This is a genomic window from Pseudomonas sp. GCM10022186 (assembly GCF_042656385.1).
GTDB lineage: Bacteria > Pseudomonadota > Gammaproteobacteria > Pseudomonadales > Pseudomonadaceae > Metapseudomonas.
Genome location: NZ_JBHSOU010000060.1, coordinates 145,444 through 199,674 on the forward strand (window position 1 = coordinate 145,444; position 54,231 = coordinate 199,674).

General features: G+C 66.9%; 54 protein-coding genes (1 of these 54 only partly in view). 24 read left to right on the plus strand and 30 right to left on the minus strand.

Annotated features, from left to right (window positions below; translation table 11 throughout):
* Window positions 1–459, minus strand: a 459-nt coding sequence (locus tag ACFPU0_RS19680) for an aldehyde dehydrogenase family protein (RefSeq protein WP_377694949.1), incomplete at its 3' end; no start/stop codon positions are given.
* A gap of 319 nt (window positions 460–778) precedes the next feature.
* On the opposite strand from ACFPU0_RS19680, the gene ACFPU0_RS19685 reads away from it, so the two are divergent.
* Together ACFPU0_RS19685 and ACFPU0_RS19690 are read left to right on the plus strand one after the other, a co-directional pair.
* Window positions 779–2,680 carry a sigma-54-dependent Fis family transcriptional regulator gene (locus ACFPU0_RS19685; RefSeq protein ID WP_377694951.1) on the plus strand — a complete coding sequence of 634 codons (1,902 nt, stop codon included), beginning with the start codon at window positions 779–781 and terminating at the stop codon, window positions 2,678–2,680.
* Between the two features lie 288 nt (window positions 2,681–2,968).
* Complete coding sequence (locus tag ACFPU0_RS19690) at window positions 2,969–4,066, plus strand: hypothetical protein (protein WP_377694952.1); 1,098 nt, start codon at window positions 2,969–2,971, stop codon at window positions 4,064–4,066.
* Between the two features lie 127 nt (window positions 4,067–4,193).
* Here ACFPU0_RS19690 and phnX read toward each other — a convergent pair whose 3' ends face one another.
* The 3 genes from phnX to ACFPU0_RS19705 all read right to left on the minus strand — a co-directional run bounded on the left by phnX (window position 4,194) and on the right by ACFPU0_RS19705 (window position 7,842).
* Complete coding sequence (gene phnX / locus ACFPU0_RS19695; protein ID WP_377694953.1) at window positions 4,194–5,021, minus strand: phosphonoacetaldehyde hydrolase; 828 nt, start codon at window positions 5,019–5,021, stop codon at window positions 4,194–4,196.
* 39 nt (window positions 5,022–5,060) lie between these two features.
* Entirely contained in the window at window positions 5,061–6,401 is a 1,341-nt protein-coding gene (locus ACFPU0_RS19700; RefSeq protein ID WP_377694955.1) for an MFS transporter, read from the minus strand.
* A 280-nt stretch (window positions 6,402–6,681) separates the two neighbouring features.
* Entirely contained in the window at window positions 6,682–7,842 is a 1,161-nt protein-coding gene (locus ACFPU0_RS19705; protein ID WP_377694956.1) for a 2-aminoethylphosphonate--pyruvate transaminase, read from the minus strand.
* 130 nt (window positions 7,843–7,972) lie between these two features.
* Here ACFPU0_RS19705 and ACFPU0_RS19710 point away from each other — a divergent pair, with 130 nt between their 5' ends.
* A complete protein-coding gene (locus tag ACFPU0_RS19710) occupies window positions 7,973–8,845 on the plus strand; it encodes a LysR substrate-binding domain-containing protein (protein ID WP_377694957.1) in 873 nt (290 codons plus the stop codon).
* Here the strand turns inward: ACFPU0_RS19710 and ACFPU0_RS19715 are convergent.
* From ACFPU0_RS19715 to ACFPU0_RS19725, 3 genes are all read right to left on the minus strand, one after another.
* Window positions 8,842–9,591 carry a GntR family transcriptional regulator gene (locus ACFPU0_RS19715; protein WP_377694959.1) on the minus strand — a complete coding sequence of 250 codons (750 nt, stop codon included), beginning with the start codon at window positions 9,589–9,591 and terminating at the stop codon, window positions 8,842–8,844. The genes ACFPU0_RS19710 and ACFPU0_RS19715 overlap by 4 nt on opposite strands.
* Window positions 9,592–9,669: 78 nt before the next feature.
* Window positions 9,670–10,359 (minus strand): FadR/GntR family transcriptional regulator, encoded by a 690-nt coding sequence (locus tag ACFPU0_RS19720; protein WP_377694960.1) that lies wholly within the window; start codon window positions 10,357–10,359, stop codon window positions 9,670–9,672.
* A gap of 64 nt (window positions 10,360–10,423) precedes the next feature.
* The gene (locus ACFPU0_RS19725) at window positions 10,424–11,752 is read right to left on the minus strand and encodes a C4-dicarboxylate transporter DctA (protein WP_377694962.1); all 1,329 of its coding nucleotides are present in this window, start codon (window positions 11,750–11,752) and stop codon (window positions 10,424–10,426) included.
* Between the two features lie 301 nt (window positions 11,753–12,053).
* Here ACFPU0_RS19725 and mpl point away from each other — a divergent pair, with 301 nt between their 5' ends.
* Genes mpl through ACFPU0_RS19740 form a run of 3 tightly spaced genes read left to right on the plus strand, consistent with a single transcriptional unit; the run spans window position 12,054 to window position 14,329 of the window.
* Window positions 12,054–13,406, plus strand: a complete 1,353-nt coding sequence (gene mpl / locus ACFPU0_RS19730; protein WP_377694963.1) for a UDP-N-acetylmuramate:L-alanyl-gamma-D-glutamyl-meso-diaminopimelate ligase — start codon at window positions 12,054–12,056, stop codon at window positions 13,404–13,406.
* A gap of 10 nt (window positions 13,407–13,416) precedes the next feature.
* The gene (gene ubiX / locus ACFPU0_RS19735) at window positions 13,417–14,046 is read left to right on the plus strand and encodes a flavin prenyltransferase UbiX (RefSeq protein WP_377694964.1); all 630 of its coding nucleotides are present in this window, start codon (window positions 13,417–13,419) and stop codon (window positions 14,044–14,046) included.
* Complete coding sequence (locus ACFPU0_RS19740; protein WP_377694965.1) at window positions 14,039–14,329, plus strand: YceK/YidQ family lipoprotein; 291 nt, start codon at window positions 14,039–14,041, stop codon at window positions 14,327–14,329. The genes ubiX and ACFPU0_RS19740 overlap by 8 nt, the downstream gene beginning before the upstream one ends.
* A 477-nt stretch (window positions 14,330–14,806) precedes the next feature.
* On the opposite strand, the gene ACFPU0_RS19745 is transcribed toward ACFPU0_RS19740, so the two are convergent.
* The 5 genes from ACFPU0_RS19745 to ACFPU0_RS19765 form a co-directional block, all read right to left on the minus strand.
* Window positions 14,807–15,274 (minus strand): YbaK/EbsC family protein, encoded by a 468-nt coding sequence (locus ACFPU0_RS19745; RefSeq protein WP_377694966.1) that lies wholly within the window; start codon window positions 15,272–15,274, stop codon window positions 14,807–14,809.
* A gap of 62 nt (window positions 15,275–15,336) precedes the next feature.
* On the minus strand, window positions 15,337–16,203 hold the full coding sequence (locus tag ACFPU0_RS19750) for an MBL fold metallo-hydrolase (protein ID WP_377694967.1): 867 nt from the start codon (window positions 16,201–16,203) through the stop codon (window positions 15,337–15,339).
* Window positions 16,204–16,274: 71 nt separating this feature from the next.
* Entirely contained in the window at window positions 16,275–16,916 is a 642-nt protein-coding gene (locus ACFPU0_RS19755) for an oxidoreductase (protein ID WP_377694968.1), read from the minus strand.
* Window positions 16,917–16,944: 28 nt separating this feature from the next.
* On the minus strand, window positions 16,945–18,672 hold the full coding sequence (locus tag ACFPU0_RS19760) for a C13 family peptidase (RefSeq protein WP_377694969.1): 1,728 nt from the start codon (window positions 18,670–18,672) through the stop codon (window positions 16,945–16,947).
* 86 nt (window positions 18,673–18,758) lie between these two features.
* Entirely contained in the window at window positions 18,759–19,214 is a 456-nt protein-coding gene (locus ACFPU0_RS19765; protein WP_377694970.1) for a MaoC family dehydratase, read from the minus strand.
* A 218-nt stretch (window positions 19,215–19,432) separates the two neighbouring features.
* Between ACFPU0_RS19765 and ACFPU0_RS19770 the strand changes: the two genes are divergently transcribed.
* Genes ACFPU0_RS19770 through ACFPU0_RS19780 form a run of 3 tightly spaced genes read left to right on the plus strand, consistent with a single transcriptional unit; the run spans window position 19,433 to window position 21,108 of the window.
* The gene (locus tag ACFPU0_RS19770; RefSeq protein WP_377694971.1) at window positions 19,433–19,795 is read left to right on the plus strand and encodes a CidA/LrgA family protein; all 363 of its coding nucleotides are present in this window, start codon (window positions 19,433–19,435) and stop codon (window positions 19,793–19,795) included.
* Window positions 19,792–20,508, plus strand: coding sequence for an LrgB family protein (locus ACFPU0_RS19775; protein ID WP_377694972.1), 717 nt, complete (start codon window positions 19,792–19,794; stop codon window positions 20,506–20,508). Before ACFPU0_RS19770 ends, ACFPU0_RS19775 begins: the two co-directional genes overlap by 4 nt.
* A gap of 9 nt (window positions 20,509–20,517) precedes the next feature.
* Window positions 20,518–21,108 (plus strand): LON peptidase substrate-binding domain-containing protein, encoded by a 591-nt coding sequence (locus ACFPU0_RS19780; RefSeq protein WP_377694973.1) that lies wholly within the window; start codon window positions 20,518–20,520, stop codon window positions 21,106–21,108.
* 409 nt (window positions 21,109–21,517) lie between these two features.
* On the opposite strand, the gene ACFPU0_RS19785 is transcribed toward ACFPU0_RS19780, so the two are convergent.
* Both ACFPU0_RS19785 and ACFPU0_RS19790 read right to left on the minus strand, forming a co-directional pair.
* Window positions 21,518–22,834: a bifunctional DedA family/phosphatase PAP2 family protein gene (locus tag ACFPU0_RS19785; RefSeq protein WP_377694974.1), complete on the minus strand. Its 1,317-nt coding sequence runs from the start codon at window positions 22,832–22,834 to the stop codon at window positions 21,518–21,520.
* Window positions 22,831–23,541 carry a DNA-3-methyladenine glycosylase gene (locus tag ACFPU0_RS19790; RefSeq protein WP_377694975.1) on the minus strand — a complete coding sequence of 237 codons (711 nt, stop codon included), beginning with the start codon at window positions 23,539–23,541 and terminating at the stop codon, window positions 22,831–22,833. Before ACFPU0_RS19790 ends, ACFPU0_RS19785 begins: the two co-directional genes overlap by 4 nt.
* 116 nt (window positions 23,542–23,657) lie before the next feature.
* Here ACFPU0_RS19790 and ACFPU0_RS19795 point away from each other — a divergent pair, with 116 nt between their 5' ends.
* A complete protein-coding gene (locus tag ACFPU0_RS19795; RefSeq protein ID WP_377694976.1) occupies window positions 23,658–24,503 on the plus strand; it encodes a class I SAM-dependent methyltransferase in 846 nt (281 codons plus the stop codon).
* A gap of 145 nt (window positions 24,504–24,648) precedes the next feature.
* On the opposite strand, the gene ACFPU0_RS19800 is transcribed toward ACFPU0_RS19795, so the two are convergent.
* A complete protein-coding gene (locus ACFPU0_RS19800) occupies window positions 24,649–25,878 on the minus strand; it encodes an alpha/beta fold hydrolase (protein ID WP_377694977.1) in 1,230 nt (409 codons plus the stop codon).
* Between the two features lie 261 nt (window positions 25,879–26,139).
* Between ACFPU0_RS19800 and ACFPU0_RS19805 the strand changes: the two genes are divergently transcribed.
* From ACFPU0_RS19805 to lipB, 11 genes are all read left to right on the plus strand, one after another.
* Window positions 26,140–27,405: a glutamate-5-semialdehyde dehydrogenase gene (locus ACFPU0_RS19805; protein ID WP_377694978.1), complete on the plus strand. Its 1,266-nt coding sequence runs from the start codon at window positions 26,140–26,142 to the stop codon at window positions 27,403–27,405.
* Entirely contained in the window at window positions 27,405–28,049 is a 645-nt protein-coding gene (gene nadD, locus ACFPU0_RS19810; protein ID WP_377694979.1) for a nicotinate-nucleotide adenylyltransferase, read from the plus strand. The genes ACFPU0_RS19805 and nadD overlap by 1 nt, the downstream gene beginning before the upstream one ends.
* Window positions 28,050–28,071: 22 nt before the next feature.
* Window positions 28,072–28,425 carry a ribosome silencing factor gene (gene rsfS / locus ACFPU0_RS19815; RefSeq protein WP_377694981.1) on the plus strand — a complete coding sequence of 118 codons (354 nt, stop codon included), beginning with the start codon at window positions 28,072–28,074 and terminating at the stop codon, window positions 28,423–28,425.
* 12 nt (window positions 28,426–28,437) lie between these two features.
* Window positions 28,438–28,905 carry a 23S rRNA (pseudouridine(1915)-N(3))-methyltransferase RlmH gene (gene rlmH, locus ACFPU0_RS19820; RefSeq protein WP_044872302.1) on the plus strand — a complete coding sequence of 156 codons (468 nt, stop codon included), beginning with the start codon at window positions 28,438–28,440 and terminating at the stop codon, window positions 28,903–28,905.
* Window positions 28,906–28,914: 9 nt separating this feature from the next.
* A complete protein-coding gene (mrdA, locus tag ACFPU0_RS19825; RefSeq protein ID WP_377694983.1) occupies window positions 28,915–30,813 on the plus strand; it encodes a penicillin-binding protein 2 in 1,899 nt (632 codons plus the stop codon).
* Window positions 30,810–31,955, plus strand: a complete 1,146-nt coding sequence (gene rodA / locus ACFPU0_RS19830; protein ID WP_377694984.1) for a rod shape-determining protein RodA — start codon at window positions 30,810–30,812, stop codon at window positions 31,953–31,955. The genes mrdA and rodA overlap by 4 nt, the downstream gene beginning before the upstream one ends.
* Window positions 31,956–31,990: 35 nt before the next feature.
* Window positions 31,991–32,980: a lytic murein transglycosylase B gene (gene mltB, locus ACFPU0_RS19835; protein WP_377695161.1), complete on the plus strand. Its 990-nt coding sequence runs from the start codon at window positions 31,991–31,993 to the stop codon at window positions 32,978–32,980.
* A gap of 3 nt (window positions 32,981–32,983) precedes the next feature.
* On the plus strand, window positions 32,984–33,988 hold the full coding sequence (locus tag ACFPU0_RS19840) for a septal ring lytic transglycosylase RlpA family protein (RefSeq protein WP_377694985.1): 1,005 nt from the start codon (window positions 32,984–32,986) through the stop codon (window positions 33,986–33,988).
* Between the two features lie 61 nt (window positions 33,989–34,049).
* Window positions 34,050–35,213 carry a D-alanyl-D-alanine carboxypeptidase family protein gene (locus tag ACFPU0_RS19845; RefSeq protein ID WP_377694986.1) on the plus strand — a complete coding sequence of 388 codons (1,164 nt, stop codon included), beginning with the start codon at window positions 34,050–34,052 and terminating at the stop codon, window positions 35,211–35,213.
* A gap of 74 nt (window positions 35,214–35,287) precedes the next feature.
* A complete protein-coding gene (locus ACFPU0_RS19850) occupies window positions 35,288–35,569 on the plus strand; it encodes a DUF493 domain-containing protein (protein WP_377694987.1) in 282 nt (93 codons plus the stop codon).
* On the plus strand, window positions 35,569–36,195 hold the full coding sequence (gene lipB, locus ACFPU0_RS19855) for a lipoyl(octanoyl) transferase LipB (protein ID WP_377694988.1): 627 nt from the start codon (window positions 35,569–35,571) through the stop codon (window positions 36,193–36,195). The genes ACFPU0_RS19850 and lipB overlap by 1 nt, the downstream gene beginning before the upstream one ends.
* A gap of 130 nt (window positions 36,196–36,325) precedes the next feature.
* On the opposite strand, the gene lipA is transcribed toward lipB, so the two are convergent.
* The 6 genes from lipA to leuS all read right to left on the minus strand — a co-directional run bounded on the left by lipA (window position 36,326) and on the right by leuS (window position 43,645).
* Entirely contained in the window at window positions 36,326–37,378 is a 1,053-nt protein-coding gene (lipA, locus tag ACFPU0_RS19860; protein ID WP_377694989.1) for a lipoyl synthase, read from the minus strand.
* A 305-nt stretch (window positions 37,379–37,683) separates the two neighbouring features.
* Window positions 37,684–38,988, minus strand: coding sequence for a lytic murein transglycosylase (locus tag ACFPU0_RS19865; protein WP_377694990.1), 1,305 nt, complete (start codon window positions 38,986–38,988; stop codon window positions 37,684–37,686).
* 54 nt (window positions 38,989–39,042) lie between these two features.
* Window positions 39,043–39,201, minus strand: coding sequence for an alternative ribosome rescue factor ArfA (arfA, locus tag ACFPU0_RS19870; RefSeq protein WP_377694991.1), 159 nt, complete (start codon window positions 39,199–39,201; stop codon window positions 39,043–39,045).
* A 72-nt stretch (window positions 39,202–39,273) separates the two neighbouring features.
* Window positions 39,274–40,311: a DNA polymerase III subunit delta gene (gene holA, locus ACFPU0_RS19875; RefSeq protein ID WP_377694993.1), complete on the minus strand. Its 1,038-nt coding sequence runs from the start codon at window positions 40,309–40,311 to the stop codon at window positions 39,274–39,276.
* Window positions 40,312–40,351: 40 nt separating this feature from the next.
* Window positions 40,352–40,960 carry an LPS assembly lipoprotein LptE gene (lptE, locus tag ACFPU0_RS19880; protein ID WP_377694994.1) on the minus strand — a complete coding sequence of 203 codons (609 nt, stop codon included), beginning with the start codon at window positions 40,958–40,960 and terminating at the stop codon, window positions 40,352–40,354.
* 63 nt (window positions 40,961–41,023) lie between these two features.
* On the minus strand, window positions 41,024–43,645 hold the full coding sequence (gene leuS, locus ACFPU0_RS19885; protein WP_377694995.1) for a leucine--tRNA ligase: 2,622 nt from the start codon (window positions 43,643–43,645) through the stop codon (window positions 41,024–41,026).
* A 254-nt stretch (window positions 43,646–43,899) separates the two neighbouring features.
* On the opposite strand from leuS, the gene ACFPU0_RS19890 reads away from it, so the two are divergent.
* Together ACFPU0_RS19890 and ACFPU0_RS19895 are read left to right on the plus strand one after the other, a co-directional pair.
* Entirely contained in the window at window positions 43,900–44,334 is a 435-nt protein-coding gene (locus ACFPU0_RS19890) for a hypothetical protein (RefSeq protein WP_377694996.1), read from the plus strand.
* Window positions 44,335–44,358: 24 nt separating this feature from the next.
* Window positions 44,359–45,120, plus strand: coding sequence for a YdcF family protein (locus ACFPU0_RS19895; protein WP_377694997.1), 762 nt, complete (start codon window positions 44,359–44,361; stop codon window positions 45,118–45,120).
* A 151-nt stretch (window positions 45,121–45,271) separates the two neighbouring features.
* Here ACFPU0_RS19895 and lnt read toward each other — a convergent pair whose 3' ends face one another.
* The 5 genes from lnt to miaB form a co-directional block, all read right to left on the minus strand.
* Window positions 45,272–46,792, minus strand: coding sequence for an apolipoprotein N-acyltransferase (gene lnt / locus ACFPU0_RS19900; protein WP_377694998.1), 1,521 nt, complete (start codon window positions 46,790–46,792; stop codon window positions 45,272–45,274).
* Window positions 46,793–46,882: 90 nt separating this feature from the next.
* The gene (locus tag ACFPU0_RS19905) at window positions 46,883–47,722 is read right to left on the minus strand and encodes an HlyC/CorC family transporter (protein WP_377694999.1); all 840 of its coding nucleotides are present in this window, start codon (window positions 47,720–47,722) and stop codon (window positions 46,883–46,885) included.
* Window positions 47,723–47,743: 21 nt separating this feature from the next.
* Window positions 47,744–48,208 carry an rRNA maturation RNase YbeY gene (gene ybeY / locus ACFPU0_RS19910; protein ID WP_377695000.1) on the minus strand — a complete coding sequence of 155 codons (465 nt, stop codon included), beginning with the start codon at window positions 48,206–48,208 and terminating at the stop codon, window positions 47,744–47,746.
* The gene (locus ACFPU0_RS19915) at window positions 48,201–49,217 is read right to left on the minus strand and encodes a PhoH family protein (RefSeq protein ID WP_377695001.1); all 1,017 of its coding nucleotides are present in this window, start codon (window positions 49,215–49,217) and stop codon (window positions 48,201–48,203) included. Before ACFPU0_RS19915 ends, ybeY begins: the two co-directional genes overlap by 8 nt.
* A gap of 90 nt (window positions 49,218–49,307) precedes the next feature.
* On the minus strand, window positions 49,308–50,648 hold the full coding sequence (gene miaB, locus ACFPU0_RS19920; RefSeq protein ID WP_377695162.1) for a tRNA (N6-isopentenyl adenosine(37)-C2)-methylthiotransferase MiaB: 1,341 nt from the start codon (window positions 50,646–50,648) through the stop codon (window positions 49,308–49,310).
* Window positions 50,649–50,783: 135 nt separating this feature from the next.
* Here miaB and ACFPU0_RS19925 point away from each other — a divergent pair, with 135 nt between their 5' ends.
* On the plus strand, window positions 50,784–51,113 hold the full coding sequence (locus ACFPU0_RS19925; protein WP_377695002.1) for a DUF1820 family protein: 330 nt from the start codon (window positions 50,784–50,786) through the stop codon (window positions 51,111–51,113).
* 90 nt (window positions 51,114–51,203) lie between these two features.
* Here the strand turns inward: ACFPU0_RS19925 and ACFPU0_RS19930 are convergent, their stop codons facing one another.
* The 4 genes from ACFPU0_RS19930 to ACFPU0_RS19945 all read right to left on the minus strand — a co-directional run.
* The gene (locus ACFPU0_RS19930) at window positions 51,204–51,752 is read right to left on the minus strand and encodes a tetratricopeptide repeat protein (RefSeq protein ID WP_377695003.1); all 549 of its coding nucleotides are present in this window, start codon (window positions 51,750–51,752) and stop codon (window positions 51,204–51,206) included.
* A 255-nt stretch (window positions 51,753–52,007) separates the two neighbouring features.
* Window positions 52,008–53,297, minus strand: a complete 1,290-nt coding sequence (hemL, locus tag ACFPU0_RS19935) for a glutamate-1-semialdehyde 2,1-aminomutase (RefSeq protein WP_377695004.1) — start codon at window positions 53,295–53,297, stop codon at window positions 52,008–52,010.
* Window positions 53,298–53,329: 32 nt separating this feature from the next.
* On the minus strand, window positions 53,330–53,959 hold the full coding sequence (gene thiE / locus ACFPU0_RS19940; RefSeq protein ID WP_377695005.1) for a thiamine phosphate synthase: 630 nt from the start codon (window positions 53,957–53,959) through the stop codon (window positions 53,330–53,332).
* Window positions 53,956–54,231 carry the end of a hydroxymethylpyrimidine/phosphomethylpyrimidine kinase gene (locus ACFPU0_RS19945; protein WP_377695006.1) on the minus strand. The gene runs 522 nt beyond the window's last position, so 276 of the gene's 798 nt are visible here — the last part of the coding sequence; its start codon lies off the right edge, out of view; its stop codon occupies window positions 53,956–53,958. Before ACFPU0_RS19945 ends, thiE begins: the two co-directional genes overlap by 4 nt.

Consider the following 54,231-nt stretch of genomic DNA (forward strand, 5'->3'; position numbering starts at 1 on the left):
CTCGTGGATGTGGTAGGCGACGGTGCCTTCGTTGATCTCGGCGGCGCCGCCTTCCTGGGCGCGGATGCAGCCGGCGAAGTAGCGGAAGTGGTCGACGGCCAGCGGGATGTCGGCGTTGAGGGTTTCGCGCACGGCCTTGCCATTGTCCCAGGTCTCGGTGACGGCGAGGACTTCCAGGTTCTGCTCGATGCGGTCGGCGATCTTCAGCAGGATGTTGGAGCGGTCCTGGACCGAGGTGCGGCCCCAGGCGTCAGCCGCGGCATGGGCGGCGTCCAGGGCCTTTTCGACGTCTTCGGCAGTGGAACGGGGAAATTCGGCGATCGGCTGGCCATTCACCGGCGAGGTGTTGGTGAAGTACTGGCCTTTGACCGGGGCGACGAACTCGCCGCCGATGTAGTTGCCGTAACGGGACTTGAAGGAAACGACAGCGCCGGGGGTACCGGGTTGGGCGTAACGCATGGTGTTTCTCCTGTCTCTTGTTTTGTTGGAGATAACGCAGGGTGGTGTATGTCCTCCGTAGAGCAAGGGCTGGGCCAGGGTGCCGGAAGTCCCATTCCAGAGCGGTTGCGTGGGGGCTCGCATGACGCGTTGTCCGACACCTGTTGCAGGGCTGCCACAGTCGAGGGTGACACTTTGTCACGAGGCTGGCACAGCAGGTGACCGGCGGGTCGGGCGGCCATTGCAAAGGCTCCTGTGCTTGGGGGATGCTGCGCCGATGCGGGTGCCGTTCCACGGCCAGGGCTGCCTCCCCGGAAGTCCGCACAGGAGAAGAACAACAATGCAGAATCCTCTCAGCCGTCACGCCCAACAGGTGATGACCCTGGCACAGGGGAAGGCGCAGGCCAGCGGGCCGGCCGCCGACCCTTCGATCGCTCGCTCCTGGCTGCGCTGCCTGGAGGATTACCACCTCGACCCGGCCCTGCCGGTGGCGCCCACCGTGCTGGAGCACGGGCGCATGCTCGAATGCCGCGAGCGCATGCAGCAGGTGCTGGAGGTGGCCAATGGCGAGATGAACAACCTCTACCGCCAGCTCTCCGGGGCCGGCCACGCTGTGCTGCTCACCGATGCCCGCGGGGTCATCCTCAATTGCGTGACCGCCCATGCCGAACGGCCCACCTTCGAACGCGCCGGGCTGTGGCTCGGCGCCGACTGGAGCGAGTCCAGCGAAGGCACCAATGGCATCGGCACCTGCGTGGTGGAGCGCCAGGCGCTGACCATCCACCAGGACGAACACTTCCGCAGCCGCCACACCGGCCTGACCTGCTCCGCCAGCCCGGTGTTCGATCCCCAGGGCGACCTGATGGCGGTGCTGGATGTGTCGTCCGCGCGACACGATGTCTCGCGCCAGAGCCAGTTCCACACCATGGCCCTGGTCAACCTCTCGGCGAAGATGATCGAGAGCTGTTATTTCCTGCGCCGCTTCGAGGGCGAGTGGCTGTTGCGCTTCCACCTCCAGGCCGAGTACATCGGCCTGTTCAGCGAAGGGTTGCTGGCCTTCGACGGGGAAGGGCGGATCAGTGCGGTGAACCAGAGCGCCATCAACCTGCTGGGCAGCCCCCGCGAGCGCCTGATCGGCCAGCCGGTGGAAGCCTTCTTCGACTGCCGCCTGGACGACCTGCTGGGGCGCGCCAGCCCGCAGCCGGTGACCAGCTGGCCGTTGCGCACGCGCAATGGCCGCACCCTGTTCGCCGCCCTGCGCGGCCAGCCGCGCGGCATTCCCCAGCCCATCCCAACAGTAGCGGTGAAGTCCAGTCGGCCGGACATCTGTCTGGGCGACCTGGCCCTGCAGAACGACTTCCGCCGCGCCTTGCGGGTTTACGAGCGCGACGTGCCGCTGCTGATCAATGGCGAAACCGGATCGGGCAAGGAGGCCTTCGCCCGTGCCCTGCACCAGGCCAGCTCCCGCGCCGAACGGCCGTTCGTGGCATTGAACTGCGCGGCCATCCCGGAAACCCTGATCGAGAGCGAGCTGTTCGGCTATCGCGGCGGCAGCTTCACCGGTGCACGCAAGGAAGGCATGCGCGGCAAGCTGCAGCAGGCCGACGGCGGCACCCTGTTCCTCGACGAGATCGGCGACATGCCCCTGGCCCTGCAGACCCGCCTGCTGCGGGTGCTGGAGGAACGCCAGGTGGTCCCAATCGGCGGCGAACCCCAGCCCGTGGATGTGCGCATCATCAGCGCCACCCACCGCGAGCTGGAGGCGCGGGTCCAGTCCGGCGGCTTCCGTGAGGATCTGTTCTACCGGCTGAATGGCCTGATCCTCGACCTGCCGCCACTGCGCGAGCGCAGCGACAAGCCGGAGTTGCTGCAGTACCTGCTGGAGGAGGAGGCGCGGGGGCAGCGCATCTGCCTCGCCGAGGACGCTCGCCAGGTACTTCTGGACTACCACTGGCCGGGCAATGTGCGGCAGCTGCGCAACGTGCTGCGCACCCTGGCGGCGCTCTGCGACGATGGCGTCATCCGCCTGGCTGACCTGCCCCGCGAGGTGCGGCGCGCGGCACCCGCAGCGGCCGCGCCCGAGCCGCAGGTCAATCCCCTGGACGATGCCGAGCGCACGGCCCTGCTCAACGCCCTGGATAGCCAGCGCTGGCACATGACCCGCACCGCCGAGCAGCTCGGCATCAGCCGCAACACCCTGTATCGCAAGCTGCGCAAGCATGCGATCGCGACGCGGGGGTAGTTGTAGGGGCGAATTCATTCGCCAACCGGTCCGAGGGACCCACCTTCGGGTTGTCGGGGGACGCTGCGCATCCCTTGGCGAATGAATTCGCCCCCACAGGTTCGTTGCCCCCGACAAACCGAAATGCCCGGCAGCAGGCCCCCAACCGTGGCTACACTTTTCCCTACCTTGCATGGCCCGCCAAGGCAGGCTTCCCAAGGAATCTGCTGCTGCGGGTCCATTTCCCGAAGGCCTTGATCGAGGCGCAGTGGTGCTGCCGGGCAGTGCTGTATCGACAGGGGCGAGTTCATGGTTCTCGAGCGCAGGCTTCCCTTCCACGACATCCGCCTGGTCCTGGTGCTTGCCACTGCCTGCTGCGTGGGCGGCTGCGGCACATTGGGGCCGGCTTCGGTGCAGCGCGACCGCACGGATTATGGCGACGTGCTCGCATCCACCTGGAAGGAGCAGACGCTGCTCAATATCGTCAAGCTGCGCTATGGCGACGCGCCGGTGTATCTGGATGTCTCTTCGGTCATCAGCTCCAGCGCGATCGAAAGCCAGGTCAGCCTGGGCAGCAGCTGGTTCTCGGGGTTTCCCAGCGATGGCGACAGTCAGACCGTGCTCGCCACCGGCCGCTATACGGATCGCCCGACCATCAGCTACACGCCGCTCTCCGGGGAACGCTTCTCGCGCTACCTGCTGCGCCCGCTGTCGCCGGGCGCGGTGTTTTCCCTGATCCAGGCGGGCTACCCGGTCGACCGCGTACTCCAATTGACCACGCGCGCCATCAACGGGGTCTACAACCGCTCCACATCTCCAACGAGGATTCGTTCCGCTGATCCGCGTTTCTATCAGTTGCTCGATACCCTGCGGCGGATCCAGCGGTCCGAGGCGCTCGGGATGCGCATCAGTCCGCGCGGGGACGATGACAATTCACTGATGATCATTTCCCGTGGCGTCCCGGACAGCGTCGCCAGGGATAGCCACGCAGTGCGCGACATCCTCCAGCTGCGTCCCGACGCCAGCGAGCTGACGTTGACCTTCGGCATGGTGCCGAGGAGCGATACCGAAGTCGCCGTGCTCACGCGCTCCATGTCGGAAATCTTTGCGGAAATAGCCGCGACCATCGAGGCACCCCCCGAGCACGTCGCGCAAGGGCGCGCCAACCCGATGCCCGCCCTTCCCGCGCCGACGAGCCCTTGGGACCAGCCGCTGGTACGTATCCAGTCGAGCGTGGGGCGACCCGCCGATGCCTATGCAGCGGTTCGCTACCGTGACCACTGGTTCTGGATCGACGACCGGGACATGCGCTCCAAGTCGGAATTCCTGTTCATCCTCGTGCTGTTCTCCCTGGCCGAAACGGGCATTGCGCCGCAGGCGCCGGTGATCACCGTGCCCGCCAACTGACAGCGTCCGCCGATCCCGGTCCAGGCACAAAAAAGCCCGGCCCCTTTGCGGGGGCCGGGCTTTTTCACCAGAGGTGCGGGCATCCCTGCCCGCCGGGGGAGGGGCCGACGGCAGACCCCGCTTCCAATCAGTTGGACTGGGGCATCTCGCCGCGAGCCAGGCGCTTGTTGATGTCGTCGATTACCGCCGGCAGGTCGGCGATGGTGTCGATCAGGTAGTGCGGGCGGGAGGCTTCGAAGATCTGGCCGATGCGCGCGCGCTCCTGGTCCAGCTTGTCCTTGGGCAGCGCCTTGTATTGCTCGTAGCTCAGGCCCAGGGCGTTGCCCGAGCAGGTCAGCGCCACGGTCCACATGCCGGCGCTGCGGCCTTCGAGGATGCCCGGCCAGGTGTCGTCCACCTTCACGCAGGCGGCCACGTCGTCGATGCCCAGGGCGATCACGTTGGCCAGGGCCTGGGCCGGGTGCGGGCGGCCGTTGGGCACTTCGTCGGTGGCCACCACGTGGTCCGGCAGGTAGCCGTTCTCGCGGGCCAGCTCCACCACCTTGGCCATCACCACCGCCGGGTAGCCGGAGCAGGTGCCGATCTTCAGGCCCGTTTCGCGCAGGGTGGCGATGGCGTCCAGGGCGCCGGGGATCAGCGCCGAGTGCAGGCCGATCTTCTCGATCTGCAGCGGCATGAAGCGCTCGTAGATGGCGGTGACGTCATCATCGGTCGGGGTCCGGCCGAAGGCGGCGCGGTAGCGTTCGGCGATCGCCGGGATGTCGCAGAGGGTGCGGATATGGTCCCACTTGCCCATGCCCATGGGGCCGCGGGCTTCTTCCAGGGAGACGGCGACGCCGAACTCGGCGAAGGCTTCGACGAAGATCTGGGTCGGCGCGAAGGAGCCGAAGTCGACGACGGTACCGGCCCAGTCGAGGATGGCAGCTTTGAGTTGGGTGGGTTGCTTGTATTGCATGGCGAGGGCTCCAGCGGATTGCAGTTGGGGTAACGGAGTTCAGGATTTGGCGCCGGCCAGGGCCGGTTGACCGGTGAGCGGAACGCTGTCCGGCGCTTTCAGGGTTTGTGGGCGGCTGTTCCAGAAGGGCACCAGCATCAGGCTGGCCAGCAGCGCCGCGGCGGTGAACACCAGGAACACGGTGGTGGTGTCGAAGTAGCCCGGCAGCAGGCCGCCGAGGATTGCGCCGACCGAACCGCAGCCGTTGACGAAGCCCGCGGCGGTGCCGGCGCCATCCTGGGTGCCGAAGTCGATGGCGGCCGAACCGCTGATCATCGAGTCGGGCCCGTAGAGGGTCATGCCCATCATGAACAGCAGGCCGACCACCAGGTACAGGCTGCCGCTCTGCATGGCCGGGACGAACAGCGCCAGGCAGACGGTAAGGGCGATCAGGCTGAGTACGCAGGCCGGCATGCGGCGGGCGCCGAACAGCTTGTCCGAGGCGTAGCCGATCAGGATCGGCCCCACCAGGCCGGCCACTTCGAAGGCGGTCGGGACTATGGCCGAGGCGACCTTGCCAATGGCCGGCATGCGTTCGTAGACGATCACCGGCCCCCAGAGGAGGATGGCGTAGCGCGCGGGTTTCAGCAGGAAGTAGGCCAGGCCCAGCACCAGCACGGTGCGGTTCTTCAGCACCTTGCGCAGGGCGTTCCAGTGGCTTTCGCGCGGCGCGTCACGCTGGTCCTGCGGCTCGGCTTCCACTTCCACGGGCGGCAGTCCGACGTCCTGCGGGCGATTGCGTTGCAGGAGGAAGAACAGCACGGCGACGGCGAACACCACCAGGGCGCTGGAGATGAACGACATGCGCCAGTCATGGAACACCTCGTAGGCCCACCAGCCGGCGAACGGCGTGGCCACCAGGCCGCCGAAGGCGTAGCAGGTGCTCCAGTAGCCGAGCACGCGGCCGCGTTCGCCGGTGGCGAAGAAGCTGCCGATGTTCTTGCACAGCCCCGACCAGCCGGTGGACTGGGCCAGGCCCTGGATCACCATGCAGGTGGCGAAGATCGGCAGGGTGGCGAAGGTGCCCATGGCGACGGCCGCGAGGGCCGAGATCACCAGGCCGCCAAGGACGACCACACGCGGACCGAAACGGTCGGCGAAGATGCCCCAGGTGAACTGGCCGATGGCGTAGGCGGTGAGGTAGAGGGCATCGAGATTGGCCATCGCGGCCTTGTCGAGTTCGAAGCTCGGGTCTTCGCCGATGCCGAGCTTGGCGACGGAGAAGGCCTTGCGGGTGAAGTAGAAGGCGGCGTAGGCCAGCCAGGTGATGAGGAAGATCTGGACGCGCCAGCGCTGGAGTGACTTCCAGCCGCTGTGCAGGGTACCTGCGTTGTTGTTCATGGTTCTGACCCCGTATGGGTATGCCGGACAGTGCAAATAGGGAGGTTGTTGTTGTTTTGCTGCTGGGCTGTCTAAACGCACGGCCTTGGTCAGATGGCAGCGGCCGTGGCGTCAGGCGTGTGGATGTGGTTCGGCGCTAGTCCTGGCTCCTGCCCGGCGTGGCCGAGCGGTCGGTTTACTACAGGGATGTTTCAGAAAAAGGTCACCGCGCCTCCGGCTCCACTACCCGCAGCGGAACCGGCTCAGGAATGGCGGGTGACCTGAAAGATCGCCTCTCGACTCAGGCGGTCATGTCCACGCCCATCACCTCCAGGGTGTCGGCGATGGCGCGCAGCAGCTGGCGGACGATGTGCTCGTCGATCTGGCCGATGCAGCCGATGCGGAAGCTCTCGGCGACGGTCAGCTTGCCGGGGTAGATGATGAAACTGCGGGCCTTCAGTTCCTCGTAGAAGCGCTTGAACTCGAAGTTCGGGTGTTCCGGGCTGAAGAAGGTGGTGATGATCGGCGACAGCCAGCGGTCTTCCAGCAGGGTCCTGAAGCCCATCTCGCGCATGCCGGCCACCAGCACATCGCGGTTGCGGCTGTAGCGCGCCAGGCGGCCCGGCACGCCACCCTCGGCGGCGTGCTGTTCCAGCGCCGCGCGGAAGGCCACCACGCTGTGGGTCGGCGGGGTGAAGCGCCACTGGCCGGTGCGCTCCATGTAGATCCACTGTTCGTAGATATCCAGGGCCAGGGAGTGGGCGCGGCCCTTGGCGGCTTCCAGCAGCGAGCGGCGGATGATCACGAAGCCGAAGCCGGGGATGCCTTCGATGCACTTGTTGGCCGAGGACACCAGCACGTCGAAGGCGACCTCGTTGACGGTCAGCGGCACGGCGCCGAAGGAGCTCATGGCGTCGACGATCAGGCTCTTGCCATGGGCCTTCACCACGTCGGCGATCTCGCGCAGCGGGTTGAGGATGCCGGAGCTGGTCTCGCAGTGGACCAGGAACACGTTGGTCACGTCCGGGTTGGCTTGCAGCAGGGCGTCCACTTCCTCCGGTTGCGGCGGCAGGTAGTCGCCCTTGTCCAGGGTGAGGTAGGCGCGGCCCAGGTAGTCCAGGGTCTTGGCGGCGCGCTGGCCGTAGGCACCGTTCATCAGGATCAGGCACTTGCCGTCGCGGGGGATGGCGGTGGCCAGGGCCGCTTCCACCGAGAAGCTGCCGCTGCCTTGCAGGGGCACGCAGGCGAAGCTGTCGTCCTGCACGCCGGCCATGGACAGCAGTTCCTGGCGCACTTCGGCGGTCACCAGGTTGAAGGCGCCGTCCCAGGAGCCCCAGTCGCGCAGCATGGCTTCCTTGGTGGCCTTGGAGGTGGTCAGCGGGCCGGGGGTCAGCAGGTAGGGCTCGCCCAGGGCGGGGGCGGCCAGCGGCTGGGTGGAGGTCGGGAATTCGGCTTTGGTCATGATCGTCTCCAGCGTTGTTCTGGTGAGGGCGCGTTGCGGTGGAGAGATGGAACCAATTCCGGAAAAATAAATAAAATCGATTTATAGTATTTCAAAAATAACTTCAGCTTATTTATAGAGGCGATGGCGGATGGCGGTTTCCCAGGCCCAGCTCAAGGCCTTCCATGCCGTGGCGGTGCACGGCAATTTCACGCGCGCGGCCGAGGCCCTGTTCCTCAGCCAGCCGGCGGTTTCCGACCAGGTGCGCAAGCTGGAGGAGCGTTTCGGCATCCTGCTGTTCAACCGCAACAAACGCTCGGTGCAACTGACCGACCTCGGTGAGCGCCTGCTGGCCATCACCCAACGGCTGTTCGCCGCCGAAGCCGAGGCGCAGGAGCTGCTGTCCACCTCGCGGGCCCTGGAAACCGGCAGCCTGACCCTGGCGGTGGATTCGCCAGTGCACCTGCTGGGGCACATCGCGCGATTCTGCGAGCGCTATCCGGGCATCCGCGTCAGCCTGGTCACCGGCAACAGCGACGAGTGCCTGCGCCGGCTGCAGGAGTACAAGGCGGATTTCGCCCTGCTCGGGCGGGTGGTGGAGGACGACGGCCTGATCACTCAGGTGCTGAGCAGCGACCCGCTGGTGGCCTTCGTCGCCCATTCGCACCCCTGGGCGGCGCGTGACTCCATCGTCCTCGCCGACCTGGACGGCATGCCCATGGTGCTGCGCGAGCGTGGTTCCATGACCCGGCAGATCCTCGAAGACGAAATGCAGCGCGCGGGGCTGTCGATCCGCCCGGCCATCGAGGTGGAGGGCCGCGAGGCGACCTTCGAGATGGTCGCCGCGGGCCTGGGCGTCGGCCTGGTCTCGGCGGCGGAAGTGGGGGCCAGCGCCAACGTCCATGTGCTGCCGATCCGCGACTGCCTGCAGTGCATGACCGAGACCCTGGTGTGCCTGCGCGAGCAGGGCTCGCGGCGGATCATCGAGGCGTTCCTGGAAACGGTCCGCGGACGCCGTGCCTAGGCCCGGCGACGCTGGAGGGGATCGAGCCTGCCCTGGAAGGCGGCGCGCAGGTCTTCCGTGGGCGGCGGTGTGAAGCGCAGCCGGGCGAAGAGTCCGGTCAGGTGCCGTTTCATCAGCTCGCTGGCCTGCTCCGCATCGCCTTCTCCCAGGGCGTCCACCACCGCCTGGTGTTCGTCGCAGGCGGCTTCGCTATAGGCGCGGCTGCGGCTCAGGGCAATGCTCAGCGCGGCACGGCGCAGCAGCTTGGCGAGGAAGTCCGGCAGCCAGGGGTTGCCGGAGTGCTCGGCCAGGCGCAGGTGGAAGCGGTTTGCCTGGTCGATCAGGCCGGCGTGGTCGCCGCTGGCCAGGCACTGCCGCTGGCGTTCGACCATGGCGCGCAGTTCGTCCAGTTGCTCCCGCGTGAGGCGGTCGCCGATCAGGCGGATGGCCTGGGACTCGATCATCAGGCGCGCTTCCAGCAGCTCTCGGGCGTGCCGCTCGCAGGGGCGGGCGATGGAGGCGACCTGGTTCGGCGCCAGTTCCACTGCGCCTTCCTCGGCCAGGCGGGTGAGCGCGCGCTGCACGGTGCCGGTGCTGACGCTGAAGATGCGGCCGAGGGTCTCCTTGCTGAGCCGGGTGCTGGGGGCCAGGCGGCGGTTGAGGATCGCCGTGTAGAGGGCTTCGTAGACCAGGTGTCCGGGGGCGCGGGTCTGGCCCTGGAGGTCTCTGCCGATCGGGGCGGAGGTTGTGATGTTGGTGTCGTGCATGGTCCCACCTCGCATCGCGTGAAGTGTCGACTGGGTGGCCCCTGTTCCGGGGCCCCGTGGGGCGGCGCGGGCGCCGCGTCAGGTCTCGGGCAGGCGCAGGTCGATGTTCAGCCGCACGCCTTCGTTGAGGATGTGCTGGCGCATCGCCCGGCTGGCCTGCTCGCTGTCATGGCGGCGAATGGCGCGCAGGATGGTCTCGTGTTCCTCGAGCACCTGCTCGGCATGCTCCGGGCTGTGCAGCACCTTTCCCTCGCTTTGCTCCAGGGCCGTGCCGATCTGCCGGGACACGCTGAGGAAGATCGGGTTGGAGGTGATCGCCACCAGCTTGCGGTGAAAGGCCGAGTAGGCGCTCGCCAGGGCCGTGGGATTGCGATCCTCCACCGCCTCGCGCATGTCCAGCACCAGCAGGCGCAGCTGGCTGAGGGCGTTGTCGTCCACCGTCTGCGCCACCAGGCCGACGACGAAGGGCTCCAGCGCATAGCGCAGTTGCAGCACGTCCCCGGTGGTGGCGGCGCCCGGCACTTGCACCTCGGCCAGGGGCTGGCCGCGGCGCTCCAGCACCATCACGCCCTTGCCCGGGAGCGAGCGGACCACGCCCAGGGTTTCGAGCACGGTGATGGCCTCGCGCAGGCTCGGGCGGCTGATCTCCAGCTGCTCGGCCAGTTCACGCTGCCCCGGCAGCATCTGGCCGGCGGCCCACTGCCCCTGTTCGATGGGTTCGAGCAGCTTCTGCACGATCGAATTGACCAGTTTGGATGACGAGAACATTGAACCTCCCTAATGCTTGGAATCCCTCGACGAAGCGGCGCCCCGGGTGGAGCGCCAGCCGCCGTCAGGCATCCGTTTTTCCCGGTCTGACCAGTTGCGTGCGCAGCTGCATGGAGCCGTCATCCTGCCCGTTGCCGCCGCCGGCGAGCATGTCCTGGGCGCGCTGCAGGTCGATGTCGTTTTCCCAGCGGGCGATGGTGACGGTGGCGACGCAGTTGCCGATGAGGTTGGTCAGGGCCCGGCCGATGCCCATGAACCAGTCGACCGAGAGTACCAGCACCAGGCCGGCGGCGGGGATGGCCGGTACCGCGGTCAGGGTGGCGGCGAGGATCACCAGGGCCGAGCCCGGAATGCCGTGGGCGCCCTTGGAGGTGACCAGGGACACCAGCAGGATGGTCAGCAGGTCGCCGACGGACAGCGGCGTGCCGGTGGCGTGGGCGATGAACACCACGGCCAGGGTCAGGTAGATGGAGAAACCGTCGAGGTTGAAGGAGTAGCCGGTGGGGATCACCAGGCCTACGGTGGAGCTGCGGATGCCTAAGCGTTCGAGCTTGCGCATGACCTGCGGCAGCACGGCATCGGACGAGGCGGTGCCGAGCACGATCAGCAGTTCCTCGCGGAAGTAGCGCAGGAAGGGCAGCAGCGGCACGCCGCACAGGCGCAGCACGCCGCCGAGCACGACCAGGACGAACAGTGCACAGGTGAGATAGAAGACCGCCACCAGGGCGCCGAGATGGCTGAGGGATTCGATGCCGTAGCGGCTGGTGGTGAAGGCCACCGCGCCGAACACGCCCAGCGGCGCCAGGCGCACGATCATGCCCATGATGCGGAAGATCACGTGGCTGACTTCGCCGATCAGCTTGGAGACACCGCTGGCCTGCTCGCCCACCAGGTTCAGGGCGCTGCCGAACAGCACGGCGAACAGCAGCACCTGGAGGATGTTGTTCTCGGCGAAGGCGCTGAACACCGAACCGGGGATCAGCCCGAGGATGAACTCCACCGGCCCGTGGAGGTGCGAGCCGCCCGAGGTGTAGGCCGCGGCGTCCTTGCCGGAGAGGCTGGAGAGGTCGATGTTGGCACCGTCGCCCAGGCCCATGCCGTAGGCCACCGCGAGGCCGAGGACCAGGGCGATGGTGGTCAGCACCTCGAAGTAGATCACCGCCTTCAGGCCGATGCGCCCGACCTTCTTCAGGTCGCCCGCACCGGAAATGCCGTTGACCACCACGCAGAACACGATCAGCGCAATGAGCATCTTGATCAGTTTGATGAAGGCGTCGCCCAGGGGCTTGAGCTGGGACGACAGTTCGGGGAGCGCGACGCCGCAGAGGACGCCGATCGCCAGGCCAATCACGACTTGCAGGAATATCGAGCGGGAGCAGAGCTTGAGAAGCATCGGGGTGGTCTCCGTTCGGCGCATTCGCCGGATCCCGCTGGGAGCGGAGGTGAGGGGCGAATGCATTAATTGTTGTTGTGGTATTACCGGTCAGACCAGTGCAGCCTATTGCCAAGCCCGGGTACTTGGCAAGCGCCATTTGTCATGGCGCGGGAAGGGGGGCGTCGACCTTTTGCCCCGGGTTGCGGTCGAACGGCGGCGGCGGGAGACCATGCCGGCCTCCCGGGCGCCGGACGGGGCCGCTGTGCTAACCTGCGACAAGTTTTTTCCGGGCCGGGGCGGCCCGTTTCAGAGGTCATCCATGCATATCCACATCCTCGGCATCTGCGGCACCTTCATGGGATCGCTGGCGGTGCTGGCCAAGGAACTTGGCCACCGTGTCACCGGCTCCGACGCCAATGTCTACCCGCCCATGAGCACCCAGCTGGAGGCCCAGGGCATCGAGCTGATGCAGGGCTATGAGCCCGCCCACCTGGATCCGGCACCGGACCTGGTGGTGATCGGCAACGCCCTGTCCCGCGGCAACCCGGCGGTGGAGCATGTGCTGAACAAGGGTCTGCCCTACGTCTCCGGCCCGCAGTGGCTGGCGGACCACGTGCTGCAGGGCCGCTGGGTCCTGGCGGTGGCCGGTACCCACGGCAAGACCACCACCACCAGCATGCTGGCCTGGGTGCTGGAGCACGCCGGCATGAGCCCGGGCTTCCTGATCGGCGGCGTGCCGCAGAACTTCGGCGTCTCCGCGCGTCTGGGCGGCACCCCCTTCTTCGTGGTGGAGGCCGACGAGTACGACAGCGCCTTCTTCGACAAGCGTTCCAAGTTCGTCCACTACCGCCCGCGCACCGCGATCCTCAACAACCTGGAATTCGACCACGCGGACATCTTCCCCGACCTCGCGGCCATCGAACGGCAGTTCCACCACCTGGTGCGGACCATCCCGGGCGAGGGCCTGATCATCCACCCGACCGCCGAGACCGCCATCACCCGCGTGCTGCAGATGGGCTGCTGGACGCCCGTGCAGACCACCGGCGAAGGCGGCCAGTGGCAGGCGCGTCTGCTGGCCGAGGACGGCTCGCGCTTCGAGGTGCTGTTCGAAGGCGCGGTCGCCGGCACCGTGGACTGGGAGCTGACCGGCCAGCACAACGTGGCCAACGCCCTGGCCACCCTGGCCGCCGCCCGCCATGTGGGCGTGGTGCCGGAGCTGGGCGTTGCCGCGCTGTCCGCCTTCAAGAGCGTCAAGCGGCGCATGGAGAAGGTGGCCGAGGTGAAGGGCGTGACCATCTTTGACGACTTCGCCCACCACCCCACCGCCATCGCCACCACCCTCGACGGCCTGCGCAAGCGCGTGGGCGACGCCCCCGTGGTGGCGGTGATCGAGCCGCGCTCCAACTCCATGAAGCTCGGCGCCCACCGCGACGGCCTGCCGGATTCGGTGAAGCTGGCCGACCAGGTGTTCTGGTACGCGCCGCCGAACCTCGGCTGGGACCTGGCGGCGACCGCCACGGCCTGCCCGGTGCCGGCGCAGGTCTGCACGTCGCTGGAGAGCATCATCGCCGAGGTCAAGGCGCTGGCCCGCCCCGGCACCCAGGTGGTGATCATGAGCAACGGCGGTTTCGGCGGCCTGCACGGCAAGCTGGCCAAGGCCCTGGAAGACTGAGGAGCTGGCCATGAGCGGACCTTCCCGCATTACCCTGGCGATGACCGGCGCCTCGGGCGCCCAGTACGGCCTGCGCCTGCTGGACTGCCTGATCCAGGAAGACCGCGAGGTGCACTTCCTGATCTCCAAGGCGGCGCAACTGGTGATCGCCACCGAGACCGACGTCACCCTGCCGGCCAAGCCCCAGTCGATGCAGGCCTTCCTCAGCGAATACACCGGTGCCGCGCCCGGGCAGATCCGCTGCTACGGCAAGGAGGACTGGATGGCCCCGGTGGCCTCCGGTTCCGGCGCGCCGGCGGCCATGGTGGTGGTGCCCTGTTCCACCGGGACCCTCTCGGCGATCGCCAGCGGCGCCTGCAACAACCTCATCGAGCGCGCCGCCGACGTGACCCTGAAGGAGCGCCGCCAACTGATCCTGGTGCCGCGCGAGGCGCCTTACTCCAGCATCCACCTGGAGAACATGCTCAAGCTGTCCAACCTCGGCGCGGTCATCGTGCCGGCCTCGCCGGGCTTCTACCACCAGCCGCAGACCATCGACGACCTGGTGGACTTCGTGGTGGCGCGCATCCTCAACCTGCTGGATATCCCCCAGGACATGCTGCCGCGCTGGGGCGAGCACCATCAGGGCGTCGATGACTAGACGACTGGCCGCGGCCCTGCTGGCGCCGCTCCTGCTGCAGGGCTGCGCCAGCGTCGGCACCCTCAACGCGGCCAAGCCGGGGGCGCCGATCATCTATTCCGGCACCCGCCTGGACTGGTATTCCCTGAACGGCGGCTGCTGCCCCATGGACCGCTTCGGTGTGGAACCGCCGCGCTATCCGGCCCTCGACCTGCCGGCCAGCGCGCTGCTGGACACCCTGCTGCTGCCCTTCGCGGTGGCGGCGGAACTGGGCGTGGTGCTGGGCGTTACGGGCGGGTATTGAGTCGTTTCCCGTGTAGGGTGGAAATCCCGGTGGCGGATTTCCACCGGCAATCTCCAGGTGGCCCATGGTGGATAGAAAAGCGCTATCCACCCTACAGGGCTGGGGTTACCGGCGGCAGAAACCTGTAGGGGCGAATTCATTCGCCGATCGGGCCGCAGGGCCGGCCCCCGGATCTGCGGGGGGATGCTGCGCATCCCTTGGCGAATGAATTCGCCCCTACACCAAGAGCAGCCTCCAGGCCGTTTCCTGGCAGACATCGACCCACTGTGCGTCCACCAACTCGGCCAGATGGCCCGGGGCGATGCGCGCCGCACTGTGGATGGCGCCGGCCGGAGGTTACTGGTGGGTATAGAGGTCGGCAGAAACCTGTAGGGGCGAATTCATTCGCCAACCGGGCCGCAGGGCCGGCTTCTGGATTCGCGGGGGGATGCTGCGCATCCCTTGGCGAATGAATTCGCCCCTACACCAAGGCAATCCTCAGGCCAGCTCCTGGCAGACATCGACCCACTGCGCTTCCACCAGCTCGGCCAGATGGTCCGGGGCGATGCGTACCGCACTGTGGATGGCGCCAGCCGCGGGCAGGATCTCGTCGAAGGCTTGCAGGGAGCGGTCGCAATAGACCGGCAGCGGGGTGGCCAGGCCGAAGGGGCAGACGCCGCCCACCGGGTGGCTGGTCAGCTTTTCCACCGTCTCGGCGTCCAGCATCCTGGCCTTGGCGCCGAAGGCTTCCTTGAACTTGCGGTTGTCGATGCGTGCATCGCCGCGCGCCACCACCAGCACGGCGTCCTCGCCGACGCGGAAGGCCAGGGTCTTGGCGATGCGACCGGGCTCCACGCCATGGGCCTCGGCGGCCAGGGCCACGGTGGCGGTGCTGGTCTGCAGTTCGATGATGTCGATCTCGGGCGCCTTTCCGGCAAGGAAGGCGCGTACCGATTCAAGGCTCATGGGCGATCCCTCTGTAAAAATCCGAATCCTTGAGCAGTGGATGGCGCGGCGTCAACCGCGCATCAAGCCGCCAGGCCGCGTACTTCCGCCAGGCTGTCGGCCAGGCCGTAGCGCCCCTTGCCGTCGCGCACCACGCGGCCCATGGCGATGGCCGGGTCGTGGGTGAAGACCAGGCGGCCATTGCGCGCCAGCAGGTCGGCCAGCAGGGCTTCCTTCTCTTCGATCAGGCCTTCCGGGAAACGGTCGTAGCCCATGGTGATGGGCAGGTGCACCCAGGGCGCGCCGGGGATCAGGTCGCCGCTGAACAGCACCGGGCCATCGGGCATGTCCAGTTCCGGCAGCAGTTGGCCGGGCGTGTGTCCGTCGCTCCAGTGGAAGCGCCAGCCGCTGCCCAGGCTTTCGCTGCTGCCGCCTTCCTCGATCAATTCCAGGCGGCCGCTGTTCTCCAGCAGTTCGAGCAGTTCCGGGATGTAGGAAGCGCGGTCGCGGGGATGGGGCTTGCAGGCCCGTTCCCATTGGCGGCGACCGGTGACGAAGCGGGCATTGGGGAACAGCAGGCGCGCCGGCTGGCCATCCTCCCAAGGAGCGAGCAGGCCGCCGGCGTGGTCGAAGTGCAGGTGGGTGAGCAGTACGATGTCCACATCGGCATCGGTCAGGCCGGCCTGGGCCAGGCTGTCGAGCAGCACGTGGCGTTCTTCCTGGACGCCGAAACGCTGCTTGAGTTCGGGGGAGAAAAACGCGCCGATGCCGGTTTCGACCAGTATGTTGCGACCGTCGTCCTGGACCAGCAGGGCGCGGCAGCCGAGGTCGATGCGGTGCTCGGCGTCCGGGACCATCCAGCGCTCCCAGAGGGCGCGGGGGGCGTTGCCGAACATGGCGCCGCCATCGAGTTTCTGGCTGTTGCCGAGCAGGGTGGTGAGGGTACGCATGGCAGGGCTCGCATCCGGAGGCAGGGCGTCAAGGCTAACCGCTGTCTCCACGCCTGCCCAGTCCCCGCTGGTCAACGGCCCAGGCGACGCAGGTCGTCCGACTCGATGATGCGCACGCCGTCTTCCTCCTCCAGCGCCAGGCGCCAGAGTGCGCGAGCCAGGGTGCAGGCGCCGATGCCGCGGTACTTGCCCGGCAGCCAGCGCATGAACAGCGCGGCCAGGCGCTCGCCGATGCGGAATTCGCCACGTGGCCCCATCAGCAATGATGGGCGGGCGATGGTCAGCTGCGGCCAGTCCATGGCTTTCAGGGCCTCTTCCATTTCGCCTTTGACCCGGTTGTAGAAGACCGGAGAGGCGCGATTGGCGCCTATCGCACTGACTACGATGAAGTGTCGGGCGCCCAGTTCACGGGCGCGCTGGGCGAAGGTCAGGACCATCTCCAGGTCGACGGCGCGGAAGGCTTCCTGGGAACCGGCCTGGCGGATGGTGCTGCCGAGGCAGCAGAAGGCGGTGTCGATACGGCCCTGCAACTGTGGCAGCAGTTCGACCAGGGGGCCGACGGGGTTTTCCAGGTGCGGGTGCTCGGCCAGGGGCCGGCGGGTCGGCGCCAGGACCCGCGCCACCGTGGGTTCATTGAGCAGTCGGTCGAGCAGGTGCTCGCCAGTGAGTCCTGTGGCGCCGGCGAGCAGAATGCGCTGGGGCGTCAGATGCATGCTGTTTCTCCGCTGATACAAACTGAGCTTAGTGGCTGCGGGCGGTTTTGTCGGGGCCCGCCTCGCTCTGCGCGGTCAGGGCCTGCTCGGCCTGGTGCTCGCGCATTGCCCGCCAGCGGGCGGTGACGGCCTTGGGCGCCCAGATCTGCGGCTCCGAGGCTTCGAAGTCGTCGGCCTTCTCGCGCTCCGCGACCTTTTCCCTGGCGATACCGAAGGCCCGTTCCAGGTCGTCGGTCTCGCTGAAGGCGTCGGCGAACAATGCGCGGCCGAAGTAGGTGAAGTCGTTCTCCTCGGAGCAGCCGAAGGAAACCCGGTCGGAGCGGGCAGCGGTCATGATCAGGGTCCTCTCATCCTTCAGGGGCGGGATGAAACCGCCGGAATAGCAGGCGGAGACCACCAGCACCTTGTACCTGTCCCTGAGCGGTGCGAGCAGGTTGGCGAGCTCCTGCGCCGGCAGGTGGCCCAACCGCAGGCCGGGCTGTTCCAGGGCCAGTTCGTGGGTCGGCGAGCCGTGACTGGTCAGGTAGATGAACACCAGGTCCTCCGGGCCGCTGCGTCGGGCGACGGCCTGGATGGCGCGGGACAGGCTTTCGCGGGTGGCCAGGGGGCGGTCGGCCATGTGCTCGCGGTGGTTGACCAGGGTGATCTGGCCGAAGGCGCCGAAGCGGTCGGCCAGCAGTTTCGACACGTAGTCCGCCTCGCGCAGGAAGACACTCTGGCGGCCGTCGCCGGCCAGGGCGATGGAGTAGAGCTCCACCGCCGGGGTGGACGCCGGCACGGCATCGATCGCCTGGTCGAGCAGGTGGCCCTGGGCCAGCAGGCCGAGCTCCAGCGGGTCGGGGAGGGCCTTGCCCTGTTCGTCGCGGATGCGCGTGCCGTCCTGCCAGACACCGGATTCGCGCTTGCCGCCGGGCTGGGTCAGGTTGCCGCTGCCGCTGTACAGGCCGTCATTGAAGTGGCCCTGGTAGCGGCTGCCGTCGGCCAGGGACAGCTTGCCTTCGCCCTGGTAGCGCCAGTGCTTGAAATGACCCTGGTAGTGACTGCCGTCGGCACCGATGAATTCGCCCTGGCCGACCAGGTTGCCTTCCTTGAACCTGCCGCTCCAGACGTCGCCGTCGGCGCTGCTGAAGCGGCCCTTGCCGTCGAACAGGCTGTTCTTGAACTCGCCGATGTAGTGGGAACCGTCTTCGCCCTGGTAGGCGCCCTGGCCTTCCAGTTGACCGCGGTGGAAGCGGCCGCTGAAGCGATTGCCGGCCTCGTCGGTGCGCACCCCTTCGCCATCCGGCTGTCCGGCGCTGAAGAGACCCTGGTGATTGCTGCCGTCGGGCCATTCGAGGATGCCGAAACCATGGTACTTGTCGCCGCGGAATTGCCCGCGGTAGGTGATGCCGCTCTGGCGCAGGGTGCCTTCGCCGTCGAACTGATTGTGGGCGAAGCCGCCCTCGTAGGTGGTGCCGTTGCCATAGGCGAGGCGCCCCTGGCCATGGAACAGGCCGGCGCGGAATTCGCCGACATAGACCAGGCCATTGGGGCCGTGCCATTCGCCCTGTCCTTCGGGTTGGCCGTCCTTGAACTGTCCCTCGAACCAGGTGCCGTTGTTGTAGTCCAGGCGCCCCGGGCCCTGCAGCAGGCCGTCGACCAACTCGCCGCGATAGCGGGAGCCATCCGGCAGGCGGGCGTCCGGCGGGGTCAGGGGTTCCCCTTCGCCACAGGCCGCGAGCAGCAGGGCGAAGGTGAGGGGCAGAAGCGGCTTCATCGGGGGTCCTTGCGCAGGCATCTGCCCATCAGTGTGGCGCAAAAAAGCCCGCTATTGCGGGCTTTTTTGGGCGGACGGCTTCTGGCTCAGACGAAGCAGAGGCTCAGGGACTCGGCGATATAGGCGGGCTTCTGCTGGCCTTCGATCTCCAGGGTGCAGAGGGCCTTGATCAGCCATTGGCCGGGATTCTTCTCGGTGACGTCGATCACCTTCACGGCCAGGCGCACGCGGGAATCCACCTTCACCGGCTGGATGAAGCGCACGGTGTCGAGGCCGTAGTTGACCACCATCTTCACGCCTTCGGGCATGACCAGCAGGCCGTCGATCAGCTTGGGAATCAGCGACAGGCTGAGGAAACCGTGGGCGATGGTGGAGCCGAAGGGGGTCTGCTTGGCGCGCTCCGGATCGACGTGGATGAACTGGTGGTCTTCGGTGCACTCGGCGAACTGGTTGATGCGTTGCTGATCAATGGTTACCCAGTCCGAGTGCCCCAGTTCCTTGCCAACGTAGTTCTTCAGTTCCGCTACTGGTACGAACGCCATACGTCATCCTCCGTGGATGCAGTGTTGTAATAATTCTTCTGGTGCGGGGTCCGGCCGCCCCGTCTTGCGTGCAGGGCGTAGATCAACATGCCTGGGTGGACCGGTCAAGGTGCAATGGCCCCTGCGAATGGCGGGTTATAGCGCGGCTATGGGCGGGCCTATAATGCCCCCGTCCCGGCCGAGGCGTGCCTGGCCGGGCCTCACCCATGGAGATTTTCATGCTGTTGCGCGGACTGACCTGGCTGGTGCTGTTCCAGCTGATCGGCAGCGGGCTCAACGCCCTGTTCCTGTCCATGCTGCCCGGACCCATCATCGGTCTGGTGCTGCTGTTCTGTTACCTCCTGGCCCGAGGCGAGGTGAGCGAGCCGCTGAGCCTGGCCGCCAGCAGCCTGCTGCGCTACCTGCCGTTGCTGCTGGTGCCGCCGGCGGTGGGCGTGATGGTCTACGCCACGGCCATCTGGGCCGACTTCTGGGCCATAGTCGGCGTCCTGGTACTGTCCCTGCTGGTTACCTTCGTCTTCTGCGGCTGGCTGATGCAGAAACTCATCGAGCGCCAGGGGCGCCATCGGGAGGAGCCATGAGCGCCAGCTGGCAGGCCGCCGTCGATGCGGTGGTGCACCATCCCCTGTTCGGCTTCGGCATGACCCTGGCGGCGTACCAGCTGGCGCTGGCCGCTTACGAGAAGACCCGCTGGGTGTTCCTGCAGCCGGTGCTGCTGTCCATGCTGCTGTTGATCGGCGTGCTGCTGGCCTTCGGCATCGGTTACCAGGAATACCGCCAGAGCACCCAGCTGCTGACGGTCTTCCTCGGCCCGGCCACCGTCGCCCTGGCGGTGCCGCTGTTTCTCAACCTGCGGCGGATTCGCCAGCTGTTCTGGCCCACGCTGCTGACGCTGGTGTTCGGTGGGGTCTTCGCTACGCTGTCGGTAGCACTGCTGGGCTGGTGGTTCGGCACCGAACAGATGGTGCTGATGACGCTGCTGCCGAAGTCGGTGACCTCGCCCATCGCCATGCTGGTGGCCGAGCAGCTCGGCGGCGTGGCCGCCCTGGCGGCGGTGTTCGTGCTGATCACCGGCGTGCTCGGCGCCATACTGGGGCCGGAATTGCTGCGCCGCTGCGGCGTTCATCACCCGGCCGCCCAGGGCATGGCCCTGGGGCTCACCGCCCATGCCGTAGGTACCGCACGGGCGCTGCAGGAAGGTGAGGAGTGCGGTGCCTTCGCCGCCCTGGCGATGAGTCTGATGGGCGTCGCCACCGCGGTCCTGCTGCCCCTGGCCGTTGCCATGATTGCTTGAGGTCGATGCATGAAGTTGCCGTTGTTTCCGCTCAACACCGTGCTGTTCCCGGGTTGCACCCTGGACCTGCAGATCTTCGAGGCGCGCTACCTGGACATGGTCGGGCGCTGCATGAAACAGGGGGAAGGGTTCGGCGTGGTCTGCATCCTCGAGGGCCAGGAAGTGGGCGAGGCCGCCAGCCGCTTCGCCGCCATCGGTTGCGAGGCATTGATCCGCGACTGGCAGCAGCGGCCGAACGGCCTGCTGGGTATCCGGGTCGAGGGCGGCCGGCGCTTCCATGTCAGCTCGGCCGAGGTGCTGCGCGACCAGCTGACCCTGGCCGAGGTGGAGTGGCTGGTCGATGAGCCCGAGCGGCCGCTGCGGGCGCAGCACGCCGATCTGGCGGCGCTGCTCAATGCGCTGGCCGAGCACCCCATGGTGCAGGGGCTGGGCATGGGCGGTGTGGTGGAGGGGCAGCAGGCCCTGGCCAACCAGCTGGCCTACCTGCTGCCGTTTCACCTGAAGGAAAAGCTGCACCTGCTGACCCTGACCGATCCCGACGAGCGCCTGGACTTCCTGCAAGGCCTGCTCGATCAGCTCCAGGGCGAATCCATCGCCTGATCCGTGGCTGGGTATTTTCGCTCTGACCTGCGCGGCCCGCACCAACCTATGGCAGGACTGCGTCCTGCTTGGCGAATGAATTCGCCCCTACAAGTAAACATCCACGTTTGTAGAACGTGGACTTGCTTTTGGCCCCCTGGAAGGGGGCGAATCCTCCCCCGTGCACAAGACCGCCCCCTTTCGCCTGGCCTGGACCGTAGGGTGCGCTGCGCGCACCGATTCCGGGATCGGCTTCGGCACCACGTCAAACCGCCGGTGCGCACGGCGCACCCTACCGGATCGGCTTCATCCTGCCAGCCCGGACATTCGAATCGTCACAGGCAGAGCCGATGACTCATGACCACGTCCCAAGGACGTGGTTTCCCAAGTGCAAATGAATTCGCCCCTACAGGAGCCTGGCAGCCATCGCCTAGTAGCTGTAGCGCGCCAGGGCTTCCGGCAGCGCCCAGGTGGCGACGCCGCCGAGCAGGGCCAGACAGGCCGGCAGCACCAGCAACCATACCCGCGGGCTCATGGCCGTCAGGGGCGCCGCACGCTGCATCAGCGCCAGGCCGGCAGCCGTGATGCCACCGGCCAGCAGCGCGCCGGCGATGATGTCGGTGGGCCAGTGTACGCCGAGGTAGACTCGCGACAGGGCGATGGCCAGGGCTGGCAGGCAGGCCAGCAGCAGCCAGGTCAGGCGCAGGCGCCCCGGCTGGCCGCGACCGGCGAGAATCCCCAGGACCAGGAAGAAGGCGAAGGCCGCCGAGCTGTGGCCGCTGGGGAAGCTGAAGGTGCTCAGCGGCTCGCTGAGCACCTCCGGCCTGGCCCGTGCGAAGAGGTGCTTGAGGCCGGTGTTGGCCAGTGCCGTGGCCACCAGGGCGCCGATGGTGAAGCAGGCCGGGCGCCATTGGCGCAGTGCCAGCAGCAGGGCGGCGAGCAGGGCACCGGCGAGGAGTTGGGTGCTGAAGTCGCCCATGCGGGTGATCAGCACCATCAGCCGGTCCAGGCTGGCGTTGCGCTGCTCCTGGATCAGCGCCATCAGGCCCTGGTCCAGCGCCTGCAGGTGCGGCCAGCCGATCAGCATGGCGCCGAGGGCGGCCAGGCACAGCACGGCTGCCAGCGGATTGGCCGAGCGCTTTTCCTGCAGGGTGCTGTGGATGATCAGGCCGAGCACGGCCGCCACCACCACGATCACCACCCCGGCCTCGCCCCAGAAGCCTTCCGGCAGCGGCAGGCGCAGGGCGGCACCGGTGGCCCAGCCGGGTACCAGGTAGGCCACTGCCCAGCCGGCGGCGGCCAGCATGCTCACCGCGACGAAGCGCGGGAAGGGCATGTCGAGCATGCCCGCCACCATCGGTAGCATGGGTCGCAGCGGGCCGATGTAGCGGCCCACCAGCAGGCTGGCGACGCCGTAGCGATGGAAGTAGTTCTCGGCGCCGCTGATCCACTCCGGGTGATCGCGCAGCAGGGGCAGGCGCCGGATATTCTGGTGGAAGCGTCGGCCCAGGCCGTAGGAGATCAGGTCGCCCAGCAGGCCACCGATATACGCCAGCGCCAGGGTTTCCCAGAGTTCCAGGGCACCGCTGCCCGCCATCACCCCGACGGCGAAGAGCAGGGCGACACCGGGGACCACGATCCCGGCGATGGCCAGGCACTCGATGCAGGCGATCAGGAAGATGGCCAGGCCCAGCCACTCCGGGTTGGCGCCCAGCCAGGCGGTGGCCTGGTCGAACCATTGGCTCATGGGTGGATGTCCTCGATCAGCTGGTAGTCGCGTCCTTCGACCTGGCCGCGGCGCAGCGGGTTGCGCGTGCAGAAGCGGGCATAGCCGGCATCGACGAAACGGTAGGGCAGGTGTTCGTCACGGCCGTGGGGGATGCCCAGGCGTGAGGTCTGGATGATGGTAGTTGGGCGTTCGCCGACGTCCTCGACGAACAGACGTTGCCAGTCGAAGCGCTGGCCGTCCCAGTCCGGCACCTTCAGGCCGAGGGCCCTGCACAGCAGGGTCTGCCCCGAGCAGAGGCGCTCGGACGGGCGTGGCCCGCCCTGGGCGTCGGGGTTGTTGCGCTGCATGGCGGCCAGGGCATCGGCGGGGGAGATGGCATCCACCCAGGGGTGGCCGGACTTGATCAGCACCGCGTTGCCGGCGCCATGGGCGCTGAAGTTCAGCGAGTCGCCGCCACGGGCGTAGTACATATAGATGTGCCCGCCATCGAGGAACAGCGCCCGGCGCTTGTGGGTGTAGCCGAGGGAGGCGTGGCTGCCCTTGTCCACCAGGTAGTAGGCCTCGGTTTCGATGATGCGCGCGGACAGCCAGAGGCCATCCATGCGGTGGCGGATCACCTTGCCCAGCAGTTCCCGAGCCACCAGCTGGGCGTCGCGGTCGAAGAAGGTGTCCGTCAGCGGGCGGGCACCGGGCCAGGGCAAACTTAGGATGGGATCGCGGGGCATGGGGGTGTCGCTGGGTTCCGGCTGGGAATAGGCTGGCGATTATACGGAAGCCATGCTGAGCCGAAGCTGAAGCCCGGCGTCGGAATCGTCACGCAAGATAACAAGAGCCCGTCGCCATGTCCCGAGCCGCCCGCGTCGACAGTGCCCATATCACCCCCAGCGCCCACTACACCGGTTACGTCTGGTATCGCCACCAGCTGGCCGAGGAATCCTTCGTCACACCGTTCGGGCGTTTCGCCCATGCCGCGCTGACGCCGCTCAGCTGGGGCGCACGCCTGGCCTTCGGGCTGGACGTGGAGCGTTTCCTGCTGCAGCGCCACCTGCTGATCGACGCCCTGCTGCGCGAGGCCATCGAGCAAGGCGGGGTGCGCCAGGTGGTGGAAATCGCCTGCGGCCTGTCGCCCCGGGGGCGGCGCTTCTGCAGCCACTACCCCGACCTGCGCTACCTGGAGGCCGACCTGCCGCCCATGGCGGCGCGCAAGCGCCTGCTGCTGCATGAGGAAGGCTGGCTGGATGCGCGGCACCAGGTGCGTCCTGTGGATATCCTTGCCGAGCAGGGCGGCAATGACCTGCAGCTGCTGTTTTCCGGACTGGACCGCGAAGCGCCCGTGCTGGTGATCACCGAAGGGCTGGTGAACTACTTCGAACGGCCGGTGATCGAGTCCTTCTGGACAAGGCTGGCGACGCAGATGAGCCGGTTCCCTGGCGCCACCTATCTCACCGACCTCTATCCGGACCTGCACGAGCACCCACGCTATCGCCAGCTGCGCTGGGGCATCGACCTGGTGGGCCGGCTGACCCGTGGCAGCTACCACCTGCATTACCGGGATGAGGCGGCCATCGTCCAGGGCTTCATGGCCTGTGGCTTCGGTGAGGTGCGGGTGCATGAGCCGAAGGAATTGGATGCCGCTCCGCAGGACGCCGGGCCGGCGTTGGTGCGGGTGGTCGAAGCGCAGGTGTGATACCGGGATTGACCAGGGCATGGACCTCTGTGGGGGCGAATTCATTCGCTAACCGATCCGCAGAACCGGCCTTCAGACCTCCAGGGGTACGCGTCGCGTCCCTTTGCGAATGAATTCGCCCCCACAAAAAAAGAAGCGCGCCGACTCAGGCGCAGGAGAATGCGCGGATTTCCGTTTGTCCCACCTGGGCCGCCAGGGCGTCGCTCGCCGTGGCCTCGGTGTGGGTGAACATCAGCGCCAGGCTGTCGCCATCCCGCCGCAGGGGAAGCAGGTCGAGGGGCGGCAGGCCGCCAGCCTGCAGGCTCCAGCCACGGGATGGCAGGTCGGTCGGCAGGTCCCCCTGTAGCAGGCCGCCGAAGAAGCCCAGTTCGCAGACCTCCACTGAAAGTTCACCCGCCTCGGCGTGCCGCAACCGACCGCGCCGGTTCAGCGGTGCCACCCGGGGCTCCTGGCGCCGCTCCAGGTGGTCCAGGCGGCTGCGCGAGAGGCGCGTGGCGCCCGGGCTGGCCAGGGGCAGGGCGGCGCCCTGGAGGAACGGACGGTAGAAGCTGGCGCAAGCCTCGCGTTGCTCGAACTGGGCCAGGTGGTCGCCATTGTGGATCAGCGCGCAATCGGCATCGGCGCAGGCGGCGGCGAATCCGGCGTGCTCCCAGGGCTGGGTGAAGTGATCGTATTCACCGGCCAGGACCAGGGTGGGGCAGCCCGGGTGCCGGTCGAAGCCGGTGAAATCCAGCAATCGGCGGCTATTCTGCAGGTAACGTTCGACTTCCTGTGGGGAAAGGCGCTGCATCTGCCGTAAAAGCGTCTTGCGAAAGGTCTGCGAGACACCGGTCTCTTCCAGGCGCAGGGGGTTGATCAGGCTGGTCAGCGCCCCCTGGGCGAAGCGCTGGGCCTGGTTCTCGGCCAGCAGGTCCAGACCTTCCTCGAGCATGCGTCGCGCACCGGGGCGGCCGAAGGCGGTGATGCCCGCCAGCAGCAGGCGCGCACAACAGCGGGGATGGCGCACGGCGAACAGCGCCGCCAGGGCCGAGCCATAGGACAGGCCGATGGGCATCAGGGGCGGCAGCCGCAGTTCCTCGGCGAAGGCGGCGATCAGGTCGGCCAGCTGTTCCAGGGAGAGTTCCGGCGCCAGCTGCAGGTTGCCGCCCTGGCCGGGCAGGTCGAGGAGAATCACCGGGTGGTGCGGCAACAGTTCCTGCACTTCGGCGCCGAAGGAGCGGAAGCTCTGGAACGCGCCGCCGAGCATCAGTACCGGTTCGCGGCCGTCCTCGGCGTGGCGGGAGAAGGCCTGGTAATGCAGGGACCAGGCGCCGATCCGGAGGATGCGGGGGGCATCGGCCAACCGCTGCGGGGCGAAGTCGGTCTGGTAACGCATGGCGGGTTCTCCGGCGCCGGGGCGCTTCTTGTTCTTCTGCGACGACTGCGAAGGCAAGGTAAACGGCGCGGCCGCCTTTGGTTACCCAACCTTCGAGCGGCGGGGCCGGCCGGGTGTCACCTTCCCGGCCGCGGCCCGCCAGGGCGGGGGGGCTCTGTCGTTACCGCTAGGTGGCCCGTCTACCATCCGCCCGGCGCCGCTGGGCGCGGACGAGCGCGGTCGCTATAATCAGCCGCTTTCCCTTCGCCAGAACCCGAGACCATGACCGAGTCCGTTCTCGATTACATGACCCGCCTGGGCCGCGCCGCACGCGCCGCCTCGCGCGTGGCCGCCCGTGCCAGCACCGCGCAGAAGAACCGCGCCCTGCTGGCTGCCGCCGATGCCCTGGACGCCGCCCGTGGCGAGCTGTCCGCCGCCAACGAGCAGGACCTGGCCAATGGCCGGGCCAATGGCCTGGAGCCAGCCATGCTCGACCGCCTGGCCCTGACCCCGGCGCGCATCGACGACATGATCGAGGGCCTGCGTCAGGTCGCCACCCTGCCCGACCCCATCGGCGAGATCCGTGACATGCGTTACCTGCCGTCCGGTATCCAGGTAGGCAAGATGCGTGTGCCGCTGGGCGTGATCGGCATCATCTACGAGTCGCGTCCCAACGTGACCATCGATGCCGCCAGCCTGTGCCTGAAATCCGGCAACGCCACCATCCTGCGCGGCGGCTCCGAGGCCATCCATTCCAATCAGGCCATCGCCGCCTGCATCCAGAAGGGCCTGGCCGAGGCCGGCCTGCCCAGCGAGCTGGTGCAAGTGGTGGAAACCACCGACCGTGCCGCCGTGGGCGCGCTGATCAGCATGCCGGAATACGTCGACGTGATCGTTCCGCGCGGCGGCAAGGGCCTGATCGAGCGCATCAGCCGCGAAGCCAAGGTGCCGGTGATCAAGCACCTGGACGGCATCTGCCACGTCTATATCGACGTCGCCGCCGACCTGGACAAGGCGATCCGCGTGGCGGACAACGCCAAGACCCAGCGCTACGCGCCGTGCAACACCATGGAAACCCTGCTGGTGCACAGCGGCATCGCCGAGCGCGTACTGCCGCCGCTGGCCGCCATCTACCGCGACAAGGGCGTGGAACTGCGTGGCGATGCCGCCACCCGCGCGCTGCTGGGCAACGACGTGCTGGAAACGACCGAGGAAGACTGGCGCACCGAATACAACGCGCCGATCCTCTCGATCCGCATCGTCGACGGCCTCGACCAGGCCATCGAACACATCAACACCTACGGCTCGCAGCACACCGACGCCATCATCACCGAGAACTTCAGCGACGCGCGGCGCTTCCTCACCGAGGTGGATTCCGCTTCGGTGATGGTCAATGCCTCGACCCGCTTCGCCGATGGCTTCGAGTACGGCCTGGGGGCGGAGATCGGCATTTCCACCGACAAGCTGCACGCTCGTGGCCCGGTCGGCCTGGAAGGCCTGACCAGCGAGAAGTACGTGGTCTTCGGCGACGGTCACGTACGCACCTGATGGGCAAGCGCATCGGCCTCTTCGGCGGCACCTTCGATCCCGTGCACATAGGTCACCTGCGGGGTGCCCTGGAAGTGGCCGAGCAGTTCGGCTTCGACGAATTGCGCCTGATCCCCAGCGCGCGTCCGCCGCATCGCGAGACTCCGCAGGTGTCGGCAAGCCAGCGCCTGGAGATGGTCCGGCTGGCGGTCGAAGGCGTCGTGCCGCTGGCGGTGGACGATCGCGAGCTCAAGCGCGAGCGGCCGTCCTGGACCATCGAGACCCTGGAGTCCCTGCGCGCCGAGCTGGACGCCGAGGACCAGTTGTTCCTGCTGGTGGGCTGGGACGCCTTCTGCGGGCTGCCGACCTGGCATCGCTGGAGCGAGCTGCTGGACCACTGCCACATCCTGGTCCTGCAGCGCCCCGATGCCGACAGCGAGCCGCCGGAAACCCTGCGCGACCTGCTGGCCGCGCGCAGCGCGGCCGACCCGCACGCCCTGCAGGGACCGTCCGGACAGATCGCCTTCGTCTGGCAGACGCCCCTGGCGATTTCCGCCACCCAGATCCGCCAATTGCTGGGGGAGGGGCGCTCGGTGCGCTTTCTCGTGCCCGACGCCGTATTGGCCTACATCCATGCGCACGATCTGTACCGTGCGCCGAACTGATTCACTGAGGTAGTTGAACCCGATGCAAAACGAAGAACTCGTCAAGGTCGCCATCGCGGCCCTGGAAGACCTGAAGGGTCAGGAAATCACCACCATCGACGTGCGTGGCAAGACCAGCATCACCGATTTCATGGTGATCGCCAGCGGCACCTCCGGTCGCCATGTGAAGTCCATGGCCGAAAACGTGCTGGAGAAGGTCAAGGAAAAAGGCGTGCGCCCGCTGGGCAGCGAAGGCCTGGACGGCGGTGAATGGGCCCTGCTGGACCTGGGCGATGTGGTGGTGCACGTGATGCAGGTGGCCACCCGCCAGTTCTACGACCTGGAGCGCCTGTGGCAAGGCGCCGAGCAGAGCCGCGCCCACCACCACCACGAGTAAGCGGGGCATCCCTTGCGTCTTCGTCTTATCGCGGTCGGCACGCGCATGCCGCGCTGGGTGGAAGAGGGCTGGCACGAGTACGTCAAGCGCCTGCCGTCCGAGCTCAGCCTGGAGCTGGTGGAAATCCCCCTGACCACGCGCGGCAAGAACGCCGACGTCGCAAGGATGATCCGCCAGGAGGGCGAGGCCATGCTGGCCAAGGTGCAGCCGGGGGAACGCATCGTCACCCTGGAAGTCCAAGGTCGGCCCTGGAGCACCGAGCAGCTGGCGGCCGAGCTGGATCGCTGGCGCCTGGATTCGCGCACCGTGAACCTCATGGTCGGCGGCCCGGAAGGGCTGGCGCCGGAGGTCTGCGCCCGCAGCGAGCAGCGCTGGTCGCTGTCGCCGCTGACGCTGCCGCATCCCTTGGTCCGCATCCTCATCGGCGAGCAGATCTACCGAGCCTGGACCGTGCTGTCCGGCCACCCCTACCACAAGTAAGCCCTGGTCATGCCGCAACCGATTCGCCTGAAAGACCACGAAAAGGACGCACGCCTGGTGCGCCAGCGGGTAATCGTGGGCGCGGTGGCGGTATTGATGCTGACCTGCGCGCTGATCGCCCGCCTGTATTACCTGCAGGTGATCCAGTACGAGTACCACTCGGCCCAGTCCGAGAAGAATCGAATCCACGTGCAGCCGATTCCGCCCACCCGTGGGCTGATCTTCGACCGCAATGGCGTGATCATCGCCGACAACCGGCCCAGCTTCAGCCTCAGCGTCACCCGCGAACGCGGCGGCGACTGGCAGAAGACCCTGGATGTGATCGTCGAGGTGCTGCAGCTGACTCCGGATGACCGTGCGCTGTTCGAAAAGCGCATGAAACAGGGGCGAAGGCCCTTTGAACCTGTGCCCATCCTCTTCGAACTCACCGAAGAGCAGATCGCCAGGATCGCGGTGAACCAATTCCGCCTGCCCGGTGTGGAAGTGGTGGCGCAGCTGGTGCGGCACTACCCGCAGGGTGCGCATTTCGCCCATTCGGTGGGCTATGTGGGGCGGATCAACGAGAAGGAGCTCAAGCAGCTCGATCCGACCAACTACGCCGGTACCCACCATATCGGCAAGACCGGCATCGAGCGCTTCTACGAAGCGCAGCTGCACGGCGAGGTGGGCTACGAGGAAGTCGAGACCAATGCCCGTGGCCGGGTGCTGCGGGTGCTCAAGCGCACCGACCCCAGGCCCGGCAGGGACCTGGTGCTGACCCTCGATGTGCGCCTGCAGGAGGCCGCCGAGCAGGCCCTGGCCGGCCGCCGTGGCGCCATCGTCGCCATCGAGCCGTCCAGCGGAGATGTGCTGGCCATGGTCAGCCAGCCGAGCTTCGACCCCAATCCCTTCGTCACCGGCATCAGCTTCAAGGCCTATGCCGAGCTGCGCGACTCCATCGACCGGCCGCTGTACAACCGGGTGCTGCGCGGCCTCTACCCGCCGGGCTCGACCATCAAGCCGATGGTGGCGGTGTCCGGCCTGGACGCCGGCGTGGTGACCCCGGCTTCGCGGGTCTTCGATCCGGGTTTCTACCAGCTGCCGAACTACGACCACAAGTACCGCAACTGGAACCGCTCCGGTGACGGCTGGGTGAATATGGAAACCGCGATCATGCGGTCGAATGACACCTACTTCTACGATCTTGCGCACAAGATGGGCATAGATCGGCTGCACGACTACATGAGCCGCTTCGGCTTCGGCCAGCGCGTGGCCCTGGACATGTTCGAGGAATCGGCCGGCCTGATGCCGTCCCGCGAGTGGAAACGTGCCCGCTACCGCCAGGCCTGGTATCCGGGGGAAACCCTGATCCTCGGCATCGGCCAGGGCTACATGCAGGCCACGCCGCTGCAACTGGCCCAGGCCGCGGCGCTGATGGCCAACCGTGGCAAGTGGATCCGCCCGCACCTGGCCAAGACCATCGAAGGCCAGTTGCCGGTGGACCCGAGCCCGATGCCGGACATCGTCCTGCGCGACCCGAAATACTGGGACTACGGCCGCGTCGGCATGGAACAGGTGGTCCACGGCGCCCGCGGCACCGCGCACAAGGTAGGGGCCAAGTCGGTCTACCGCATCGCCGGCAAGTCCGGTACCGCCCAGGTGGTGGCCATCAAGCAGGGCGAGAAGTACGACCGCAACAAGCTTCAGGAGCGCCATCGCGACCACGCCCTGTTCGTCGCCTTCGCCCCCGCCGACGACCCGAAGATCGCCGTGGCGGTGATGGTGGAGAACGGCGAGTCCGGTTCCGGCGTCGCCGCCCCGGTGGTCAAGCAGGTGATGGATGCCTGGCTGCTCGGCGAAGACGGCCAGTTGAAACCCGAGTTCCGCCCACCGCAGCCGCTGGCTGAGCAGCAGAGCGCCAACCGATGAACAGCAACTTCGATCGCACCATCTCCCAGGAGGACGTGCTCAAGCGCCGTGCCACCCTGCTGCAGCGCATGCACATCGATGGCTGGCTGCTGCTGATCCTCCTGTTGCTGGCCGCCGGCAGCCTGTTCGTCCTCTATTCGGCCAGCGGCAAGCACTGGGAGCTGTTGATGAAGCAGGCCAGCTCGTTCGGGCTGGGGCTCGGCGCCATGATCGTCATCGCCCAGTTCGAACCGCGCTTCATGGCGCGCTGGGTGCCCCTGGGCTACGTGGTGGGCGTGGCCCTGCTGATGGCGGTGGAGGTCATGGGCCACACCGCCATGGGGGCGACGCGCTGGATCAACATTCCCGGCGTCATCCGTTTCCAGCCTTCGGAATTCATGAAGATCATCATGCCGGCGACCATCGCCTGGTACCTGTCGCGGCACAACCTGCCGCCCAAGCTCAGGCACATCGCCATCAGCCTGGTGCTGATCCTGGTCCCCTTCGTGCTGATCCTGAAGCAGCCCGATCTCGGCACCGCGATGCTGATCCTCGCCTCGGGCGCCTTCGTGCTCTTCATGGCCGGCCTGCAGTGGCGCTGGATCCTCGGCGCGGTGGCGGCCGTGGTGCCCATCGCGGTCGCCATGTGGTACTTCGTGCTGCACGACTACCAGAAGCAGCGGGTGCTGACCTTCCTCGACCCGGAGAGCGACCCGCTGGGTACCGGCTGGAACATCATCCAGTCGAAGGCGGCCATCGGTTCGGGCGGGGTGTTCGGCAAGGGCTGGCTGCTGGGCACCCAGTCGCACCTGGATTTTTTGCCCGAAAGCCACACGGACTTTATCATTGCGGTCCTCGGCGAAGAGTTCGGCCTGGTGGGCGCCTGCCTGCTGCTGTTGGTCTACCTGCTCCTGATCGGCCGCGGCCTGGTGATCACCGCCCAGGCCCAGACCCTGTTCGGCAAGCTGCTGGCGGGCAGCCTGACCATGACCTTCTTCGTATACGTGTTCGTCAACATCGGCATGGTCAGCGGACTCTTGCCGGTCGTGGGGGTACCCCTGCCCTTCATCAGCTACGGCGGAACCCACCTGGTGACGCTGCTGTCCGGGTTCGGGGTATTGATGGCGATTCATACCCATCGCAAGTGGATCGCCCAGGTTTGAAACGAGTGAACGATTTGAAAGCACTGCGCAAGTGGATGCAGTTGGGCGCTGGCGGAGCGGCCCTGGTCGGACTGCTGGGGGCAGCCGCACCGGCACTTTCCGGGGACTATGAGGGATCGCCGCAGGTGGCCGAGTTCGTCGCCGAGATGACCCGTGACTACGGCTTCGCCGGCGAGCAGCTGGTGGACCTGTTCCGTGAGGTGGAGCGCAAGCAGTCGATTCTCGACGCCATCTCCCGCCCTGCCGAGCGGGTCAAGCCGTGGAAGGAATACCGTCCGATCTTCATCACCCCGGCGCGCATCCAGAAAGGCGTCAATTTCTGGAACCAGCACGCCGATGCCCTGGCTCGTGCCGAGAAGGAATACGGCGTACCGGCCCAGATGATAGTGGCGATCATCGGCGTCGAGACCTTCTATGGCGGTAACACCGGCAACTTCCGCGTGATCGACGCCCTGTCCACCCTGGGCTTCGACTACCCGCCGCGTGCCGACTTCTTCCGCAAGCAGCTCAAGGAATTCCTCCTGCTGGCCCGCGAGGAACAGGTCGACCCGCTGGTGCTCAAGGGCTCCTACGCCGGCGCCATGGGCCTGCCACAGTTCATGCCGAGCAGCTTCCGTGCCTACGCCGTGGATTTCGACGGCGACGGCCATATCGATATCTGGAACAACCCGGTGGATGCCATCGGCAGTGTCGCCAGCTACTTCAAGCGCCATGGCTGGGTTTCCGGCGGTCCGGTGGTCAGCCGGGCCCAGGTCCGGGGCGTGCGAGTCGACGAAGGGTTGACCCAGGGGCTGGACCCGGTGAAGAACGTCGGCGATCTTAGGACGCTGGGCTGGGCAAGCAGCGACGCACTGCGCGATGATGTGCCGGTCACGGCCTTCAGGCTGGAGGGTGACGAGGGAGCGGAGTACTGGATGGGATTGCCGAACTTCTACGTCATAACCCGCTACAATCGCAGCGTGATGTACGCCATGGCCGTGCATCAGCTTTCCGAACAGCTGGTCAACGCAAGGGGCGGGCGTTAACCGATGCCACAACCGATAAGAGTCGCCGTATACGGCGCCGTAGCATTGTTGCTGGCCAGCTGCTCGAGCAGCCGCGCGCCGGAGCCGGTCCAACCCGGCGGGCCGATTTCCGGTCCCGGCAACTATTCGCGTCCGCACAAGGACGGCGCGCCCTGGTGGGACGTCGACGTCTCGCGCATTCCCGATGCCGTGCCCATGCCGCACTACGGCGCGGTCAAGGCCAATCCCTACACGGTGCTGGGCAAGACCTACTACCCGATGAACGACGCGCGCCGCTACCAGGCGGTGGGTACCGCATCCTGGTACGGCACCAAGTTCCATGGCCAGGCCACCGCCAACGGCGAGGCCTATGACCTCTACGGCATGACTGCCGCGCACAAGACCCTGCCGCTGCCGAGCTACGTCCGCGTGACCAACCTGGACAACGGGCGCAGTGTGATCCTGCGGGTCAATGACCGCGGCCCCTTCTATTCCGACCGCATCATCGACCTGTCCTTCGCTGCGGCGAAGAAGCTCGGTTATGCCGAATCCGGCACCGCGCACGTCAAGGTGGAAGGCATCGATCCCCAGCAATGGTGGGCCGCCCAGGGCCGTCCGGTGCCCATGGTGCTGGCGCAGCCGAAAATGGCCGCCAAGCCCCAGGCCCGGCCGCAGGCGGCGGTCCAGGTGGCCAGCGCACCGATCGAGCAGTACACCCCGCCGCCGCAGCAACACGCCGCCGCCGTCCTGCCCGTGCAGATCGACGCAAAAAAAAACGATTCACTCGCAGCCTCTGGCCTGTATCTCCAGGTGGGCGCCTTCGCCAATCCGGACGCTGCGGAACTCCTCAAGGCCAAGCTGAGCGGGACGGTGAGTGCCCCGGTCTTCATCAGCTCGGTCGTGCGCAACCAGCAGATACTGCACCGGGTACGCCTGGGGCCGATCGGAACTCAGGGTGAGGTGCAGGAAATGCAGAATACCGTGCGCCTGGCCAATCTCGGCCAACCAACCCTGGTGAAGCCGGATTGACGGCTTCTCTTATTTGCCCGCAAGGGCCTGTTAGACCATTAGCTACTTCTCAGAGAGACGGATGAACATCTTCAGCTTCGCCAAACGCCTATTACTGCCCGCAGCCCTGCTCATCGTCGCGCCGGTCTCCATGGCGGCCCAGCAGGTCATCCCGTCGGCACCGCAACTGGCCGCCAAGTCCTACGTGCTGATGGACGCCCAGAGCGGACAGGTGCTGGTGGAGAACAACGGTGACCAGCGCCTGCCCCCGGCCAGCCTGACCAAGCTGATGACCGCCTATATCGCCACCCTGGAAATCCGCAAGGGCCAGATCGGCGAGAACGACCCGGTGACCATCAGCGAGCACGCCTGGCGTACCGGCGGTTCGCGCATGTTCGTCCAGGTCAACACCCAGGTGACCCTGAGCGACCTGCTGCACGGCATCATCATCCAGTCGGGCAACGATGCCAGCGTGGCCGTGGCCGAGCACATCGCCGGCAGCGAAGACGCCTTCGCCGACATGATGAACACCACTGCCGAAAAGCTCGGCATGACCAACAGCCACTTCATGAACGCCACCGGCCTGCCGGACCCGGAGCACTACGCCAGTGCCCACGACATGGCGAAACTGGCCCGCGCGATCATCTACGAAGACCCGGCCCACTACGCCATCTACTCCCAGAAGGAGTTCTTCTGGAACAACATCAAGCAGCCCAACCGCAACCTGCTGCTGTGGCGTGACAAGACCGTCGACGGCCTGAAGACCGGCCACACCGACGAAGCCGGCTACTGCCTGGTGGCCTCCGCCGTGCGTGACAACATGCGCCTGATCGCCGTGGTGTTCGGCACCAACAGCGAACAGGCCCGCGCCGCCGAGACCCAGAAGCTGCTGACCTACGGTTTCCGCTTCTTCGAAACCCAGACCTTCTACCAGAAGGGCGCCGAACTGGCCAAAGCCCAGGTGTGGAAGGGCGCGACCCGTGAAGCCAAGGCCGGCCTGGCCCAGGACCTGACCCTGACCCTGCCCAAAGGCCAGGCGAAGAAACTGCAGGCCAGCATGACCCTCAACCCGCAGCTGATCGCCCCCATCAAGCAGGGCGACGTGATCGGCAAGGTGGAGGTCAAGATGGAAGACCAGGTGGTGCACAGCGCTGACCTGATCGCCCTGGAAACCGTCGAGGAAGGTGGCTTCTTCCGCCGCCTGTGGGATAGCATTCGCCTGTTCTTCTACGGCCTGTTCAACTGACCTACTGAGCCGACGCCTCGTGCCCTGACCGGGTCCGGGGCGTCCGCATCGCGGATCACGAGTCCGCCGCCGCCATGACCGATACTCCTGACGTACAACCCCCGAAAATCGAGTTTCCCTGCGAGCGCTATCCCATCAAGGTGATAGGCGACTCCTTCGATGGCTTCTCCGACCTGGTGATCGAGATCGTCCAGCGTCACGCGCCCGATCTCGATGCCGCCACCCTGGTGGTGCGCGACAGCCGCAATGGCCGCTTCCTCTCGGTGCAGGTACTGATCACCGCGACCAGCGTCGACCAGCTGCAGGCGATCCACGTCGACCTGCGTGCCACCGGCCGCGTGCACATGGTGCTCTAGTGGCACCTGCCGAACTCATCGTGCGCCATCTGGGGCTGGTGGACTACCTGCCGACCCTGGAGGCGATGCGCCGCCTGACCACCGAGCGGGACGAACGGACACCCGACGAAATCTGGCTGCTGCAGCATCCCCGGGTGTTCACCCAGGGCCAGGCCGGCAAGGCCGAGCATCTGCTGGCGCCGGGAGACATCCCGGTGATCCAGGTCGAGCGCGGTGGCCAGGTCACCTACCATGGCCCCGGCCAGCTGGTGGCCTATCTGATGCTGGACCTGCGCCGCCTGGGACTGGGCGTGCGCGAACTGGTCACGGCCATGGAGCAGAGCCTGGTCGATGTGCTGGCTGCCTATGGCGTCGAGGCGGCGCCCAGGGCGGATGCCCCCGGCGTCTATGTCGAAGGCGACAAGATCGCCTCGCTGGGGCTGCGGGTCAGCCGGGGCTGCTCCTTCCACGGCCTGGCGCTCAACGTGGATATGGACATGTCGCCCTTCTGGCGGATCAACCCCTGCGGCTACGCCGGGCTGAAGATGGTGCAGCTCAAGGACCTGCTGGAGACGCCGCCGCAGCTCGATGAGGTGGCGCAGCACCTGGAGCAGGCCCTGCGCCGGCGGCTGGGCTATACGCAGTAGAAAGACGTTCCCGGAAAAACGACGGCCCCCTCTTCCATCGGGAGAGGAGGCCGTTTCGTTTGATCGCGTCCGATTACTCTCTGCAATCACCCCAGCCCTCTCCCTCGGGAGCGGGCTGGGCAGTTCCTGCTCAACCCAGGTTGAGTGTCGGAATGATGCTCGAGTCGACGGGCTGGCCCGGTACCGGAGCCGGCGCCGCCAAGCCCAGGTTGTTCTTCTCGAACACCCGGTCGGCCCTGTAGCTGGAGCGCACCAGCGGGCCGGCTGCGACTTCCATGAAGCCCTTCTGCAGGCCGATATCGCGGAAGCGGTTGAACTCCTCCGGGCTGACCCAGCGCTTGACCGTCAGGTGGTTGCGGGTGGGCTGCAGGTACTGGCCGAGGGTGAGGATGTCGACGCCTATGGCGCGCAGGTCGTCCATGGTTTCGATGACTTCCTCGTCGGTCTCGCCCAGTCCCAGCATCAGGCTGGTCTTGGTCAGCACGTCCGGGCGGTGGCGCTTGGCATGCTCCAGCACACGCAAGGTCTTCTCGTAGCCGGCGCGCGGGTCGCGCACCACATGGGTGAGGCGCTTGACCGTCTCGACGTTCTGCGCGAACACCTCCAGGCCGGAGTCCACTACCCGCTCGATGGCCTCGTGGTCGCCGTTGAAATCCGGGGTCAGGGCTTCCACGACCACCTGCGGCGTGCGCTCCTTGATGGCGCGCACGCAGGCGGCGTAGTGGCCGGCGCCGCCATCGTCGAGGTCGTCGCGATCCACCGATGTCAGCACGATATAGCGCAAGGCCATCAGCTCCACCGACTTGGCGGTGTTCTGCGGCTCTTCCTGATCCAGCCAGCCGTTGGGGTTACCGGTGTCCACGGCGCAGAAGCGGCAGGCACGGGTGCACACCGAGCCCATCAGCATGATGGTGGCGGTGCCGTTGGACCAGCATTCACCCATGTTCGGGCAGTGCGATTCCTGGCACACGGTGCTCAGGCGATGTTCGCCGACATTGCGCTTTACCGCGTCGAAGCGGCTGCCGCCCGGCGCCTTGACCCGCAGCCACTTGGGCTTGGGTTCGAATACCTGGGGTTCTGCCGAGGCGCGGCGCTTCTGGCCATCCTTGATCGCGGTGATGCCCTGAGCGGTACGGAACTTTTCGCCGCTGGCGACGGGTTTGGACGAGTCTGTATCGGACATCGGAAATCTGGCTCCGCGAGAGGCTCTGGGGGGCTGCCGCTGGGGCAAAGGGGGTGGCGCAGTGTATCACAAAGGTGTCTGCCCGAGCTGGCGGCCGTCTGGAGGCGGGCGCTCGTGGACAGCGCTTTTCTGTCCACCAGGCTGGCGCCCATGGTGGATAAAAGAGCGTTATCCACCCTGCACGGCGTGGCGAATGGGTTTGCCCCTGCTGGGCCGGGAAAACCGGATGCAGGGTGGAAATCGCAAAGCGATTTCCACCAGGCGGGGCCGCTCGCCGTGCCTGAGGGCAGGTCGTGTGACCCATTCTATTGGTGGCGCAGGTTCTCCAGCAGCTTCTGGGTCGGGAAGCCATCCGCCGGCCAGCCCAGGCGCTGCTGGTAGCCGCGGATGGCCTTGCGGGTGTTGGCGCCGATGATGCCGTCTGCGGTGCCGGGGCTGTAGCCGGCGGCGTTCAGGGACTCCTGCAGCTCCACCCGCTCGCTGCGGCTCAGCGGGCGCTCGTCGCGCGGCCAGTTGCCGGCGATCTGGCCGGCGCCGTCGAAGCGCTCGCCCAGCAGGCTGACGGCGAGGGCGTAGGACGAGGAGTTGTTGTACTTGAGGATGGCGCGGAAATTGTCCAGCACCAGGAAGGCCGGACCGCGATGGCCGGCCGGCAGCAGCAGGGAGGCGGACTCTCCGCCCAGCCGGGCGGATTGCGGGCCGAGCTGCACGCCCATGGCCTGCCATTGCGCCACCGACTTGCGGATATCCGCGTCGGCATGGGCGTAGTCGAAACCGTCGGGCAGCTGCGCCTGCAGCGCCGCGGGCTGGCCCTTGCGCCAGCCGGAGGCCTGCAGGTAATGCGCGGCGGAGGCCAGGGCATCGGCCGAGGAATTCCAGATATCGCGGCGGCCGTCGCCGTCGAAGTCCACGGCGTGGCTGTTGTAGGTAGTGGGGATGAACTGGGTCTGGCCCATGGCGCCGGCCCAGGAGCCGAGCATGCTGGCCGGCTGGATATCGCCGTGCTGGAGGATCTGCAGGGCGGCCAGCAATTGCTCATGGGCGAAGGCCGGGCGGCGGCCTTCATAGGCCAGGGTGGCCAGGGAGCGGATCACCGACTTGTCGCCCATGAACTGGCCGAAGCTGCTTTCCATGCCCCAGATGGCCACCAGCGGCTCGCGGTCCACGCCGAAGCGCTGCTCGATGGCGTCCAGGGTTGCCGCGTGTTCGGCCATCAGGGCCTGACCCTTGCGCACCCGGTAGGGCGACATGGCGCCTTCCAGGTACTCCCAGACCGGCCGGGTGAATTCGGGCTGGCTGCGGTCGGCGGCTATCACCGTGGGGTCGGGGGTGACGCCGGCGAAGGCGCGGTCGAAGAGGTTGGCGTCTATGCCGTTGGCCAGGGCCTCGTGGCGGAAACCATCGCGCCAGTCATTGAAGCTGATGGCCGGCATCACTACCGGGGTCTGTGCCGGCGTCGTGGCGGCCTTGGCTGCCGGTTGGCCGGCCTGGGGCAGGGGCGCGCTGGCGGGCTTCTGGGCGGGCGCTTCGGCGCAGGAGGAAAGCAGGGCAAGGCTGGTGGCCACGGCCAGGCTGCGGAACATCTGGCCAGGGGCTGGGGCGTCGAACATACCGGGGTCTCGAGGCAGACGAATCAGCCGCGACCTTAACACGTCTCGGCCTTTTCACGCCGCTATAAGCGACGAAGCCTCCCAATTATGGGAGGCTTCGCGGCGGTAACTTCCTTTGCCTTTCAGGGGCTTTTCCTGCCGGCAGCGGAAGAGGGGTTGGGCTACCAGGGATTTCGCGCGGTTGGGCGCGCCGTTCTTGCGTTTCTTGGCCATGGACTGTCCTCGCTTGGCGCCCGCAGCGGCGCGGGCGCGCGCATCATCGGCCCCTGCTCAGAAAATGTCCAGTCATTCGGACGCCAGCGGCAGCCGCTGGCCAGCCAGCAGCAGGGCGAGGCGGGCAAGGCCGTTCCAGGGATCGCCGGGTGCCTGGCCCTTGATCTGCGCGTCGATGCGCTGGGCATCCAGCAGAAGCTGGTTCCAGCGGGATGCCGGGTGCCGTTGCAGGGCGCGGGTGACCAGCGGGCGGCGTTTGTCCCAGACCGGCGGACGGGCCGCGGCGAAGGCCTTTTCCAGGGGCACGCCCTGGCTGTACTGCTGGGCGAGGCTTGCCAGCAGGCGCAGCTCGCGGGCCAGGGCCCAGAGGATCACCGGTGGTTCCACGCCTTCGCCGCGCAGGCCCTCCAGGGTGCGCAGGGTGTGGGCCGGTTCGCCGTTCAGGGCAGCATCGATCAGGCCGAAGACGTCGAAACGCGCGCTGTCGGCCACTGCCGCCTGGACAGTGGCGGCATCCACCTGGCCACCCTCGGCCAGCAGCTTGAGCTTCTCGATCTCCTGGGCGGCCGCCAGCAGGTTGCCTTCGACGCGCGCGGCGATCAGGTCCACCGCTTCCTGGTTGGCCGCGAGCCCGGCCTGGGACAGGCGCTGGCGAATCCATTGCGGCAGGTTGTGGGCCTCGATGGGCCAGATCTGGATGAACTGGGCGTCCGGCCCGTCGATCAGGGCCTTGGCCCATTTGGTCTTCTGGGTGCTGCCGTCGAGCTTGGGCAGGCTCAGCAGCAGCACGGTGTCTTCCGGCGGCCGGGCCAGGTACTCCAGCAGCGCGGCGGCGCCCTTGTCCCCCGGCTTGCCCGAAGGCAGGCGCACTTCCAGGAGGCGCTTCTCGGCGAACAGCGAGAGGCTGGCACCGGCTTCCAGCAGCAGGCCCCAGTCGAAGTTGGCTTCGGCGTTGAATACCTGGCGCTCGCTGAAGTCCCGCGCGCGGGCGCTGGCGCGAATGGCGTCGCAGGCTTCCTGGCAGAGCAGGGGCTCGTCGCCGCTGACCACGTAGACCGGGACCAGTTGGCCCTGCAGGTGTTTGCCCAGTTGTGCGGGGTTGAGTTTCATAGGCGCAAATGATCGGGGCCGCTGGTGCGGCCCCTGGTACTCACTGGATGGGCAGTTGCAGCGGCGATTGCTGCGGTTGCTGGGCCTCCTCGGCCTGGCGTGCGGCTTCCGCCGCTTCGGCTTCGGCCTTGGCCTTGGCTTCGGCGGTCTGCTGCAGCTGGTCGAGCTGGGCCGGGGTGATCAGCTGCAGGCGCATGACCATCTGCTGGACCATTTCCTGGCGCATTTCCTGGCGCAGCTGGGCCGCTTCCTGGTCGGACCCGATCAGGTTGTTGCTGTCGTGCACGTAGTATTTCTGCACGGTCAGCTTGTCGTTCATCAGCAGCAGATTGTCGTTGCCGCGGATCTCGTACTGCAGGACCTGGGTCAGCTCGTACTCGGCACTGCGGGCGCCCGTGGTGTAGGAGGCGCTGCGCTGGCTCTCGTCCTCGCGTGCCAGCACCAGGGTGTAGGGCGCGCCGGCATGGACGTTGACGCCATTGTCTTCCAGCGCCTTGCGCACGTCCTTCAGGGTCTGGCCGTACTGGTTGCGTGCAGCCACGTCCAGTTCGGTAAGGGCGAAGTCGGCGTCGCCGGTGCCGCGCAGATGGAAGCCGCAGGCGCTCAGCAGCGTGGCGAGGCCCAGGACCAACAGATTCCGTTTCATCATCGTTTTGCTTTCCCCTTGGCGAGCATTCCGGCGCCACTCCATCCGGGAGGGCGCCGGCTTCGATCAGTTGGCGACTATGTTGACCAGTTTGCCGGGCACCACGATGACCTTGCGGATGGTCAGGCCGTCGGTGAAGCGCAGGACGTTCTCGTTGGCCCGTGCGGTGGCTTCCACGGCTTCGCGGCTGGCATCGGCCGGTACCTCGATATGGCCGCGCAGCTTGCCGTTGACCTGGACCACCAGTTGCAGGCTGTCCTGTACCAGCGCGGCTTCGTCGATGGCCGGCCAGGCGGCATCGATGACGGAGTCGGCATGGCCCAGTTCGTGCCACAGCACATGGCTGATGTGCGGGGTGATGGGGGCCAGCAGCAGGGCCACGGTCTCCAGGCCCTCCTGGAGCAGGGCGCGGTCTTCGGCGCTGGCCTGCGGGGCCTTTTCCAGCACGTTCATCAGGGTCATCACGGCTGCGATGGCGGTGTTGAACTTGTGGTACTGGCCGATATCCTGGCTGGCCTGCTTGATGGCCAGGTGGATGGCGCGGTGCACGGCCTTCTGGGCGTCGTCCAGGGCGCTGCGGTTCAGCTCGCCCGGCAGGCCGGCGGCGACATGGCCCTGGGCCAGGCGCCAGACACGGCGCAGGAAGCGGCTGGCACCTTCGACGCCGGAGTCGGACCACTCCAGGCTCATGTCCGGCGGCGAGGCGAACATCATGAACAGGCGGCAGGTGTCGGCGCCGTACTGGTCGATCATCGCCTGCGGGTCGACGCCGTTGTTCTTGGACTTCGACATCTTCTCGGTGCCGCCGATCTCCACCGGCAGGCCGTCGCTCTTCAGGCGGGCGCCAATGACCTTGGCCTTGGCGTCACGCTCGACTTCGACATCGGCCGGGTTGAACCAGTCCTTGCCGCCGTTGGAGGCGGTGCGGTAGTAAGTCTCGGCGACCACCATGCCCTGGGTCAGCAGGTTCTTGAACGGCTCGTCGGAGCTGACCAGGCCTTCGTCGCGCATCAGCTTGTGGAAGAAGCGCGCGTAGAGCAGGTGCAGGATGGCGTGCTCGATGCCGCCGATGTACTGGTCCACGGGCAGCCAGTGGTTGGCCGCGGCCGGGTCGACCATGCCCTTGTCGTAGTTCGGCGAGGCGTAGCGGGCGAAGTACCAGGAGCTTTCCACGAAGGTGTCCATGGTGTCGGTTTCGCGCTTGGCCGCAGTGCCGCATTTCGGGCAGGTGCAGCTGTAGAACTCGGGCATCTTCGCCAGCGGGCTGCCGGCGCCGTCCGGCACCACGTCTTCGGGCAGCACCACCGGCAGCTGGTCTTCCGGCACCGGTACGTCGCCGCAGCTCGGGCAGTGGATGATCGGGATCGGGCAGCCCCAGTAGCGCTGGCGGCTGATGCCCCAGTCGCGCAGGCGGAACTGGGTGCGGGCCTGGCCGAGGCCTTTCTTCTGCAGGGCCACTTCGATGGCATCGAAGGCGCCCTGGTAGTCCAGGCCGTCGAATTCGCCGGAATTGATCAGTTGGCCGTGCTCGCTGTAGGCGTCCTGCCAGGGGGTGGGGGTCTCGTCGCCGGCGGCGGTGCGGATCACCGCCTTGATCGGCAGGTCGTACTTGTGGGCGAAGGCGAAGTCGCGCTCGTCGTGGGCCGGCACGGCCATCACGGCGCCTTCGCCGTAGTTCATCAGCACGTAGTTGGCGACCCAGACCGGCAGCTTGTCGCCGGTCAGCGGGTGTTCGACGAACAGCGGAGTGGGCAGGCCCTTCTTCTCCTGGGTGGCGATGTCGGCCTCGGCGACGCCGCCGCGCTTGCATTCGTCGATGAAGGCCTGCAGCTCGGCGGCCTTGTCGGCCGGCAGCTTCTGCACGGCCAGGGTGGCCAGCGGGTGCTCGGCGGCGACGGCGACGTAGGTGGCGCCCAGCAGGGTGTCCGGACGGGTGGTGAAGACCTTCAGCGCACCGTCCTGGCCGATGCTGGCCTGGTCGTAGGGGAAGGCGACTTCCATGCCGCGGGACTTGCCGATCCAGTTGCGCTGCATGGTCTTGACCTGTTCGGGCCAGCCGTCCAGGTCGTCGAGGCTGCTCAAGAGTTCATCCGCGTAGGCGGTGATCTTGAAGTAGTACATCGGGATCTCGCGCTTCTCCACCAGCGCGCCGGAGCGCCAGCCGCGGCCGTCGATGACCTGCTCGTTGGCGAGGACCGTCTGGTCCACCGGGTCCCAGTTGACGGTGCCGTTCTTGCGGTAGATCACGCCCTTCTCGAACAGCCTGGTGAACAGCCACTGCTCCCAGCGGTAGTAGTCGGGCTTGCAGGTGGTGACTTCACGGGACCAGTCGATGGCCAGGCCCAGGCTTTTCAGCTGGGACTTCATGTAGTCGATGTTCTCGTAGGTCCACTTGGCGGGCGCGACGTTGTTCTTCATCGCGGCGTTTTCCGCCGGCATGCCGAAGGCGTCCCAGCCCATGGGCTGCAGCACGTTCTTGCCCTGCATGCGCTGGTAGCGGGCGATCACGTCGCCGATGGTGTAGTTGCGCACGTGCCCCATGTGTAGCTTGCCGCTCGGGTAGGGGAACATCGACAGGCAATAGAAGGTGTCCTTGCCGGGCTGCTCACTCACTTCAAAGGATTTATGCGCGTCCCAGTGGGCTTGCGCGGCGGCTTCGATTTCGCGGGGCTGATACTGTTCGTGCATGGCTACTGGCGCTGGAGGAATGGGTTCCCTGGGGCCGGTTGCGCGGGCTGTGGCCGTGGCGCCGGCCCCGTCGGGAAACGGAAATTCAAGCGACGTAGCATACATGACCCCTATCGGCCTAGGGAAACCCTGAATTCACGGGCGGGCGTCCGTCGGCAATCCCCGCGCCGTTTGTCGCGGGCACCTTGCAGCAGGGAACCGAACGCTAAGCTTTTCATAAGCAAGGCAAGCGTTTACGTGGTACGAGGTGCTGGATGGCTGAATTGCGGCGGACGGACTCAGGGAACGGGCTTTACGAACGGTTGTTGCACCGGTTGGCCCTGGCGCTGGATGAAGCGGATACGGCGGTTCGCTTGCGTGACGAGGAACCGCGCGAACTTGAACTGAAGGGGTTGACCCCCGCGGAGATGGAGCTGATCCGCGCCTATCTGGATCGCGACATGCGTTGGCTCCGTGGCTGGCATGCCGCCGCCGAGGAACTGGCGGCCATCGAGGAGCTGCCACGGCGCTCCGCCAGGGTCGAGCGCGGCCCGGACAGGTCCTTCGCCCTCAAATCCAAGCCGATGTTCAAGCGCCGCCAGTTGTGCTGCGCCATGTGCGGCACCCCGGCGATCTGGCAGCGCGGCCAGGGCGTACAGGCCTGCATGTCCTGCGGCTCGCAGCTTTTCCGTACGTCCAATCCCCGCTAGGCTCCGGGCACCCTGGAGGTGCCCATGCCGATTCGCTACATCCTCAAGCAAATCCTGCTGCCGCCCGGCGGCCTGTTGTTGTTGCTGCTGCTCGCCTGGTGGTTGCGCCGGCGCATGCCGCGATTGTCCGTGGCGTGCTTCGTCACGGGCGTGGGTGGCCTCTGGTTGATGAGCCTGCCGATCGTCGTCGAATGGTCGGCCAGGGCCCTGGAGCGTGAGCCACCCCTGGTCGAGTCCGAGTGGACGCAACTGGCCGGGCGGGTCGATGCCATCGTGGTACTGGGTGGCGGCCGCGAACGCGACGATCCGGCATGGGGTGCCGACCAGCCGTCGGTCATGGCGCTGGAACGCTTGCGCTATGGCGCGCGGCTGGCCCGCGCCAGTGGCCTGCCGCTGCTGACCAGCGGCGGCCTGCACTTCGGCGAGCCGCCCAGCGAGGCTGCGATCATGGCCGACACCCTCAGGCGTGACTACGGCCTCGAGGTGCGCTGGCAGGAAGGCGAGAGCCGAACCACCTGGGAGAACGCCACCTACAGTGCGAAGCTGCTTCAGCCGCAAGGCATTCGCCGCGTGCTGCTGGTCACCCAGGCGGCGCACATGCCACGGGCCCGCTGGTGCTTCGAGCGGGTGGGATTCGAGGTGGTGGCGGCGCCCATGGGTTACCTCGGCGTGCCCAACGGCAGGCCGCTGGGCGGCTGGCTGCCGGAGAGCAAGGCGGTGTGGCAGAGCGGCATGTTGCTGAACGAGGTCGTGGGGCTGCTGGCCTATCCCTTGGCCTATGACTGAACGGGGCCGGGTAGGAGGCCGCTGCGCGACCCTTGGCGAATGAATTCGCCCCTACAGGCATTTGTAGGGTGGACCACGCTTCACCGGTCCACCATGGGAGGCTCGACTGGACACCGCTGGTGGATGAAAAGAGCGTCATCCACGGTGGCGTTCAGACCGTCCTGGCGATCCGGCCGGCCATCAGGGCCCAGGCGAACAGCAGGCCGCAGAGGATCACCAGGGGCCAGGCGCGCCATTGCAGGTAGGGCGTCAGGCCCTGCATCGGCAGCACTTCGCCGTAGAGCACGCCCTGCTGGAACTGCGGGATGCCTTCGCTGATCTGGCCGAATGGGTCGATCAGCACGGTGACGCCGTTGTTGGTGGCGCGGATCATCCAGCGGCCGGCTTCGAGGGCGCGCATCTGCGCCATCTGCAGGTGCTGCAGCGGGCCGATGGAGGTGCCGAACCAGGTGTCGTTGCTCACCGTCAGCAGGATGTCGCTGTTGGCGGCCAGGTCGGCCGCGAACTCCGGGTAGACCACTTCGTAGCAGATGTACGGGGCGATGCGGTAACCCTTGGCCAGCAGCGGCGGCTGGTCGGAATCGCCGCGGGCGAAGTCGGACATGGGCAGGTCGAAGAAAGCGATCAGCCCGCGCAACAGGTCCTGCAGCGGCACGTACTCGCCGAAGGGCACCAGTTTCTGCTTGAGGTAGGTGCCTTCGCCCTGGCCGACCACGGTGATGCCGTTGTAGTAGCGTTTTTCGCCAAGCTCGTTGCTCTGGCGCACCGGTACGCCGGTGATCAGGGCGGATTGGCGATCGTTGGCGAAGCGGCCCATCACGCCGAGGTAGCCGTCGACGAACTCCTTGAGCACTGGCACGGCGGTTTCCGGCCAGACGATCAGGTCGGTCTTCTGCGCGCTGAAGGTCATGTCGCGATAGAGGGCCAGCTGGGCATTGAGCTGCTCCGGGTCCCACTTCAGGTTCTGTTCGATGTTGCCCTGCATGGCCGCCACCTTCAGCGGCTCGCCGGCCGGTTGGGTCCAGGCGTGGCCCTTGAGCGCCAGGCCGATGGCCCAGGGCGCGATCAACAGCACGATACCCACACCGAGGAAGGTGGGGCGACTGCGCAGGTGCGCCAGGTTCACCAGCAGGGCGGCGGTCAGTGCCAGGGCGAAGGACAGCAGCCAGACGCCACCGATCGGCGCCAGTCCGGCCAGCGGGCCTTCCAGCTGGCTGTAGCCGGCGTAGAGCCAGGGAAAACCGGTGAGGAACCAGCCGCGGAAGGCTTCCTGGGCCAGCCACAGGGCGGCGAAGGCCAGGGTGTCGGCCAGGGCCGCTTCGCTGCGGCGCAGCCAGCGCGCCCAGAGCCAGGCGGGCAGGGCGAAGAACAGCGCCACGCCGGCACTGAAGCCAACGGTGAGGAAGGCGGCGAGGGGCGCCGAGGCGGCGCCGTAATCGTGGATGCTGACGTAGATCCAGCTGGTGCCGGCGAGGAACAGGCCGAGGCCATAGCACCAGCCGCGCCAGAACGCGGCCTTGGGCACGAGGTCGCGCAGGCCCAGGTAGAACAGGGCCAGGGACAGCAGTTCCAGGGGCCAGAAGTCGAAGGGGGCGAAGGCCAGGGGCGTCAGGGCGCCGGCGGCCAGCGCCAGCAGGTTGCCCGGCCAGCCGGGGCGGGTGATCCAGTTCATGCTCGGTCCTTGGGCGGATGGGGAGCTGGAGTAGCGTGCGGGGCAGGATTATCCACATGCGCCCCTCCGCTGGGGAGGGGCGCACGCGAATCAATGGGACAGCGGGGAGAGGCGCAGCAGATGAATGCGGCGGCTGTCGGCGTTGAGTACGCGGAAGCGGAAGTCGCCGATCTCGGTGATCTCGTTGCGCTTGGGCAGGTGGCCGAAGGCGCCCATGACCAGGCCGCCGACGGTGTCGAACTCGTCCTCGGAGAAGTCGGTCTCGAAGAACTCGTTGAAGGCATCCACCGGGGTCAGTGCCTTGACGATGAAGTCGCCACTGGGCAGCGGCTTGATGTAGCTGTCTTCCTCGACGTCGTGCTCGTCCTCGATATCGCCGACTATCTGCTCCAGGACGTCCTCGATGGTCACCAGGCCCGCCACGCCGCCGTACTCGTCGATGACGATGGCCATGTGGTTGTGGTTGGCGCGGAACTCGCGCAGCAGCACGTTGAGGCGCTTGGATTCGGGCACGAAGGTGGCAGGACGCAGCAGGTCCTTGATATTGAAGGTCTGGCCGTTGTCCTGGAGGATCAGCGGCAGCAGGTCCTTGGCCAGCAGGATGCCCATGACGTCGTCGAGGCTTTCGCCGATGACCGGGTAACGGGAGTGGGCGGCGTCGATGATCGCCGGGAGGAACTCCTTCGGCGTCTGCGCGGCCTTGATGCTGATCATCTGCGAACGCGGCACCATGATGTCGCGTACCTGCAGGTCGGCGACCTGGATGGCGCCTTCGACGATCGACAGCGCTTCGCTGTCGAGCAGTTTGTTCTGGTGGGCCTCGCGCAGCAGCTCGAGAAGCTCCTGGCGGCTCTTGGGCTCATGGGCAAAGGCCTGGGTCAGCTTTTCCAGCCAGGACCTGTGCCCGTTGCTCGATCGATCTTCGCTCATATGTCCTTTGCTCGATGCTTCTTATTGGTCTTCGTCGTCACGATAAGGGTCGGGGTGGCCAAGTTCGGCCAGCAATTCCCGTTCCAGTGCTTCCATTTCCTCGGCTTCCGCGTCCTCGATATGGTCGTAGCCGAGCAGGTGCAGGCAACCGTGGATCACCAGGTGCGCCCAATGCGCCTCCAGGGCCTTGCCCTGTTCGGCGGCTTCCCTTGCCACCACCGGCGCGCAGATCACCAGGTCGCCGAGCAGTGGGATGTCCAGCAACTCGTCCGGTACGTCTGCGGGGAATGAGAGCACGTTGGTAGCGTAGTCCTTGTGCCGCCAGGTGTTGTTCAGTTCGCGGCCTTCGGGCTCATCCACCAGTCGGATGGTCAGTTCCGAGTCGGCGCTGCGCTGGCGCAGGGCCAGTTCGCACCAGCGACGGAAGTCCGCCTCGCTCGGCAGGCCCTGGGCCGTGCTGGCGAGTTGCAGGTCGAGTTCAAGCATGGTCGTCTATCGCGCCCGGATCGTTGTCGGCCGGCTTGGCCCTGGCCTGTTGCTGATAGCTGTCGAAGCGGTCGTAGGCTTCCACGATGCGCTGTACCAGCGGATGGCGCACCACGTCCTGGGACTTGAAGTGGGTGAAGCTGATGCCCGGCACGTCGCGCAGCACGTCGATCACGTGGGTCAGGCCCGAGCGGGTGCCCCGCGGCAGGTCGATCTGGGTGATGTCGCCGGTGATCACGGCGGTGGAGCCGAAGCCGATACGGGTGAGGAACATCTTCATCTGCTCGACGGTGGTGTTCTGACTTTCGTCGAGAATGATGAAGCTGTTGTTAAGGGTGCGGCCGCGCATGTAGGCCAGCGGCGCGACCTCGATCACCTGCTTCTCGATCAGCTTGGCCACGTGGTCGAAGCCGAGCATCTCGTAGAGCGCGTCGTAGAGCGGGCGCAGGTAGGGGTCGATCTTCTGCGCCAGATCGCCCGGCAGGAAGCCGAGCTTTTCGCCGGCCTCGACCGCCGGGCGTACCAGCAGGATGCGGCGCACCTGTTCGCGTTCCAGGGCGTCCACGGCGCAGGCGACGGCCAGGTAGGTCTTGCCGGTGCCGGCTGGGCCGATGCCGAAATTGATGTCGTGGTCGAGGATCGACTTCACGTAGCGCTGCTGGTTGGCGCCACGCGGGCGGATGTTGCCCTTGCGGGTACGCAGGGCCACGGCTTCGGTCTTCGGACTGGCTTCCTCCATGCCGGTTTCGCGGAGGAAGAGGTGCACCATGTCGGGCGACAGCTCGATGGCCTCGGTCTCGCGATACAGGCGTTTGAGGAGGAGTTCCGTGGCGTGGGTGCGTTGCGGGTCGCCGACCAGTTCGAACTGGTTGCCGCGGTTGCGGATTTCGATGCCCATGCGTTGCTCGATCAGACGCAGGTGCTCGTCGAATTGGCCGCACAGGTTGGCGAAGCGACGGGCTTCAAAGGGTTCCAGGGTGAAGCGGTGCAGATCCAGGGAGGCGTTCAATGTCGTGTGTTCGCCCTTGGGGCGGCAGGAAAGGGATGGGATCAAGCATAACCCCGAGGGCCCGGCGGGAAAAGCGCGGGCCCCGGGTCTTCAGTGCAGGGATTCTTCCAGCAGGCTGCCGCGCAGGGAGTGGGGCAGGGCGTCGTCGATGCGAACGTCGACGAACTGGCCGATCAGGCGCGGGTTGGCGCTGCGGAAGTTGACGATGCGATTGTTCTCGGTGCGGCCCTGGAGCATGCCCGGATCCTTCTTGGAGAAGTCGCTGACCAGGATGCGCTGGATGCTGCCGACCATTCGTCGGCTGATCTCGAAGCCCTGCTGGTTGATGCGGCCCTGGAGGATCTGCAGGCGCTGCTTCTTCACCTCTTCCGGGGTGTCGTCCGGCAGGTCGGCCGCCGGGGTGCCGGGGCGCGAGCTGTAGACGAAGGAGAAGGAGAAGTCGAAGCCGACCTCTTCCACCAGTTTCATGGTCTGCTCGAAGTCCTTTTCGGTTTCGCCGGGGAAGCCGACGATGAAGTCCGAGCTGATGCAGATGTCCGGCACAGCCGCCTTCAGCTTGCGGATGCGCGACTTGTATTCCAGCGCGGTGTGGTTGCGCTTCATGGCCGCGAGGATGCGGTCGGAGCCCGCCTGCACCGGCAGGTGGACGAACTTCACCAGCTCCGGCACTTCGGCGTGGGCCTGGATCAGGGCGTCGGAAAACTCCAGCGGGTGCGAGGTGGTGTAGCGGATGCGGTCGATGCCGTCGACGGCGGCGACCACGCGGATCAGTTCGGCGAAGTCGGCGATGCGGCCGTCATGGGTCAGGCCACGGTAGCCGTTGACGTTCTGCCCCAGCAGGGTCACTTCACGGACGCCGTTCTCGGCCAGGTGGATGACCTCGGCCAGCACATCGTCGAAGGGGCGGCTGACTTCCTCGCCACGGGTGTAGGGCACCACGCAGAAGGTGCAGTACTTGCTGCAGCCTTCCATCACCGAGACGAAGGCGCTGGGGCCGTCGACCCGCGGCTCGGGCAGGCGGTCGAACTTCTCGATCTCGGGGAAGCTGATATCCACCTGGGGTTTGCGGGTGATGCGCGCGGCGTCGATCATTTCCGGCAGGCGGTGCAGGGTCTGCGGGCCGAATACGACGTCCACGTAGGGCGCGCGCTCGCGGATGGCGGAGCCTTCCTGGCTGGCCACGCAGCCGCCCACGCCGATCACCAGCTCCGGGTTCTGCTGCTTCAGCTCGCGCCACCGGCCAAGTTGCGAAAACACCTTCTCCTGCGCCTTCTCGCGGATCGAGCAGGTGTTGAGCAGAATCACGTCGGCTTCTTCCGGACGCTCGGTGACCTCCAGCGCCTGATGTTCGCCGAGCAGGTCGACCATGCGCGAGCTGTCGTACTCGTTCATCTGGCAGCCGTGGGTTTCGATATAGAGCTTCTTGGCCATGCACTTAGGAGTCAGGTGGTTCGAAGAACCGCGCATTATAGTCGCCATCCCCCAGCCTTCCTAGCGCCGCCTGCCTGGCGGCTATGCTATGATCTGCGCCCCCGAAAATCCCGCTGCGACGACCGCCGACCCGCCATGAGCAAGTCCGACCCCATCTACAAGGTGATCTTCTTCAACCAGGGCCAGGTGTACGAGATGTATGCCAAGCAGATCTACCAGAGCGATCTGTGGGGCTTCCTCGAGGTGGAGGAGTTCGTCTTCGGCGAGCGTACCCAGATGGTGGTCGATCCCAGCGAGGAAAAGCTCAAGGCCCAGTTCGAAGGTGTGGTGCGCAGCTTCCTGCCGATGCACTCGATCATCCGCATCGACGAAGTGGAGCGCCTGGGCACGCCGAAGATCAGCGAAGCCAAGGGTGGCGGCAACGTGATGCCCTTCCCCATGCCGATGCCGGATAAAAACAGCTGAAGGCTTGAAGTCATAAGCTGGAAGCGAAACCTCTTCCAGCTTCCAGCTTCCAGCTTCCAGCTTCCAGCTTCCAGTTGCGGCCTACGGCCGCTACGGCAACGGCGAGAAGGGCGAGCCGCCGTCGGCGGCCTGCAGTTCCAGCAGGTAGTTGCGGAAGATCTGCCCCAGCACCTGGGTGGCGATTTCCAGTTCGTCGCTACGCATCTGCGCGGCCACCAGGTCGGCGCTGTCCATTGCCTCGTCCGAGCCGTTCACCGCGGCCATCTTCAGCACTATGTAGGCCTGCACGTTATTGGCCGGAACGCCTTCGCCGCGGAAGAACATGTTGCCCAGGCGCAGTTGGGCCTGGGCGTGGCCCTTGAGGGACGCCTGTTCGAACCATTGCAGGGCCTGGGCCAGATCGCGGGGCGTGCGCTTGCCGTCGTAATAGAACTCGCCGAGTTCGTACTGGGCTTCGGCATCGCCGCCCTTGGCGGCCCGTTGGCAGGCGGAAAGGGCTTCCGAGAGGTTTTCCGGCAGGCTGTTCAGGTTGCAGCGGCCGGTGGCGGGGATCAGCAGGGAGTTGCCGCCGGCATTGGCCAGCAGTGGCAGGAAGAGCAACAGGCAGCCCAGCGTCAGGGCGCGGCCGGTGCGGTTCATGGGGATCACAGCGCCTCGGAAGCAGTACGGGCATCATGCCCGGCCGGCGAGAAACGCGCCGACAGCCACATTATGAAATAAGCCGAGGCGATCTTACAAAGCCTTTACCTCGTTTGCATTCGAGCCTCGGCCTGGAAGCGGGAAGGCCGCGACGGACGGGCGCGGAACGCGGCCATTCGCCGTAAAGGTGGTGTGACACCGCTGCCCGGCCAGCGCGCAGCACTGGTCCGGACAGCCGGTCCGGCGAAGGCCGGATCAGGCCTGCTTGAGCTTGGCGAAGGCGCGCTCGGCGGCGTCCAGGGTGATCGCGAGTTCCGCGTCGCCGTGGGCGATGGAGGTGAAGCCCGCTTCATAGGCGCTCGGCGCCAGGTACACGCCGCCTTCCAGCATCAGGTGGAAGAAGCGCTTGAAGCGCTCAGCATCGCTGGCCATCACGTCCTGGAAGGTGACGATGTCGTCGGCGCCGCTGAAGTAGAGGCCGAACATGCCGCCCGCCTGGGTGGTGACGAAGGGGATGCCGGCGGCATCGGCGCGCTGTTGCAGGCCGTCGAGCATGCGGGTGGTGTAGTCGGTCAGCTCGGCGTGGAAGCCCGGGCGGCTGATCAGTTTCAGGGTGGTCAGGCCGGCGGCCATGGCCAGCGGGTTGCCGGACAGGGTGCCGGCCTGGTAGACCGGGCCCAGCGGGGCGATGTGCGACATGATCTCGCGCTTGCCGCCGAAGCAGCCCACCGGCATGCCGCCGCCGATGATCTTGCCGAAGGTGGAGAGGTCCGGGGTGATGCCGTAGTGGGCCTGGGCACCGCCGAGGGCGACGCGGAAACCGGTCATCACTTCGTCGAAGATCAGCACCACGCCGTGCTTGTCGCAGAGGCTGCGCAGGCCTTCGAGGAAGCCCGGCGCCGGCGGCACGCAGTTCATGTTGCCGGCCACCGGCTCGACGATGATGCAGGCGACTTCCTCACCCGCCCCGGCCAGGGTCTTCTCCACCGCCTCGATGTCGTTGAACGGCAGGGTCAGGGTGTGCTGGGCGAAGGCGGCGGGCACGCCGGGGGAGCTGGGCACGCCCAGGGTCAGGGCGCCGGAACCGGCTTTCACCAGCAGGGAGTCGGAGTGACCGTGGTAGCAGCCTTCGAACTTGATGATGCTGTCGCGGCCGGTGTAGCCACGGGCCAGGCGGATGGCGCTCATGGTGGCTTCGGTGCCGGAGCTGACCATGCGCACCATCTCCATGGACGGCACCAGGGAGCAGACCAGGTCGGCCATTTCCACTTCCAGCGCGGTCGGCGCGCCGTAGGAAAGGCCGTGCTCCAGTTGCTTGCGCACCGCGCCCAGTACGTCCGGGTGGCTGTGGCCGAGGATCATCGGGCCCCAGGAACCGACATAGTCCACGTAACGCTTGTCGTCCTCGTCCGTCACGTAGGCGCCTTCGGCGTGCTTGAAGAACAGCGGGGTGCCGCCGACGCTCTTGAAGGCGCGGACCGGCGAGTTGACGCCGCCGGGGATGTGTTTCTGGGCGTTGGCGAACAGGGTTTCGGAACGGGACATTGGCAGGTCTCTCTTTACAAGCGAATTCGGGGTCAGGCTGCGTCGAACAGGGCGCTGAAGGCGCGGGCGCGGCGCTCCACTTCGGCCGCCGAGTCGGCGCCGAACAGGGCGTGGATCACCGCCACCATGCTGGCGCCACGGGCGATCAGCTCGGGAGCGTTTTCCAGGGTCACGCCGCCGATGGCGACGATCGGCGCATGGAAGCGCTGCCTTGCCTGGTCCAGCAGGTCCAGGGTGGCGGCGGGCGCCCCCGGCTTGGTCTGGGAATTGTAGAAGCGGCCGAAGGCGATGTAGCTGGCGCCTTCCTTGATAGCGGTGTCGGCCAGGTCGAGGCTGGCATGGCAGGTGCCGCCGATGATGGCCTGGCGGCCGAGCAGGGCGCGGGCCGCTGCCAGGGACCCGTCGCTCTGGCCCAGGTGCAGGCCGACGCCCAGGCGCGCGGCCAGTTCCGCGTCGTCGTTGATGATCAGCTGGGCGCCGTAGCGGGTGCAAAGTTCCATCAGGGCTTCCGCTTCCCGCAGGCGGCGAGCTTCGTCGCTGGACTTGTCGCGGTATTGCAGCAGCCTGGCGCCGCCCTTCAGGGCCGCCTCCACGTAGGGCAGCAACTTGCCGCCGGCCAGCAGCTGACTATCGGTAATGGCATAGAGGCCGCGCAGTTTCATTGGCAGAAGTCCAGCGGCAGGCGGCGCGGCACGTACTGGCCGTGGCCGGGTTGCTCGGCGTCACGCAGGGTGCGCCAGGTGTAGTCGAGGGCGGTGCGCACCGCGCTGGACAGTTCTTCGCCCAGGGCCAGGCGGCCGGAGAGGGCGCTGGCCAGGGTGCAGCCCGAGCCGTGGTAGCTGCCGGGCAGGCGCTGGCAAGTGTAGGTGAAGCGTTCGCCGTCGCGGGTATAAAGGCGGTTGTGCACTTCGGTCTCGTCGCCGTGGCCGCCGGT

What these genes read in the sequence shown, in the direction of transcription:
- ACFPU0_RS19685 (WP_377694951.1), top strand. Translation starts at nt 779, where the DNA reads ATGCAGAATCCTCTCAGCCGTCACGCCCAACAGGTGATGACCCTGGCA.
- ACFPU0_RS19690 (WP_377694952.1), top strand. Translation starts at nt 2,969, where the DNA reads ATGGTTCTCGAGCGCAGGCTTCCCTTCCACGACATCCGCCTGGTCCTG.
- phnX (WP_377694953.1), bottom strand. Translation starts at nt 5,021, where the DNA reads ATGCAATACAAGCAACCCACCCAACTCAAAGCTGCCATCCTCGACTGG.
- ACFPU0_RS19700 (WP_377694955.1), bottom strand. Translation starts at nt 6,401, where the DNA reads ATGAACAACAACGCAGGTACCCTGCACAGCGGCTGGAAGTCACTCCAG.
- ACFPU0_RS19705 (WP_377694956.1), bottom strand. Translation starts at nt 7,842, where the DNA reads ATGACCAAAGCCGAATTCCCGACCTCCACCCAGCCGCTGGCCGCCCCC.
- ACFPU0_RS19710 (WP_377694957.1), top strand. Translation starts at nt 7,973, where the DNA reads ATGGCGGTTTCCCAGGCCCAGCTCAAGGCCTTCCATGCCGTGGCGGTG.
- ACFPU0_RS19715 (WP_377694959.1), bottom strand. Translation starts at nt 9,591, where the DNA reads ATGCACGACACCAACATCACAACCTCCGCCCCGATCGGCAGAGACCTC.
- ACFPU0_RS19720 (WP_377694960.1), bottom strand. Translation starts at nt 10,359, where the DNA reads ATGTTCTCGTCATCCAAACTGGTCAATTCGATCGTGCAGAAGCTGCTC.
- ACFPU0_RS19725 (WP_377694962.1), bottom strand. Translation starts at nt 11,752, where the DNA reads ATGCTTCTCAAGCTCTGCTCCCGCTCGATATTCCTGCAAGTCGTGATT.
- mpl (WP_377694963.1), top strand. Translation starts at nt 12,054, where the DNA reads ATGCATATCCACATCCTCGGCATCTGCGGCACCTTCATGGGATCGCTG.
- ubiX (WP_377694964.1), top strand. Translation starts at nt 13,417, where the DNA reads ATGAGCGGACCTTCCCGCATTACCCTGGCGATGACCGGCGCCTCGGGC.
- ACFPU0_RS19740 (WP_377694965.1), top strand. Translation starts at nt 14,039, where the DNA reads ATGACTAGACGACTGGCCGCGGCCCTGCTGGCGCCGCTCCTGCTGCAG.
- ACFPU0_RS19745 (WP_377694966.1), bottom strand. Translation starts at nt 15,274, where the DNA reads ATGAGCCTTGAATCGGTACGCGCCTTCCTTGCCGGAAAGGCGCCCGAG.
- ACFPU0_RS19750 (WP_377694967.1), bottom strand. Translation starts at nt 16,203, where the DNA reads ATGCGTACCCTCACCACCCTGCTCGGCAACAGCCAGAAACTCGATGGC.
- ACFPU0_RS19755 (WP_377694968.1), bottom strand. Translation starts at nt 16,916, where the DNA reads ATGCATCTGACGCCCCAGCGCATTCTGCTCGCCGGCGCCACAGGACTC.
- ACFPU0_RS19760 (WP_377694969.1), bottom strand. Translation starts at nt 18,672, where the DNA reads ATGAAGCCGCTTCTGCCCCTCACCTTCGCCCTGCTGCTCGCGGCCTGT.
- ACFPU0_RS19765 (WP_377694970.1), bottom strand. Translation starts at nt 19,214, where the DNA reads ATGGCGTTCGTACCAGTAGCGGAACTGAAGAACTACGTTGGCAAGGAA.
- ACFPU0_RS19770 (WP_377694971.1), top strand. Translation starts at nt 19,433, where the DNA reads ATGCTGTTGCGCGGACTGACCTGGCTGGTGCTGTTCCAGCTGATCGGC.
- ACFPU0_RS19775 (WP_377694972.1), top strand. Translation starts at nt 19,792, where the DNA reads ATGAGCGCCAGCTGGCAGGCCGCCGTCGATGCGGTGGTGCACCATCCC.
- ACFPU0_RS19780 (WP_377694973.1), top strand. Translation starts at nt 20,518, where the DNA reads ATGAAGTTGCCGTTGTTTCCGCTCAACACCGTGCTGTTCCCGGGTTGC.
- ACFPU0_RS19785 (WP_377694974.1), bottom strand. Translation starts at nt 22,834, where the DNA reads ATGAGCCAATGGTTCGACCAGGCCACCGCCTGGCTGGGCGCCAACCCG.
- ACFPU0_RS19790 (WP_377694975.1), bottom strand. Translation starts at nt 23,541, where the DNA reads ATGCCCCGCGATCCCATCCTAAGTTTGCCCTGGCCCGGTGCCCGCCCG.
- ACFPU0_RS19795 (WP_377694976.1), top strand. Translation starts at nt 23,658, where the DNA reads ATGTCCCGAGCCGCCCGCGTCGACAGTGCCCATATCACCCCCAGCGCC.
- ACFPU0_RS19800 (WP_377694977.1), bottom strand. Translation starts at nt 25,878, where the DNA reads ATGCGTTACCAGACCGACTTCGCCCCGCAGCGGTTGGCCGATGCCCCC.
- ACFPU0_RS19805 (WP_377694978.1), top strand. Translation starts at nt 26,140, where the DNA reads ATGACCGAGTCCGTTCTCGATTACATGACCCGCCTGGGCCGCGCCGCA.
- nadD (WP_377694979.1), top strand. Translation starts at nt 27,405, where the DNA reads ATGGGCAAGCGCATCGGCCTCTTCGGCGGCACCTTCGATCCCGTGCAC.
- rsfS (WP_377694981.1), top strand. Translation starts at nt 28,072, where the DNA reads ATGCAAAACGAAGAACTCGTCAAGGTCGCCATCGCGGCCCTGGAAGAC.
- mrdA (WP_377694983.1), top strand. Translation starts at nt 28,915, where the DNA reads ATGCCGCAACCGATTCGCCTGAAAGACCACGAAAAGGACGCACGCCTG.
- rodA (WP_377694984.1), top strand. Translation starts at nt 30,810, where the DNA reads ATGAACAGCAACTTCGATCGCACCATCTCCCAGGAGGACGTGCTCAAG.
- mltB (WP_377695161.1), top strand. Translation starts at nt 31,991, where the DNA reads ATGCAGTTGGGCGCTGGCGGAGCGGCCCTGGTCGGACTGCTGGGGGCA.
- ACFPU0_RS19840 (WP_377694985.1), top strand. Translation starts at nt 32,984, where the DNA reads ATGCCACAACCGATAAGAGTCGCCGTATACGGCGCCGTAGCATTGTTG.
- ACFPU0_RS19845 (WP_377694986.1), top strand. Translation starts at nt 34,050, where the DNA reads ATGAACATCTTCAGCTTCGCCAAACGCCTATTACTGCCCGCAGCCCTG.
- ACFPU0_RS19850 (WP_377694987.1), top strand. Translation starts at nt 35,288, where the DNA reads ATGACCGATACTCCTGACGTACAACCCCCGAAAATCGAGTTTCCCTGC.
- lipA (WP_377694989.1), bottom strand. Translation starts at nt 37,378, where the DNA reads ATGTCCGATACAGACTCGTCCAAACCCGTCGCCAGCGGCGAAAAGTTC.
- ACFPU0_RS19865 (WP_377694990.1), bottom strand. Translation starts at nt 38,988, where the DNA reads ATGTTCGACGCCCCAGCCCCTGGCCAGATGTTCCGCAGCCTGGCCGTG.
- arfA (WP_377694991.1), bottom strand. Translation starts at nt 39,201, where the DNA reads ATGGCCAAGAAACGCAAGAACGGCGCGCCCAACCGCGCGAAATCCCTG.
- holA (WP_377694993.1), bottom strand. Translation starts at nt 40,311, where the DNA reads ATGAAACTCAACCCCGCACAACTGGGCAAACACCTGCAGGGCCAACTG.
- lptE (WP_377694994.1), bottom strand. Translation starts at nt 40,960, where the DNA reads ATGATGAAACGGAATCTGTTGGTCCTGGGCCTCGCCACGCTGCTGAGC.
- leuS (WP_377694995.1), bottom strand. Translation starts at nt 43,645, where the DNA reads ATGCACGAACAGTATCAGCCCCGCGAAATCGAAGCCGCCGCGCAAGCC.
- ACFPU0_RS19890 (WP_377694996.1), top strand. Translation starts at nt 43,900, where the DNA reads ATGGCTGAATTGCGGCGGACGGACTCAGGGAACGGGCTTTACGAACGG.
- ACFPU0_RS19895 (WP_377694997.1), top strand. Translation starts at nt 44,359, where the DNA reads ATGCCGATTCGCTACATCCTCAAGCAAATCCTGCTGCCGCCCGGCGGC.
- lnt (WP_377694998.1), bottom strand. Translation starts at nt 46,792, where the DNA reads ATGAACTGGATCACCCGCCCCGGCTGGCCGGGCAACCTGCTGGCGCTG.
- ACFPU0_RS19905 (WP_377694999.1), bottom strand. Translation starts at nt 47,722, where the DNA reads ATGAGCGAAGATCGATCGAGCAACGGGCACAGGTCCTGGCTGGAAAAG.
- ybeY (WP_377695000.1), bottom strand. Translation starts at nt 48,208, where the DNA reads ATGCTTGAACTCGACCTGCAACTCGCCAGCACGGCCCAGGGCCTGCCG.
- miaB (WP_377695162.1), bottom strand. Translation starts at nt 50,648, where the DNA reads ATGGCCAAGAAGCTCTATATCGAAACCCACGGCTGCCAGATGAACGAG.
- ACFPU0_RS19925 (WP_377695002.1), top strand. Translation starts at nt 50,784, where the DNA reads ATGAGCAAGTCCGACCCCATCTACAAGGTGATCTTCTTCAACCAGGGC.
- ACFPU0_RS19930 (WP_377695003.1), bottom strand. Translation starts at nt 51,752, where the DNA reads ATGAACCGCACCGGCCGCGCCCTGACGCTGGGCTGCCTGTTGCTCTTC.
- hemL (WP_377695004.1), bottom strand. Translation starts at nt 53,297, where the DNA reads ATGTCCCGTTCCGAAACCCTGTTCGCCAACGCCCAGAAACACATCCCC.
- thiE (WP_377695005.1), bottom strand. Translation starts at nt 53,959, where the DNA reads ATGAAACTGCGCGGCCTCTATGCCATTACCGATAGTCAGCTGCTGGCC.